The sequence below is a fragment of the Pseudoalteromonas sp. P1-7a genome (assembly GCF_001401855.1).
In the GTDB taxonomy this organism is placed as follows: domain Bacteria; phylum Pseudomonadota; class Gammaproteobacteria; order Enterobacterales; family Alteromonadaceae; genus Pseudoalteromonas.
Map to the genome: position 1 here is coordinate 1 of NZ_LKDU01000032.1, position 45,378 is coordinate 45,378.

General features: G+C 40.7%; 39 protein-coding genes, 3 tRNA genes and 1 pseudogene. 16 read left to right on the forward strand and 27 right to left on the reverse strand.

From position 1 onward, the window contains the following. Positions 1 to 5 precede the first annotated feature (5 nt). Together AN389_RS16400 and AN389_RS16405 are read left to right on the forward strand one after the other, a co-directional pair. Positions 6 to 81, forward strand: a tRNA-Val gene (locus AN389_RS16400). Between the two features lie 774 nt (positions 82 to 855). After that, positions 856 to 2,502, forward strand: a complete 1,647-nt coding sequence (locus AN389_RS16405; RefSeq protein WP_055018775.1) for a tetratricopeptide repeat-containing response regulator — start codon at positions 856 to 858, stop codon at positions 2,500 to 2,502. 4 nt (positions 2,503 to 2,506) lie between these two features. Here the strand turns inward: AN389_RS16405 and msrB are convergent, their stop codons facing one another. From msrB to AN389_RS16440, 7 genes are all read right to left on the reverse strand, one after another. Next, positions 2,507 to 2,947 (reverse strand): peptide-methionine (R)-S-oxide reductase MsrB, encoded by a 441-nt coding sequence (gene msrB, locus AN389_RS16410; protein WP_004588868.1) that lies wholly within the window; start codon positions 2,945 to 2,947, stop codon positions 2,507 to 2,509. A gap of 294 nt (positions 2,948 to 3,241) precedes the next feature. Next, positions 3,242 to 3,682 carry a hypothetical protein gene (locus AN389_RS16415; RefSeq protein WP_055018776.1) on the reverse strand — a complete coding sequence of 147 codons (441 nt, stop codon included), beginning with the start codon at positions 3,680 to 3,682 and terminating at the stop codon, positions 3,242 to 3,244. A gap of 11 nt (positions 3,683 to 3,693) precedes the next feature. Beyond that, on the reverse strand, positions 3,694 to 4,200 hold the full coding sequence (locus AN389_RS16420; RefSeq protein ID WP_055020272.1) for a DUF2919 domain-containing protein: 507 nt from the start codon (positions 4,198 to 4,200) through the stop codon (positions 3,694 to 3,696). A gap of 9 nt (positions 4,201 to 4,209) precedes the next feature. Then, on the reverse strand, positions 4,210 to 6,228 hold the full coding sequence (gene ligA / locus AN389_RS16425; RefSeq protein WP_055020273.1) for an NAD-dependent DNA ligase LigA: 2,019 nt from the start codon (positions 6,226 to 6,228) through the stop codon (positions 4,210 to 4,212). A 72-nt stretch (positions 6,229 to 6,300) separates the two neighbouring features. Then, on the reverse strand, positions 6,301 to 7,056 hold the full coding sequence (gene zipA, locus AN389_RS16430; protein ID WP_055016492.1) for a cell division protein ZipA: 756 nt from the start codon (positions 7,054 to 7,056) through the stop codon (positions 6,301 to 6,303). Between the two features lie 72 nt (positions 7,057 to 7,128). Continuing rightward, complete coding sequence (locus AN389_RS16435) at positions 7,129 to 10,524, reverse strand: AAA family ATPase (RefSeq protein ID WP_055020274.1); 3,396 nt, start codon at positions 10,522 to 10,524, stop codon at positions 7,129 to 7,131. A 67-nt stretch (positions 10,525 to 10,591) separates the two neighbouring features. Then, the gene (locus tag AN389_RS16440) at positions 10,592 to 11,323 is read right to left on the reverse strand and encodes an RNA methyltransferase (protein ID WP_055018779.1); all 732 of its coding nucleotides are present in this window, start codon (positions 11,321 to 11,323) and stop codon (positions 10,592 to 10,594) included. 162 nt (positions 11,324 to 11,485) lie between these two features. Between AN389_RS16440 and AN389_RS16445 the strand changes: the two genes are divergently transcribed. The 3 genes from AN389_RS16445 to AN389_RS16455 are packed head-to-tail and all read left to right on the forward strand — an operon-like array spanning position 11,486 to position 13,994. Next, a complete protein-coding gene (locus tag AN389_RS16445; RefSeq protein ID WP_055020285.1) occupies positions 11,486 to 12,595 on the forward strand; it encodes a YjgN family protein in 1,110 nt (369 codons plus the stop codon). 9 nt (positions 12,596 to 12,604) lie between these two features. After that, positions 12,605 to 13,627 (forward strand): M48 family metallopeptidase, encoded by a 1,023-nt coding sequence (locus AN389_RS16450; protein ID WP_055020275.1) that lies wholly within the window; start codon positions 12,605 to 12,607, stop codon positions 13,625 to 13,627. Then, a complete protein-coding gene (locus tag AN389_RS16455; protein WP_146258093.1) occupies positions 13,614 to 13,994 on the forward strand; it encodes a DoxX-like family protein in 381 nt (126 codons plus the stop codon). Before AN389_RS16450 ends, AN389_RS16455 begins: the two co-directional genes overlap by 14 nt. Before the next feature lie 65 nt (positions 13,995 to 14,059). Here AN389_RS16455 and speB read toward each other — a convergent pair whose 3' ends face one another. Continuing rightward, positions 14,060 to 14,983, reverse strand: coding sequence for an agmatinase (gene speB / locus AN389_RS16460; RefSeq protein WP_055020276.1), 924 nt, complete (start codon positions 14,981 to 14,983; stop codon positions 14,060 to 14,062). A gap of 3 nt (positions 14,984 to 14,986) precedes the next feature. Further along, positions 14,987 to 16,900, reverse strand: a complete 1,914-nt coding sequence (speA, locus tag AN389_RS16465; protein ID WP_055020277.1) for a biosynthetic arginine decarboxylase — start codon at positions 16,898 to 16,900, stop codon at positions 14,987 to 14,989. 251 nt (positions 16,901 to 17,151) lie between these two features. Between speA and AN389_RS16470 the strand changes: the two genes are divergently transcribed. After that, positions 17,152 to 18,015: an alpha/beta hydrolase gene (locus AN389_RS16470; RefSeq protein WP_055020278.1), complete on the forward strand. Its 864-nt coding sequence runs from the start codon at positions 17,152 to 17,154 to the stop codon at positions 18,013 to 18,015. A 2-nt stretch (positions 18,016 to 18,017) separates the two neighbouring features. After that, positions 18,018 to 18,623 (forward strand): TetR/AcrR family transcriptional regulator, encoded by a 606-nt coding sequence (locus tag AN389_RS16475; RefSeq protein ID WP_055020279.1) that lies wholly within the window; start codon positions 18,018 to 18,020, stop codon positions 18,621 to 18,623. 47 nt (positions 18,624 to 18,670) lie between these two features. On the opposite strand, the gene AN389_RS16480 is transcribed toward AN389_RS16475, so the two are convergent. The 4 genes from AN389_RS16480 to AN389_RS16495 form a co-directional block, all read right to left on the reverse strand. Beyond that, positions 18,671 to 19,003, reverse strand: coding sequence for a YnfA family protein (locus AN389_RS16480; RefSeq protein ID WP_055016484.1), 333 nt, complete (start codon positions 19,001 to 19,003; stop codon positions 18,671 to 18,673). A 125-nt stretch (positions 19,004 to 19,128) separates the two neighbouring features. Then, positions 19,129 to 19,998, reverse strand: coding sequence for an MYG1 family protein (locus AN389_RS16485; RefSeq protein ID WP_055018784.1), 870 nt, complete (start codon positions 19,996 to 19,998; stop codon positions 19,129 to 19,131). Positions 19,999 to 20,161: 163 nt separating this feature from the next. Beyond that, on the reverse strand, positions 20,162 to 20,632 hold the full coding sequence (locus AN389_RS16490) for a GNAT family N-acetyltransferase (protein WP_055016482.1): 471 nt from the start codon (positions 20,630 to 20,632) through the stop codon (positions 20,162 to 20,164). A gap of 157 nt (positions 20,633 to 20,789) precedes the next feature. Next, positions 20,790 to 23,054, reverse strand: coding sequence for an EAL domain-containing protein (locus tag AN389_RS16495; RefSeq protein WP_055016481.1), 2,265 nt, complete (start codon positions 23,052 to 23,054; stop codon positions 20,790 to 20,792). Positions 23,055 to 23,437: 383 nt separating this feature from the next. Between AN389_RS16495 and cysZ the strand changes: the two genes are divergently transcribed. Beyond that, entirely contained in the window at positions 23,438 to 24,151 is a 714-nt protein-coding gene (gene cysZ / locus AN389_RS16500) for a sulfate transporter CysZ (RefSeq protein ID WP_200909050.1), read from the forward strand. A gap of 49 nt (positions 24,152 to 24,200) precedes the next feature. Here cysZ and AN389_RS16505 read toward each other — a convergent pair whose 3' ends face one another. The 14 genes and pseudogenes from AN389_RS16505 to hemA all read right to left on the reverse strand — a co-directional run bounded on the left by AN389_RS16505 (position 24,201) and on the right by hemA (position 39,344). Beyond that, positions 24,201 to 24,740 (reverse strand): hypothetical protein, encoded by a 540-nt coding sequence (locus AN389_RS16505; protein ID WP_235575990.1) that lies wholly within the window; start codon positions 24,738 to 24,740, stop codon positions 24,201 to 24,203. Next, positions 24,741 to 28,055 (reverse strand): PKD domain-containing protein, encoded by a 3,315-nt coding sequence (locus AN389_RS16510; protein ID WP_055020280.1) that lies wholly within the window; start codon positions 28,053 to 28,055, stop codon positions 24,741 to 24,743. A 17-nt stretch (positions 28,056 to 28,072) separates the two neighbouring features. Beyond that, positions 28,073 to 29,158: a 23S rRNA (cytidine(2498)-2'-O)-methyltransferase RlmM gene (gene rlmM / locus AN389_RS16515; protein WP_055018785.1), complete on the reverse strand. Its 1,086-nt coding sequence runs from the start codon at positions 29,156 to 29,158 to the stop codon at positions 28,073 to 28,075. Positions 29,159 to 29,175: 17 nt separating this feature from the next. Beyond that, positions 29,176 to 29,544, reverse strand: coding sequence for a DUF423 domain-containing protein (locus AN389_RS16520; protein WP_055018786.1), 369 nt, complete (start codon positions 29,542 to 29,544; stop codon positions 29,176 to 29,178). After that, positions 29,541 to 30,176: an alpha/beta family hydrolase gene (locus AN389_RS16525; RefSeq protein WP_055018787.1), complete on the reverse strand. Its 636-nt coding sequence runs from the start codon at positions 30,174 to 30,176 to the stop codon at positions 29,541 to 29,543. The genes AN389_RS16520 and AN389_RS16525 overlap by 4 nt, the downstream gene beginning before the upstream one ends. A 2-nt stretch (positions 30,177 to 30,178) precedes the next feature. Next, positions 30,179 to 31,075 carry a transcriptional regulator GcvA gene (locus tag AN389_RS16530; RefSeq protein ID WP_055016476.1) on the reverse strand — a complete coding sequence of 299 codons (897 nt, stop codon included), beginning with the start codon at positions 31,073 to 31,075 and terminating at the stop codon, positions 30,179 to 30,181. A 128-nt stretch (positions 31,076 to 31,203) separates the two neighbouring features. Next, positions 31,204 to 32,058, reverse strand: a complete 855-nt coding sequence (gene kdsA, locus AN389_RS20340) for a 3-deoxy-8-phosphooctulonate synthase (RefSeq protein ID WP_055018788.1) — start codon at positions 32,056 to 32,058, stop codon at positions 31,204 to 31,206. Positions 32,059 to 32,067: 9 nt separating this feature from the next. After that, positions 32,068 to 33,321, reverse strand: a complete 1,254-nt coding sequence (locus tag AN389_RS20345) for a DUF819 domain-containing protein (protein ID WP_055020281.1) — start codon at positions 33,319 to 33,321, stop codon at positions 32,068 to 32,070. A 14-nt stretch (positions 33,322 to 33,335) separates the two neighbouring features. Continuing rightward, positions 33,336 to 34,163: a tetratricopeptide repeat protein gene (locus AN389_RS16545; RefSeq protein WP_055020282.1), complete on the reverse strand. Its 828-nt coding sequence runs from the start codon at positions 34,161 to 34,163 to the stop codon at positions 33,336 to 33,338. Between the two features lie 252 nt (positions 34,164 to 34,415). Beyond that, the gene (locus AN389_RS16550) at positions 34,416 to 34,790 is read right to left on the reverse strand and encodes a SirB2 family protein (protein WP_055016472.1); all 375 of its coding nucleotides are present in this window, start codon (positions 34,788 to 34,790) and stop codon (positions 34,416 to 34,418) included. A gap of 364 nt (positions 34,791 to 35,154) precedes the next feature. Next, positions 35,155 to 36,096: pseudogene (locus AN389_RS16555) on the reverse strand (DUF3369 domain-containing protein); the annotation flags it as partial. A 56-nt stretch (positions 36,097 to 36,152) separates the two neighbouring features. Then, positions 36,153 to 36,992 carry a peptide chain release factor N(5)-glutamine methyltransferase gene (prmC, locus tag AN389_RS16560; protein WP_055020283.1) on the reverse strand — a complete coding sequence of 280 codons (840 nt, stop codon included), beginning with the start codon at positions 36,990 to 36,992 and terminating at the stop codon, positions 36,153 to 36,155. Between the two features lie 2 nt (positions 36,993 to 36,994). Further along, positions 36,995 to 38,080: a peptide chain release factor 1 gene (gene prfA / locus AN389_RS16565; RefSeq protein WP_055016470.1), complete on the reverse strand. Its 1,086-nt coding sequence runs from the start codon at positions 38,078 to 38,080 to the stop codon at positions 36,995 to 36,997. A 7-nt stretch (positions 38,081 to 38,087) separates the two neighbouring features. After that, positions 38,088 to 39,344 (reverse strand): glutamyl-tRNA reductase, encoded by a 1,257-nt coding sequence (hemA, locus tag AN389_RS16570; protein WP_171042088.1) that lies wholly within the window; start codon positions 39,342 to 39,344, stop codon positions 38,088 to 38,090. A gap of 83 nt (positions 39,345 to 39,427) precedes the next feature. Here hemA and lolB point away from each other — a divergent pair, with 83 nt between their 5' ends. The 8 genes from lolB to AN389_RS16610 all read left to right on the forward strand — a co-directional run bounded on the left by lolB (position 39,428) and on the right by AN389_RS16610 (position 45,376). Further along, positions 39,428 to 40,015, forward strand: coding sequence for a lipoprotein insertase outer membrane protein LolB (lolB, locus tag AN389_RS16575; protein ID WP_082422816.1), 588 nt, complete (start codon positions 39,428 to 39,430; stop codon positions 40,013 to 40,015). A 2-nt stretch (positions 40,016 to 40,017) separates the two neighbouring features. Further along, the gene (ispE, locus tag AN389_RS16580; protein WP_055020284.1) at positions 40,018 to 40,875 is read left to right on the forward strand and encodes a 4-(cytidine 5'-diphospho)-2-C-methyl-D-erythritol kinase; all 858 of its coding nucleotides are present in this window, start codon (positions 40,018 to 40,020) and stop codon (positions 40,873 to 40,875) included. Positions 40,876 to 40,965: 90 nt separating this feature from the next. Then, a complete protein-coding gene (locus AN389_RS16585; protein WP_004588832.1) occupies positions 40,966 to 41,913 on the forward strand; it encodes a ribose-phosphate pyrophosphokinase in 948 nt (315 codons plus the stop codon). Positions 41,914 to 42,064: 151 nt separating this feature from the next. After that, entirely contained in the window at positions 42,065 to 42,679 is a 615-nt protein-coding gene (locus tag AN389_RS16590; protein ID WP_055016466.1) for a 50S ribosomal protein L25/general stress protein Ctc, read from the forward strand. An 18-nt stretch (positions 42,680 to 42,697) separates the two neighbouring features. Then, entirely contained in the window at positions 42,698 to 43,282 is a 585-nt protein-coding gene (gene pth / locus AN389_RS16595) for an aminoacyl-tRNA hydrolase (RefSeq protein ID WP_082422814.1), read from the forward strand. Positions 43,283 to 43,315: 33 nt separating this feature from the next. Further along, the gene (gene ychF / locus AN389_RS16600; protein ID WP_055018915.1) at positions 43,316 to 44,407 is read left to right on the forward strand and encodes a redox-regulated ATPase YchF; all 1,092 of its coding nucleotides are present in this window, start codon (positions 43,316 to 43,318) and stop codon (positions 44,405 to 44,407) included. A gap of 744 nt (positions 44,408 to 45,151) precedes the next feature. Beyond that, positions 45,152 to 45,228: transfer RNA gene (locus AN389_RS16605), tRNA-Met, on the forward strand. Between the two features lie 66 nt (positions 45,229 to 45,294). Next, positions 45,295 to 45,376: transfer RNA gene (locus tag AN389_RS16610), tRNA-Leu, on the forward strand. The last annotated feature ends 2 nt before the right edge of the window (positions 45,377 to 45,378 follow it).

Consider the following 45,378-nt stretch of genomic DNA (forward strand, 5'->3'; position numbering starts at 1 on the left):
TATGTGGGTGATTAGCTCAGTTGGGAGAGCATCGCCCTTACAAGGCGAGGGTCACTGGTTCAAGTCCAGTATCACCCACCACATATAAACACTTCAAAATACCTAAGTTAAAAACTTCCATAAATATCACTCTTGATTTGTCTTTTGCAAAACGATTAATCTATACGCTATAAAATTATATAAAGGTAATTAACTCAGTTATAAGAAAAAGAGAGCATCGCCGCCCTTTACAAATAATGGCGAGGGTCACTGGTTCAAGCCAAGTAATCACCCACCACATATAAACACTTCAAAATACCTAAGCTAAAAACTTCCAAAAATATCACTCTTAGTTTGTTTTTTGCAAAACGATTAATCTGTACCCTATAAAATTATATAAAGGTAATTAACTCAGTTATAAGAAAAAGAGAGCATCGCCACCCTTTACAAATAAAGGCGAGGGTTACCGGTATCAAGCCAAGTAATCACCCACCACATATAAACACTTCTAAAGCATCTAAACTCTTCTGAATAATTATTATAAAAATCCTATTTGGGTAATTAATCCAGTTGTAAAAAAAGAGAGCATCGCCGTCCTTTACAAATAAAGGCGAGTGCCACTGGTTCAAGTCCAATATCACCCACCACGTATAAACACTCCAAAAAAACCTAGATTATTTTAACTATTATTTAGAGCTGCTTTTTACCTATTAATTAAGCAATGGTTTTAAATCGCTAAGGCCAAGATAATATGAAGCCATCTAAACGTATGAAAATAACTTAATCTTCTAATAACCTCGGCTAATAGTTAAATTCCCTTGTAAGCAGCTAAACTGTTGATTATAGTCTGTGATAAATCAAACAACATTCAAGCCAATGCCAACTAAGATCTACGCCAAAGCCAAAATACTGATAGTGGAAGAGCAGCCTCTCGCTCAAAGCTATATGAAACAGTCGCTAGAAAGGCTTGGCTTTCGGCAGTTGTACTTTGCCGATCATGCAATTGCAGCAAAAGAGCAATGTTTGGCGGAGCAATTTGATTTAATTGTATGTTCGTTTAATTTAAGCAAACACCAAGACGGCTACCAACTCTACGAAGAACTCAGAGTTAAACAACTGATAAAAAACTCCACCGCGTTTATTTTTATTTCTGCAGAAACCAGCGGTGCGCTAGTACATAGCGTTTTAGAGCTTCAACCCGACGATTTCTTAGTAAAGCCATTTACAGTACAAGAGTTAAAAACGCGGATTGAGCGTATTTTAAAACGTAAAAATGAGCTACAGAGTATTTATACTTTAATAGATGATGGCAACGACTCTAAAGCTATCAAAGTAATCGATGCCGCTTTAAATAAAAAAAACAATATATATAGTCCTATTCTACTGCGCTTAAAAGGTGATGCGTTGCTTAGGTTAAACCGCAGTGAAGAAGCTAAAGACTTTTTTACCTCGGTGCTAGATATACAAAAATTTGCCTGGGCCAAAGTGGGTTTAGTAGAAGCGTTGATTGCTAACAATGAGCATATACTGGCTCAACGTATGTTAAAAACCATGCTTGAACGTCATGAGACACGTTTAGTTGCTTTAGATTTACTTGGCCGGTTAGAAATAAAATTAAACCAATTTGAGCTAGCACAAGATTTTTTAAGCCAAGCAGTGGATATTGCACCCCGTAATATTCAAAGACAAAAATCGTTAAGCAATGTTTCGTTAGTAAACCATGATTACGAAAAAAGCTATTTAACCCAAAAAGACATAGCCAGCTACGCGCGTCATTCTATTCACGACAGCCCCGATATTTATCTCAATGCTGCCCGTGCCGGTATAGACTTTGCGCTAACAACCGATCAAACAGATCAAATACAACGTATTTCGCGCCAAACTAATAAATATATCAATGATTTAAAAAAGCAGTTTCCTAATAACGCAAATCAATCTCAAATTGATGTACTCAATGCCCGTTTGCACTATTTAAAAGACGAGCACCAAAAAGCAAAGCGTCTTATTGAGCAGCTCGATGATGACGATACGTTAATACGCTCTGTAGATGGGGCGCTTGATAAAGCAAAAGCGTTTCACGAACTGGGTTTTCACCAAAAAGCACAAGCCTTATTCAGCCAAATAATTAGCCACTGTGAACGCCACCCCAATATGAGCGATATGACTTACTTGCGTTACATTCAACAGCAGCAAAGTGAGCGTCGCGATATTAAAATGGGTCCGAAAGAGCTTAACAACCATGCAGTAACGCAGTTTAATAAAGGGCAATTAAATACAGCGTTAGAGGCGTTTACGCAAGCATTTAGAGTAATGCCGCGCAACCCAAGCATTGCTCTTAATTTATTACAGTGTTTATTTGATTCAACAAAACAAAAAGGCGGCACTTTTAACTTAGTTCTTGCCAAAAAGTGTTACGCCCTTTTGAGTAATGCTACCTTGCAACCAGATCAGTCACAGCGATTAGATAAAATTTTGCATATGGCAAAAGAAATGAAACTCGATATACAAAACTTAAGTAAATAAAACCCTAGAGCTTTTTCATTGCAGCGGCATTTACACAGTAGCGCAAACCCGACGGTGCTGGGCCATCAGGAAAAATATGACCTAAGTGTGCATCACACACATTACACACCACTTCAACGCGCTGCATACCATGGCTTAAATCGTTCACATAACCAATTGCATCGACAGTTGCAGGCTGCGTAAATGATGGCCAACCTGTGCCGCTATCAAACTTTTCATCGGCATCAAAAAGTAAATTATCGCAGCAAACACATGCATATTTACCTGGTTCCAATAATGTACAACTTTGAGAGCTATGTGGGCGTTCTGTGCCCTTTTTACGTGTCACATAATATTGCTCATCACTTAGCATTGCCTGCCATTGCGCGTCTGTTTTTACAACCTTTTCGCGTGGCGTAGGGTTGCCATTATTGGCAAAATTTATAACATCATTCCAAGTAAGCATAATAGCCTCCTTCGGTATTAATAAGTGATTAGGGCCTGTTGTTCTTTTAAGGTTAAATTTGCAGCAATCTGTTTGGTATTTAGGCAAGGCAGAGCCTATGCAGTGTAGTTATTCCCCATAATTGGGCGATAACGTAGCATTAATGCCAAACAGGCGCTGCCCAATGGGTTCTTCCTAGGGGCTATTTACTCTTTGTTGCTCAGCTTTTACTTAGCCCACTAGGTTACAAACCTCGCGCCGCGATTAAATAGCCCCTAGCTTGAACAAACTTTAATCCACAAAGTTCAACAGACCCTAACTAAAGCGAATAGTTTGCTTTTCGTGATCTGAAAGTATGCGCTTCATATAGGCGTCTATGTCATTTTTTTGTGCGGGTAAACTTACACTAAATTGTCGCTCGTTATTGCTATGAATAATAAGCTCATCGTTCTTACTTTCTATATGTTCAATGTTGCCAATAACAAGCCATTGCGGGCCAAATTTTTTATCAAAAAAACCTGCCAAACTAAATAACATTAAGTGCTGTGCATCGCGCTGAATAAAATTATCAAGCGTATTGCGCTTTTTAAAGGCGGGTGTCAGCCTGTAACAACACGAACAAAATACAAATAACCATAACCCTATTACGGCAGAAAACCAAATATGATCAGTTAACGATGTAAACAGCACCAAAGCACCTAAAATAATGCCAATACCAAGCACTACAAGGGCAATTTTTTTATTAATGTTATCCATTTGGCTCCCTTTTATTTAGCGTTTTTATCATCTGCTTTTTCGGTAGGCTCTGGCCAATCGTTAAAAAACACCTTTAAATAACGACTCTTTGCCAAGTACCACATTACCCAAAACACAATTACCATTTGCACAGCTAAAAACAGTGAAAACCGGTAATGACTATGTGCTGCTTGTATTGTTAACCAGCTTAAGTCGGTTATTGCGCACACAAGTAACGGCCAGCGCATGTAACGCCATGCCATCGCTAAACGCGCGCTTTGTTGGTGCGAGTCCCGCGGGCGTCTTAAGCAAAATAAAAAAGTGGGCACAATCGCAATAGCACCAATTAAAATTGCGATAAAAAAATCGTTTTTAGATTTAAAAAATAACGACATTAAATCAAGTTCAGGGCGACGACTCAGCGCCGCTATAACCCAAATAAAATACGCCCGTAGTAACACCAATAAACTTAGGTGAAATGCAATTGGCGTACGGTAACTACCGTATTTATCCCAATACTCGGGTCCATATTGGCTCATTTTATTACCCTAAGCATTGTACTTATCAAACAGTGCAATTAAGTCGTCTTCGCTAAGTATGCCTATAGCTAAATCTTGTGCTTTAGTTAATTTAGAGCCGGCTTTTTCGCCCGCCACTAATGCATCTGTTTTAGCCGACACACTACCAGCTACTTTTGCACCTAACTGCTGTAAGCGTGCTTTAGCATCGTTTCGATTTAAAGTATTAAGCGTGCCTGTTAATACATAGGTTAACCCAGCTAAAGGTTGTTCATCCTCTGAAGGCGGCGTTAGCGCTGGCCAATTAATGCCGTGTTCGATTAAAGCATTAACCACATCTAAATTGTGTTGCTCATCAAAAAAGCCACGAACATGCGTTGCTACAATAACGCCTACATCGCTCACTTGCGTAAGGCTTTCAACACTGGCGTGGGTTACCTTTTCAAGTGTTAAAAAATGATTTGCTAAGTTTTGCGCTGTGGCCTCACCAACCTCACGAATACCCAGCGAATACAAAAACTTTGCAAGCGTCGTTGTTTTTGCAACCTCAAGCGCATCCACTAAGTTTTTAGCCGACTTAGGGCCCATACGCTCAAGTGACTCAAAGTGACCTTGTTTTAATATAAATAAATCTGCGGGGGTTTTTACCAGCTCTCTATCAACCAGCTGATCAACTATTTTGTCGCCTAAGCCATCTATATCAAGCGCTTTGCGTGATGCAAAATGCTTTATCGCTTGTTTACGCTGAGCTTGGCACACTAAGCCACCGGTACAACGAGCCACGGCCTCGCCTTCTACTTTTTCAACGTGTGAGTCACAAATAGGGCAACTGGCAGGAAATACAATGTCGCGTGCATCATCTGGACGGCGCTCTAGCACTACTTGTGTAATTTGCGGAATAACATCGCCAGCGCGGCGTATAATTACTGTATCGCCTACCTTTACACCTAAGCGGGCTATTTCATCGCCGTTGTGAAGCGTTGCATTTGATACCGTAACACCGCCTACAAATACAGGCTCTAAACGCGCTACGGGTGTTATAGCACCTGTGCGTCCAACCTGAAACTCAACATCAAGTAACTGGGTTATTTCTTCTTGCGCAGGAAACTTATAAGCAATGGCCCAGCGCGGTGCACGTGCAACAAACCCTAAACGCTCTTGTAAGGCTTTTTGATTTATTTTTATTACTACACCATCAATTTCATATTTCAGCTCGCTTCTGCGCGTTAAGATATCGCTGTAGTAATCTAAAGCCGCTTGTGTGCCTTCTACTAACTTTGTTTCTGGACACAGCGGTAAACCCCAATCAGTTAATTTTGCCAATTGTTGGTAGTGATCCTCAGGGATTGTACCCTCAGCCACCAGCCCGGTGCTGTATGCATAAAACATTAGCGGGCGTTTAGCAGTAATTTTTGAATCAAGCTGGCGTAGGCTACCTGCGGCTGCATTTCGCGGGTTAACAAATACTTTTTCGCCACGTTTTTCGGCTTCGCTGTTTAGTTTTTCAAACCCAGCGCTATCCATAAATACTTCGCCACGTACTTCAAGCTCTGCAGGGTAATCGCCACGCAGCTTAAGAGGCACATTTCGGATTGTTTTTACATTTTGTGTAATATTCTCGCCGGTAAATCCATCGCCACGCGTTGCTGCCTGAACAAGCACACCATCACGGTAAATAATCGACACAGCCAAGCCATCTAATTTAGGCTCACAACAAAAAGTGAGCTCATCTTGGCTCATTAAACGCTCTTTAATACGGCGGTTAAAAGCGCTAAATTCTTCTTCACTAAAGGCGTTATCAAGCGATAGCATGGGCACTTGGTGAGCTACTTGTTCAAATTTACTCAGCGCTGCGCCTCCTACCTTTTGAGTAGGCGAATCAGGCGTTAAAAATTCTGGATTTTCTCTTTCAAGGGCACTTAACTCGCGCAATAGTCTATCGTATTCTGCATCAGGAATACTGGGTGTATCAAGGACATAATAATTGTAGTTGTGTTGCTCTAACGTACTACGAAGATGATTAATTTGCTCACTAATGCTGCTAGACATTTAAACCTCAAAAAACATAAAAAAAGCCACTTTTAGGTAAGTGGCTTAATAAAAATAATGTACGCGTATAAATTACGCAGAAAATGCACGAACCTGCTCAACATATTGACGAACGCGCTCAACAGTCATTTCTTCACGCTCGGCATCTAAAATTTGTGCACCAAATTCATCGGCAATTTTCTTAGCTGCGCTATGTAACATATTAAACGCTGCAAGCCCATCGCTTTCACAAGGTAAAGTCATAAATAAGCTAACCCCTGCGGTGCTAAATTGTTCCATATTATCAATGTCAAACGTACCTGGGTTATACATATTTACTAATCTAAATAACACTGGACCTTGCCCTGCTGGGTCTATGTGGCGATTAAAAAAGCCTTCTTCTGAATATTTAAATCCTAAGGTATTTACTGCAGGCAATAACTTACTGCCTTGCATGCTTAGCCCCTCAGGCATTTGAATATGCACAATAACAAAGTCAGACACATCTGCTGGCGCTTCTTTTTCGCTCTCTGGCTCTGGTTCTAGCTCTGGCTCTTGGACTACTTGCAGGTCATCTTCAATGGGTGTTTGCGCCACACTAGTATCTATTTGCGGCTCGTTTGCATCAAAGTTTAGCTCGCCAAATTGCGGCTCATCTCGCTGGGCAACAACCGGCTCTTTAGGTTCAACAGGTGTATGCGAAGGTGTATCTTGCATTGGCTCAACCCGCTCTGAAGGCGCTACCTCTGGGCTGTCTTTTTTTCTAACTGACCATAAACCATGTACTAATAAGCCACCTATGACAAGTACACTGATCACAATTAAAACCAATCTTAGTTCTTCGGCCATCCCCTCACCTTTTATTATTTGTTATGCCTAAACCCGTGTATTAATTAACACTAATACGCTTAAATTAAACTGTTATGTATGTGCAAGTTGCACTGCTTGTTCTATATCTACTGCTACCATGCGTGATACGCCTGGCTCTGCCATAGTAACGCCAGTTAAACGCCCTGCCATTTCCATCGCAATTTTGTTATGACTAATATAAATAAACTGCACCGATTGTGACATTTCTTCAACCAAACGGCAAAAGCGTACCACGTTAGCATCATCAAGCGGCGCATCTACTTCATCCAGCATACAGAATGGAGCTGGATTGAGCCTGAATATAGAAAACACTAATGATAATGCGCTCAGCGCTTTTTCTCCACCACTTAACAGATGAATTGTCGAATTTTTCTTGCCTGGCGGCTGTGCCATTATACTAACACCACTTTCGAGTAAATCGTCACTGGTTAATTCTAAATACGCGCTACCACCGCCAAATACTTTTGGAAATAGCTCGGCAAAGTCTTTGTTTACTTGATCGAAGGTAGCTTTAAAGCGTGTTTTGGTTTCGCTGTCTATTTTACGTATCGCCCCTTCAAGTGTATTTAACGCTTTGGTTAAATCCTCAAGTTGATTATTAAGGTAATCACTGCGCTCTTTAGCTTGTTCAAACTCATCTATTGCGGCTAAATTAACCGGACCTAGCTTATCTAGTTGATGCACAAGCCCACTGATCTGATTTTGCGCTGCATTTAAACTCAGTGAATCAGGCAGTGTATCTAAAACACTTTTTAAACTTTGCTTTAATTCTTCAAGCGGCTCAAGTGCTGCCTGCGCTTTTATAATTAGGCTTTGCTCTTCAATGCTTAGCGTTTGATGGTGTTCTTGCAAAGCCACCAACTCACCTTGAGAGTGCTTAAGACTCGCTTGCTTGCTTATAAGTGTTTGCTTTGCCTCATTAAGCTTTTTTTGTAACACATCTAAGCTCGCTTCACCTTGCTGATGTTTTATTAAAAGCTGTGCTATTTGCTCAGTGAGCTCTTGCTCAGGTATTAGTAACGCTTCCATTTGCGCTTGTAGCTCTTGCGCTTCTTCTTGCGCACTAATGAGCGCTTGCTCAGCATGATTAAGCTTTGTTTGACTAAGCTGCCACTCACTGTGTGCTTTTTGCTCTTTTAACGTGGCTTGATGCGCTTGTGTTTTATATTGCTCAAGTGTCGCTGCAGCTTGGCTGTATGCTGTATTACTGCGTGTGCAAGCGGCGTCGGCCCTTGCCAGTTCGTCAGCTAAAACACTTTGCTTTTGATGTAATACTCCAAGCGCAGTGTTGTGCTCATCGCGTGTTTTTAATAATTGTGATTGCTCAGTGGTTAATGCACGCTTTTGTTGCTGGTACTTTTCTAGTTGCTGTAAAAACTGCGCTACTTGCTCTTTTAACATGTCGCTGCGCGTAGTGGCCACGGCAATGTTTTGTGCTAATTGATGAATTGCGTTTTTAAGAACCGCTAATTCATCATTCAGCTTTTGCTGCTGTGTTTTTAGCGCATTAAGCTGCTCAACGTCTCTTGCAAGTGTATTTTCGGCCTCTACTAAGCTCGCTGTTTTTTGCTTTAACTGTGTGTGTTTTAAAAGTTGTGAGTTTTCGGCATTTTTGTCTGGGCTGCGGTGCCAGTTTCGAGCATGTAAAGCACCGCTCTTATCCATAACCGCAATATAGAATGTATCGTTTAATGCAGCTAAGTCAGCGTTTTCGCTGTACGCAATACGGGTCAATAAATCGGGATAAACACCCTCAGTAATCAACGCCGCAACGCTATTAACTGGTATTTCACTTTTGTGAGGCCACACACTATTGTTGCTTTGCACATCCGCTACGTTTAGGTGCTCAAGCGTTTGTAGTGCCTGTTCAACTATATGTTCAAACCCTGGTTTTACTTCTAATTGATCAAATAAAGTGTGCTGCTTATTATCATCTTCAATCCCTAAACTGCTTTTAAGTCCAGCAATGCGCGCTTTTAGCTCATTAACGTGCTGCACGCTTTGCTGATGCTGTTGCTCAGCGTCATTCACTAAATCGGTTTGCTCTTTAAGCGCTGCGTTGCACTGTGTTTGCGCCGTTTGCTTACTAGCAAGCTCATGAGTTAGGGTTTGTTTGTATTTTTGTTGCTCGGCTAGTTGCTGCTCTAATTGGCTACTTTTAATATCATCAATTTGGCTATTTAGCTGGCTAAGCTGTGCGTTTACATGGGCTAATGATTGCTCTGTTTGCTTAACACTACTTTGCTGCGCCTGTACTTTATTATTAAGCGCGTGCTGTTGTTGATTTAGGCTTTGCCACGCGGCTGTGTGCTTATTTTTTTCATCCGCTAAATCTGCAAGTGTAAGGGTAAGCTCTTCAACTTGCTCGCTGCACTCTAAGCCGTATTCAATTATCTCTTGGTGGCTCACAGCTAACTGCTCACATACGTTTTGCTGCTGTGTTTTTAGCGCTTCACTTTGCAGCTTTCGCTGCTCAAGCTTAACCATACTTTGCTTAAGTGTTTGCATTTGCTGTTTAATATTAATGTGTTGCTGTTCAGCGCGAGTCAACTCTGTGTGGGTAACGTGTTGTTGGTGCTGCGCATCGTTAAGCGCATCTTGCTCTGCATTTACTTGAGCCTCTAGGCTTGCAAGCACATCGTCATGGCCTGAGTGGGCCGTTTTAAAAAAGGCGATTTGCTCATTAAGCTTTTTAATTTGCTCACTTTTTTCAAGCTGTTGTTGATGCAGTTTTTGCCATTTTAATACAGCCACTTGGCCTTTTAAGGTACGCTCTTGCGCTTTTAAATCGCGGTATTTTTTCGCATCAACTGACTGTAAAGCGAGTTTATCAAGCTGAGTTTGCAGTTCTTTACGCACATCGAGCAAACGCTCTAGGTTTTCGCGGGTACTTTTAATGCGGGTTTGGGTGTCGCGGCGGCGCTCTTTGTATTTAGACACACCGGCGGCTTCTTCTAAAAATACGCGCAGCTCTTGAGGTTTGCTCTCGATTAAACGCGAGATCATCCCTTGCTCTATAATTGCGTAACTACGCGGACCAAGCCCAGTGCCTAAAAATATATCGGTAATATCGCGCTTACGGCATTTGCTCCCATTTAAAAAGTATAACGATTGACCATCGCGTGTTACTAAACGCTTAATTGCTATTTGGTTTCTGTCGGCAAATGTATTAGGCAAATCACCTTGGGTGTTATCAAAAATAAGCTCTACTGACGCTTGCGAGATAGGTTTACGATTAGTTGATCCATTAAAAATAACATCGGTCATGGCATCGCCACGTAAGTTTTTAGCTGAGCTTTCACCAAGCACCCATCGCACAGCGTCAATCACGTTTGATTTGCCACAGCCGTTAGGCCCAACAACACACGTCATTTGATCTGGAAATGGAATTTTAGTGGGCTCTACAAACGATTTAAAGCCCGCTAATTTAATAGTGCTTAAGCGCATCTTATTGTTATTACCGATTATTATTGTTATTACTTACAAACAATTTAACTCATAAACAGTTAAAAAGTTAAGCTTGGCGTTTAAAGTTATCTAAAATAATACCTGTGGCCATTGCCACATTAAGTGACTCTGCCTCACCAAAAGCCGGTATGGTTATTTTATCGCTTACTAATTTTGCACACTGCTCGCGTATGCCATGTGACTCACTGCCCATAAGCAATACACCCTTTGCGCTAAAGTCTGTTGTATGTACGCTTTGCCCATCTAAAAATGCCCCATAAATAGGCATATTTAATGATTGTAAGTATTCAGGTAGCTCTACTTGGCTTACCGATACTCTGACAAATGAACCCATAGTCGCGCTAATTGTTTTAGGGTTGTAAGCATCGGCACTATCGGTACTTGTTACTATATGTTTAATGCCATACCAATCGGCAACTCTAATAATAGTGCCTAAATTACCAGGGTCAGAAACTCCATCAAGCGCCAATATTAAACCGTTGTTATCAGGTAAATCAGCCTTTGGCATATCAACCACGGCAATGGCCGCGTTGTTACTTACTAAGGTACTGGCTTTAGTCAGCGACTCTTCCTCTGCTGGCGTAAAATTTACATGTGGGAAGTGGTTTTGATGAGTATTTATAAACGCTTGTGTTGCAAATATATCAACCGCCTTTAATGGGCTGTTTAACAACTCAAGTACGTTTTTTTCACCTTGTACAAGGTATTGATTATATTGTTTTCTGTACTTTTTCTGGCCAAGTTGGCGAATAAGCTTGAGTTGGTTTTTTGAAATCATAACAGCCCCATAAAATTATCCCCCTAGTATACCAGAGATGATTTAAAGTGCAGCACCACATATATTAAAAGCAGTGCCATTGCAGGCTGTAAGGCTTTTAAAGATTGAGCTTTGCGCCAAATTTAGGTAAATTAACAAAAAAACAACATGGATAATATTTTAATGGAATCAATACACCCTACTTCCCCAGAAACCACCCCTGCAGTAAGTGAGCCTGCTGCCCCTATTTTTAGCGGTCAAGTACAGTTTAGCGGCAAAGGCGGTGAATTTTTTGGTATTTGGATTGTTAATATTTTACTGAGCGTGCTTACTTTAGGTATTTATTCGGCTTGGGCAAAAGTGCGCACAATGCGTTACTTTTATGGCCACACCCGCATTGACGGCCACAGCTTTGACTACTTAGCCACCCCGATGCAAATTTTAAAAGGCCGTATTTTAGCGGTTATTGTATTTTTAATTTACTCCTTTGGTAGCAGCTTTTTTCCTTTTGTAGGTTTACTTTTTGCGGTTGCTTTTATCTTTTTAATGCCGTGGATAATTAACCAAGGCCTGCGTTTTAATATGCGTATGACCCGCCATCGTAATGTACGCTTTGCATTTAAAGGCGATTACGGCGAAGCCTTCATTAATTTTATACTGTTACCTATCGCCAGCATTTTTACCCTTTATTTATTAATGCCGTATGTTTTAAAACGTATCGACACGTACATACACAGCAATATTAGCTACGGTGATACGCCATTAACCGTAAACCTAAAAGGTGAAACCTACTACTTAACAGCGCTTATTTGTTTTGTGGTGAGCTCTATCACTATGGTGGTTTTTATGGCTGTTTTGGGCTTGTTTGGCCTTGATTTAATGAATGCAGAAAACCAACAAGCTGCACAAGATCCAGCCAAAATGGGCATTATGTTTGGTGGGTTAATGATTGCTTATGTATTTATGATTGCCATAGTCACCGCTGTGTGGGCTGCGGCTATTCGTAATCATATTTTTGATAACAGCCAATTTGAAGACGTAGCATCTTTTAAATCAGAGCTGAGGCCTATTCCTTTTGCCATATTACTGTTAACTAATATGCTAGCCATTGCGTTTACTCTTGGGCTTGCCTACCCGTGGACCAAAGTACGCACATCAAGAATGCTTGCCGAGGTTACAACCGTTAGTATTTACCCAAGCGCCCTAAACTTGGTTGATAGTACACAGCAAGAGCAGTCATCATTTGCCGAAGAAGCGGCCAATGTATTTGATATTGACCTATCGCTAACCTAAGAGCTAATTATGCACGTACAGGGACATTACTTCCCCAAGGCATCAAGCAATTATCAACAAGGAGTCGCTAATATTGGCGACTCCTTAGTTGCAATTAGCCATGATGATCAGCTTATTTCAAGCTACGCTATAAGCGATATAACACTCACCCCAGGGCTTGCCGGTCTTGCTGACGAACTGTGTTTTAATGATGGTAGCCGCTTTATTCCTACTGATGTAAATTATCGCTGGCCTTTTAAAACGAATAAACTCGATAGACTCGAGCGCCTTGAAAAAAGTAAATGGGCCATTATCGCGGCTGTTATTTTTACACCGCTTTTTATGTGGCTAATGCTTTATAAAGTTGTGCCCACTATTGCCGTTTATAGTGTTGATACTCTGCCGCGTAGTGTTGTAGAGCAGATGGGTGAACAAAGCTTTACCATAATTGAAAAGCTAGCACTTGATGAAAGCGAACTGCCTAATGAGCAACAAATTAAAGTACAACAATACTTTAATACCATGCTTAATGAACTCTCACTTGAGCCATCTATTTATAGGTTGTCGTTTTATAAATCAGAGGCCTTTGGAGCGAATGCATTTGCAATGCCTCACGGGCGCATAGTGGTCACTGATGAATTAGCTAACTTATTAGCTGATAAACCCAACGCGTTAAAAGCGGTATTACTTCACGAAATTGGTCATGTAGTCCACCAGCATAGTGTACGCATGACCGCGCAGTCGGCAGCCAGTACCATTGTACTTGCTGTGATATTTGGCGACTTAGAAGGCATAGCAGAAGTGGCACTTGGCACCGGTGCTACCTTTGCACAGCAAGGGTTTTCGCGTGATATGGAGCGTGAGGCAGATAGCTATGCGCTTATTCAACTTGAGCATTTGGGTTATTCGAGCAATGATTTTGCCGATGCCATACAAGCACTGCAAAGTGCCCATACAAGTGAAAATGAGCACCTTGAAAAGGTGAATAATTTGCTCGAATACCTATCAAGCCACCCAAGTGCACAAGAGCGCATTAATAATGCCAGAAAATAACACGGTTTATATCCAACTTGCCCGCTATATTGTGGGGCTTAGTTGGATATACCACGGCTTTTTCCCAAAGCTGTATCATATTGCACCACTTGAAAAATTGATGACTGGCAGTGCAGGTTTTTCAGCACAAGTGTCTGACTTAATTACACGTTCGGCGGGTGTTGGCGAAATTATATTTGGTTTGTGTTTATTGGTATTTTATAAACATAAGCATATCGTTATTTTAAATATCGTAGCGTTGATTGGCCTTTTACTCGCTGTAGTAGCAATGCAGCCACAATTACTTATTGAAGCATTTAACCCAGTAACTACTAACCTGCCGCTTATTGGATTAAGTTTTATTTGGTTAAAAGAAATTACTAAATAATCGGTATCTTTAAAATAAAAAAGGTATGCCTGCCCATACCTTTTTTGTAGTGCTCTCTTATAGCGTTAATACTTATTTTTATGTGTCCACAAATGCAATAATTCACTGGCAATGGTTGCTGCAGCAATAGCAGTAAGCTCACTTTGGTCGTACGACGGTGATACTTCGACCACATCCATTCCGATTATATTTATACCTTTAAGTGCGCGTAGTATTTTAAGCACTTTATCAGATGTTAAACCACCGCACACGGGAGTACCTGTACCTGGTGCAAATGCCGGGTCTAAACAATCTATATCAAACGTTAGGTAAACGGGTAAGTCGCCTACTCGCTCACGTATTTGCGCTGCTATTTCATTGGCATGCAAATCGTTAGCTTGCATTGCATCAATCACTGCAAACTCATGCTTTGATTGGTCAAAGTCGGTGCGAATACCAATTTGTATGCTGTGCTCTACATCAATCAGCCCTTCCATCGGTGCATGATAAAACATAGTGCCGTGATCAAAACGCGAGCCATTGCTGTACGTATCAGTGTGCGCATCAAAATGAACCAGTGCCATTTTACCATGTATCTTTGCATGTGCGCGCAATAGCGGAAGCGTTACAAAGTGATCGCCACCAAGGCCTAACAGCGTTGCACCTTGGCGAAGTATTTGCTCTGCGGCCATTTCTAACTGTGCCGTAAAATACTCCGGATCGCCTACCGGATAAGTAAAGTCTCCGGCATCGGCAACGCTTAACCGCTCAAATAAAGGAAATGTCCACGGGTATTTAGTGTCTTCCCAGGCTAAATGCACTGACGCACGTCGTATTGCATCTGGCCCTAAGCGTGCACCGGGGCGACCCGACGTTGCCAAATCAAAGGGTAAACCTAATACAACAACATCTGCATCAATGGCATTGATGTTTTGCACCATAGGACGACGTAGAAACGTCATCCCGTTTGAATACAATGAGTGGTCAACATGACCAAACAAGCTAGGCATTGCTTATAACTCTTCTAAATACGTGTAGCCACTAAGGCCGTTTTGCAACTCGTCTAAAACGCTTTGCTGTTCATTTTTATCTATTTTTGCAGACACTAACTGCGCGTACGACTGTTGAAAGCTCTCAACATCTAAATGCACATAGCGCATCATATCGGCCACCGTATCGCCTTGATTTATTTCGCTAATACTGGCAACACCTTGCTCATCCATATTGATAATAGCACTGTGCGTATCGCCAAATAAATTGTGCATATCACCTAAAATTTCTTGATACGCTCCCACTAAGAAAAAGCCCATTAAGTAAGGTTTATCTACACTGTACTCAGGCACGGGTAATGTGCTTTCAATGCCTTGACCATCAACATAGTGCTCGAGTGCGCCATCTGAATCACAGGTTATATCAAGTAATACCGCACGTTTTTTTGGTGCTTCGGTTAAGCCACTTAATGGCAATACCGGAAACACTTGATCAATCCCCCACGCATCAGGCAATGATTGAAAAAGCGAAAAGTTTACAAAAAACTTATCGGCTAAACGCGCATTTAACTCGTCAATAATTGGGCGATGAAAACGGTTTTTGTTATCCATGTTTTTGTTAAGCTCATAACAAATACGTAAGTTAACTTGCTCTGCCCACGCACGCTGCGTTAAATCTAAAAGCCCCAGTGCAAATTGGTTATGCGCCTCTGCTAAGTCACCTTGGCTATCGTGATAAATTTCAATCAGTGCACGGTCATCCGTTAAACCGGTTAATTGCACATACGATGCCCACATGTTTTTTAATAACAGAGGTGCATCTGCCACTGGTGCTACTAACTCCTCTGGAGTGTAACTTTCAGTACCAATAACATTAGAAATAAGCACTGCATGATGCGCCGTTAGTGCACGCCCCGACTCAGAAATAATCGTCGGCATGGGCTGCGCGTACTGCTTACAGGTATCACCAATGGTGTACACAATGTTATTTGCATATTCAGCTAAGCTGTAATTCATAGAGTTATGCGATTGGCTGCGCGTACCATCGTAATCAATCGCTAAACCACCCCCAACATCAAGGCACTCAATGTGTGCACCTAATTTGCGTAGCTCACAGTAAAAGCGCGCGGCTTCGCTTACACCTAAGCGCACATCGCGAATGTTTGCCATTTGCGAGCCTAAGTGAAAATGCACTAGTTGCATTAAATCAAGTTGGTCTGCCTCTTTTAAACGATTGACTACATGCAAAACTTGCGACGCTGATAAACCAAATTTAGATTTTTCACCGCCACTTGCTTGCCACTTCCCTTTGCCTTGCGATGCTAAACGTACACGAATGCCAATGCGTGGTTTAACATTTAGCGCTTTTGCTTGGCTAAGTACCATGTCGAGCTCAGAAAGCTTTTCAAGCACTATGTATACTTTATGGCCTAATTTTTCGCCAATAAGGGCCAAGCGTACGTATTCTTTGTCTTTGTAACCATTACATACAATCACCGCACTGGTTTTTTCTGCCATTGCCAAAACGGTTAATAGCTCTGGTTTACTGCCGGCCTCAAGCCCTAATTGTTTTTTTTCTAATTCAGCCTGGCTTGCTACTATTTCTTCAACCACTTCGCGCTGTTGGTTTACTTTAATTGGGTAAACTAATAAGTAATCTTTTGGGTAACCATAGTTTTCAATCGCGGTATTAAACGCACTACATAAACTGTGCACACGATGATGTAAAATTTGTGGAAAGCGCACTAAAGCCGGTAAGCTCAAGCCCTTTTCTTGAAGTTGTTTTGCAATATCTGTTAGTGCAATAGTTTGCTCTGGGGCGTGAGCCTTTGGGGCAACATACACATCACCTTGATCATTAATACCAAAAAAACCTTGGCTCCAATGACGAACATTGTAACTCGTGCGAGCTTGTTCTAGTGATGTTGTCTCTTTCATTTATCTTTCTCTTTTGTTTAATGAATGCCGGTTCGGCGAGCTGCGCGCATTAAAAGAAAAATAGACTGTTAAGTCCAACAAGTATTTTTACTCGTAACGAGTGATTTTTAGTGTTGAGAAAAAACACCTACACCATAGCTTTTTACAGCTAACCGCCTTTAGAAAAGCAAGCTGACAACACAGCTAAAAAAATAAGTACAGCTGTACTTTTTTAATATAAAATAGAACAACTGTACTTATTTGGTATAAACATGAAACAAATTTATTTTAATCAAAACAAGCCACCTAAATTTTCTAAAATAACAAAGGCTGCCACTTTTGGTCTGACCAAAACATTTCCTAAACTCAGTGCCCGCCTTGCCATGAAGGTATTTTGTAATCCGCATAGCCGACGCCAATACGAATTTAGAACATGTATACAGCCAATTAATATTAAGCTTACTACCGAGCTTGGTGCAGTAAACCTGTACTATTTTAGCCAAGCCGAAAACACTAAAACGGTATTTTTATCTCATGGCTGGGCCGACAGCACTAATCGGTTTACTACTTTAATAGACGAACTACTTGAAAAAGGCTTTAATGTTTACTCAATTGATCACATAGGCCATGGCTATTCGCACGGCAATACCTCGCACTTATACGGGTATATGCAGGGTCTAACAGCGGCTTTTGAGTACTTTAATGGGCAAAACATTACCATTAATAGAGTCGTTACACACTCTATGGGCGGTGTTGCTTTGTTAAACTTAGCGCCTCATTATTTAGAAAATAAAAAAATTGTGTTTATCTCTGCCCCTGCACAAATATTTGAAGCCATGTTTGCAAAAGTTAGGCAAGTGGGGATTTCTGAGCTCATGCTAGAAAACATGCTTAATAAGGTCTCAGACAAATATGGTATTAACTGGCAAAACCTTCACCCTGACCATTCTAAAAATAAAATAAACGAAAACATGTTGTTTATTCATGATAAAAATGACTCAGTGGCAAGCTTTGAAGCAATAAAATTATTGACTGAGAACACACCCGCAACACTTATGGCCACACAGGAGCTTGGGCACGTACGCATTTTAAAAAGCCAATACGTGTACGACCAAATAACACGCTTTATGGATTAACAATGAAAAAAAGTGAGAGCACTAAGCGCAATATACTGCACAAAGGAATGGCCTATGCGGCTGCACATGGTTTATATAGCTTGTCGATAGGGAAAATAGCGGCAGTCACTAACATGTCGCGTACTGGGGTGATCTCACACTTTGCCAATAAAGAAGATATGCAAGTGGCTATTTTGGCCTACACCGAAGAAGAGTTTAGAAAACAGGTTGTTGATATATCTGTTGATGAAGATGCGTTAATTCATTTAAATAATTTTCAGCAACGCTGGCTTGAGTGGCTCAATTTTTTAGATACGGTATCGCCTGGTAAGCAGGCAAGCTGCCCGCTCATTAAAGCGTCGGTAGAATTTAAAGCGAGCCCCAATTGTTTGGTAAGGCAGTTTATGCAAGACCAACATTTAAAAATGATTAACTACCTCACTAAACTTGCAGTTAACTGCCAAGCACAAGGCTACTTTAGCCAAGACAAAGAGCCGAGTATTTTTGCGTATGAGTTTTATGGCTTATATACCGGGCATGTTGTACAAACAAGTTTAATAGACAATCCAGCTTTAGCGCTTACTTATAAAAAAGTAGTTGGCAATTTAATTGAGCGATATATGCGTTAACAGCAGTAGCCTGTAAGGCGTTTTTCACCTTTAATATGACTTACTTTTTAAGCGCTTTTAGGCGCAAAAATAATAATAGCCATACCCAGTAAGGCAACCGCCCCGCCCACTAAATCCCACATTGTAAGTTTTACGCCATCAACAGCCCATAACCACAGTAAAGCCACACATATGTACACGCCGCCATACGCGGCATACACCCGTCCAGCGGCTGCTGGGTGTAACGTTAGCAACCACGCGAATAGCGCTAAACTGACTGCTGCAGGTATTAAAAGGAATATGGATTTATCTTCTTTAAGCCAAAGGTAAGGTAAGTAACAACCAATAATTTCAGCAAGGGCGGTAATAATAAATAGCGCGATAGTTTTTACTTCAAACATAAAACCTCACGTAATTTAAATAACAAGAACATAATAACCCTAAGTAACTGCAAATTAGTTACTTAGCTAAAATATAATGTGAAATATGGGTAAAAGACTCTTTACCCATATTTAAGCAAAACAAGTTACTCGGCCAAGGCCGCGTCAGCCAGCTTCATTGTACTTTCGAACGATTTAGTACCGGCTATAAATAAACCGTTGTGGCAAAATACAGCATCGTCTAAGCCTGTTTCAGCTTGAAACTCTTCATCCGATAAACCAGCCCACGCTTTAGGCAGTGACTTTCTGTCTTCAAACGAGCCAAGCTCTACTGGTACAGTTTGAATAATCCATTGGCCGTTTTGCGAAGGGTAAACCATAAATAAAGCGTCGCTTGATAAATGGTGTACTGTTTTTTTCCATGGTGTGTATTTTTCTAAAATAATCACGCGGGGATCTTTTGCCTCTTCTATTGCTTTTGCAACAATATCTTTGGCGTTAATGCTTCCCTTTGCTGAGGCAATAAAACGGGTTAATAAACGCGCTGCAAACTCAACGGCTTCATCAAAGCATTCATCAAAGTTGCCTTCCTCTTCCCATGTTGGATTAAACATAGAAAGCGTTTGGCTAAGCGTTATGCCCTCAACCACACCTTTAACGTAACCACAATCTATTGCATCAATAGTAGAGACTAAACCAGTGTCTACTCTATCAGCCACCGCTTGGTTATTATCACACAGTGCTAAACCATACTTTTTCCAAATTAAGCCAAATGACGAGTATGGCGTGCCATTTTCGCGCTCGCCTGCGCCGCCGCGTTGGTGGTGATCAAAGCGTCCTGTGTCAGGGTTGTATTCGCCACCTACATCAACAACAATATCGGCACTTTCTATTATGGCTTTATCGCGAGTTCGTACTAAGTTAAAGGCAGGCAATACATGCTTAAGTACCGCAATGCTAAACACATCGTCGGCATGGAAATTACCGCTGTGGGTTACTACTGTTAAATCGCTCATTGGTTTTGGGCTACTTTTAAAAAAGATAAAATTCTCACTTATGAAGTGCTAAATGCAGATTAAAACTTACGTGGCGAATTTTATACGAACAGCGCAATGAAAAATAGTGAAGTATTTTTTGCGCCCCCATTAAAGGGCAGGCGCAAGGAATAAATTAGCAATTTTATTTTGGCTCAGGGCTTAGACCAAGCTCCATAAATACACTTTGTGGGTTATCTTTATACGAGCCAAAGCTTGCACAGCGCTCAAAACCTAAATCCTCGTATAAACTAATTGATTCGGTTTGCTTAGGGCCCGTTTCTAAACGAATGAGTGGAATTTTTGTTTCGCCGGCATAATGCAGCAAGTTTTGCATGATACGTCTTGAAAAGCCTCTACCTCGGTAACTTGGTTTAACGTACAAGCGCCTTATTTCGCCATAAAGCGTACCGTCATTTTGCTTAACAATAGCACCACAAGCAATAATGCCATCTTCATTTTTTAAACCAATTGCGTAAACGTTGTCTTTATTTAATTCTTCTATTTTAAGAGATTGGGCTGTAGCCACCGGATATAACGAGTTTATCAGTCTATCTATATCTGCAAACACATTAACTACATCAGGATCCTTAGGGGTTAATTCGACTAACTGCATCTCTTGTCGTCCATTTTTTATTTTGAATCGTTATAATAAGTTCATAATATATATTTACGACATGTGTTCCTAGTGTTGTTTAAACAAAATGTTTTAATAAGGTAAAAATAGATTTATTAAAACGTTAGCTAAATGAGCGCAAACAACGTTCAGGCTACTAAGCACTTAGGCTTTGCTTTTTTAATTGATGGGCATGCCACTTAAGGTAATTGCTGCTGTTCATTGGCTTTGCAACTAGGTAGCCTTGTATGCAATCTGCATTGAGCAAGTTTAGTAGCTCAAACTGCGCCTCTTGCTCTACACCCTCGGCGACCACAGTAATATCTAAACTTTTACCAAGGCTTATAATCGTATTAACAATATTAAAGCCTTTGCCTTTATCTAAAATTTTATCAATGAAGCTTTTATCAATTTTTATTTCCTGAACAGGGAAGGCATTTAAATGTGCTAAGCACGAATAGCCAGTGCCAAAGTCGTCAATTGAAAACACAAATCCACGTTCTTGTAGTTCAGCCATTTGTTTTATTGTGCTGTTTATATCACCCGACAACATGGTTTCTGTGATCTCAAGTTTTATGTGTTGTGGCTTTATGTTGAACTCTTTAATTGTAGAGCATAGCTCACGGGTAAGCTGCGACGAATTAAACTGTATATGGCTAATATTTATAGATACACTAAAGTGCTCTTCTATCATATTGCTTTGACTAAGTTGATTGATAAGGCTACAAATATTACGAAGCACTATATTTTGCAGTTTTTGGAGCAAACCGTATTGTTCTGCTATGGGTATAAACTGGTTGGGCGCGATAACCCCTTTTTCTGGATGAATCCATCTAATCAGCGCCTCTGCACCCACTAAATTCCCTTGCATATTTATTTGCGGCTGAAAATACGCACAAAACTCATTATTTGCAATGGCCCTTACAATATCGGTTTCTAATTCAGCTTGTTTTTCAAGTAATGTTTGCAACCTAGGATCATAAAAGCTGCAGCTGTTTCCCCCTTTTTCTTTGGAGCGGTACATAGCGGTATCTGCAAATTTTAATATGTTATCGGTGATTGTGTGCTCTTCGTTGATTAAACAAATGCCTATACTACAGCTCACTTGAAATGCCAGCTCCCCAATTGAAAACTTATCGTTAAACACGCTTTGCACTTTTTTTGCGACTATTTCAGATTCAACACAGGCTTGGTGATTATGCTCACCAATGTATTCGAGTAAAATAATAAATTCATCGCCCCCCACTCTCGCTAACGTATCTGATGCTCTTAATACGCCACTTAAGCGTTTTGCCAATTCTTTTAGTACTTGATCGCCTGCGCCGTGACCTAGTGAGTCATTTATTCGTTTAAAGTTATCAACATCTAAAAACAAAAGTGCGCCCGTTTTGTTGCTGCGTTTAATACGCTCTACACATTTTTTTAAGCTGTCGCTGAGCATGCGCCTATTAGGTAACCCAGTTAAAGGATCAAAAAAAGCAAGCCGCTGCACTTCTTGCTCGGCTTTTTTGCGTAGTGTCACATCTCTTGCCATCCACACTACGTGTTTAAGTTTTGGATTATCTGGCTGGTAGTTGTTAAGTGCGGCCGCTCTACCTTCAAAGGTAATGTGGCCCTTAGGCACTTTTAAATCGTACTCAAATACTTGCATTTCATTAGTTTGGATGGTTTTTTTGATAACCCCCATAATCATGTCGGCATCTTTTACAGGGAACAAATCTTTTACACTTTGACCAACCAAATCATTCGATGATTCGAGTAATAAATCATTCGAGGTGCCATAAATATCGGTATAGACTCCCTCTTCGTTCAAAATCAAAATAAGATCGGGCATCACCTGCGTAAACGCTTTAAATTTTTCATTACTTTTTTGCAGGTCTGCAACTAGCTGCCTAGCTTTTAGCGATTCTGCGTTTTTTTCAAGTGCTATGCTGGAAAAGTGTACAAAATAGTCAATAAGCTCTAAATCTTGTTGTGTAGGTGCTTTAGGGGTGCCGTGGTAAATAGCAAACGTGCCTAATATTTCATCAGTGGTTGACACAATCGGGGATGACCAACAAGAGTATAAACCATAGCTTTGCGCTAACTCTTTGAAACCTTCCCATAAAGGTGAGAGGTTAATATCAGGTGCAATAATTCGTTCGTTTTTATAAGCAGCGGTGCCGCAAGATCCAACGTTAGGGCCTATAAATAAACCATTTATTGCCTTTAAATATCCATCGTCGATATTTGGGGCAGCACGATGAAATAACTGATTACCCGTTAAAGAAAGTATAGAGCACCTTGCCGAGCTGTCTTCAATGATCTGCTCTATAGCTAAACAAATATCTTGTAAAACATCATCTAAAGCTATACCTAACGCAATTTTAGATAATATATTCTGCTGGTGAGATAACAATTGTTTTAGTTTTGCAGTATTCATACTTCACCATGCATCTAGGTACTATTAAGTTATTAAGCACTTTAAAAAAGCAGTGCATCAATAACTTCCTGCTCTTAGTTCGTATATTTAAAGTGAGTATAGTTAAAAAACTTACAACGCGAGTTTTATTATTACGATTAAAGAAATTGTTTTTAATAAAATAGCTAAATATCAGTGTTAGTATGCGTCAAGCTCACATTGTTTTGCAACAAAAAATAAACATTGTTAACAAAGCAGTCCAACTAAGACACTCATCAACTTTTTAAAAATTTTGCAGGTTTAACACTTTGTTACTTAAAAAGGCTGTTCAAAATTATCAGTCTAATTATACTGCATGCAGATATGAGTATTTTTTTGAGGTTACTGTGCAGATCATACAAGGTATGGAATATTTTTTTTCGGGCTTTAAATTAATTAGCCAAAAAGGCCTTAAGCGCTTTGTGCTTATCCCGCTTTTACTAAATATTTTATTGTTTGGTAGTTCACTCTTCTTTTTATTTGGTTGGCTAAGCGACAGCTTTAATTATATCAACAACATGTTACCTGAGTGGCTTAGTTGGCTTGAGTGGCTAATGTGGCCTATAGCAATACTTGTTGTACTATTTAGCTACAGTATGCTTTTTACCGTAATAACCAACTTTATTGCCGCACCATTTAATGGCTTACTCAGTGAAAAAGTTGAGCTTTATTTAACAGGTCAAAAAATAAATGACGACGGTTTTGCTGATTTAGTTAAAGACATACCCCGCATGGTAGGCAGAGAGTGGACAAAGCTTTGCTATTACTTACCCCGCGCTATTGGCTTTTTTATTTTGCTGTGGATTTTACCCGTTATTGGCCAAGTATTATGGGTTTTATTTACATGTTGGATGTATGCTGTGCAATACAAAGACTTCGCTTTCGATAACCATAAAGTAGGCTTTAAACAAATGAAAGACGATTTAAAGTCTAAGCAAGGCTTATCTTATGGCTTTGGCTTTGCTGTTATGCTACTCACTGCAATCCCATTTATTAACCTAATTGTTATGCCCGTTGCTGTGTGTGGCGCTACCCGTTTGTGGGTAGATAATTACCGCTCTAAATACCGAGTGGGCTAAATAACACTATAGCAATTAATAAAAGCACCTTATGGTGCTTTTATTTTACCTACTTCAATTTAAGTGCTGTGTAATTTAATTTAGCGCGCCTTGGTAGTGGTGCATTTTTTTCATCTTGTAAAATAAACGCAGTGATCACTATCGAGAATAACTGCTTTTCAAACGTTATGTTGATGACTTCGCCTATTTTAGTTTTATAAGTATGCTGCTGATTAAATAGTTTAAGCTCGCCGTTTGCTAATTGCTCAACATACAAATAGGGGGTGTGCAAAGGCAGTTTTAACCTTATAACATTTAAACTGCTTTGCTCTTGCACTGCAATCCACTCACCTTCTTTATAAAGCGTATTAAAACGCGTTATGCCCTCGGGCTGTAGTACAGAGTCTTTTTGTATTAAACACGTCCTGCACCCGTTTACACGCCTTTGCTGCCAATTTACTGGCTTGTTATTATAATAAAGTGCATCAGTTAGTAACCATTCACTATCATGGCTTTTACCAGTGTTATGTGTGGCGTTTTGGCTACACGCAGCGATAAAACAAATAATAGCACCTTGCAAGAGGACTGCTTTTATAAATCGGTAGCTCATTTAGTGCTCTTTAATTGCTTTAATTTGGTTGATTATAACCTCGCTTGGTGCTGCTTCTTTTATATAGCTAGGCAATGAAGTAGAAACAGCTTGAACACGTTGTTGTTGATACTGTTTATGGCTCATTGTATTGGCAACACCAAATCGATTGCCTGCACTTTGCGAGTAAAACTGCAAGTTGATCATGCCCCACTCGTCAGCGTCGGTAAGTACAGTAATTTGCGAGTCTTGGTTTGCATCAAAGTTAGTCAATGTATCACCAAATATTGCATTGCAATTATAATCAACTGCCTCGGAGCCTGGTCTATTTAACCCGGCGCTTTCTTCAATAGCACTTTCATTTATATCTGCAGCACTACCGTTTGAATAATCAATTATAAAGTCATCTGTCGAGCCCGTTTGATTATTAGTATTTGGTACAAGGTCACAATTAATATTATTGGTATAAAACCGATCGTAATAACGGTCGCCTTCATTATTGCCTATGCTTGCAAGCCCCGTTAATTGATATAAGTAATTCATTGAGCTTAAATGGTTTGGCTTAAAGTTCACTTCTTCATCGCCACCATGGTAAAGCCCTAAATTATGGCCTAACTCATGAAAAATAGTAGATGCTTGGTAATTGTTCGTCACATTTTGTGATGTTTGATCATCAACCGATAACCCCCAACCGCCCATGGTCAACATTAGGTCATTACCACTTATTTCAGCAATACCCGAGCCACTAATGCTGCCGTCTTCGTTACCACTGTTTGCCATTAATAAATAATGAAAAATCGGACGGCGCGTTGTATCGGCATATTCCATTTTATAAGCAAATAAATTAGCTGTGCCTTGATCATATTCAAAGGGCGTGTAGCTGTTAAATGGTACGGTTGTACCGCCCCCTAAATCAAAGTTAGCGGTAGAAATACCCGTGCTTTGATCAAACAAATCGCCCACATCAAAGTGAACCATGTAACCATTAGATGCAAATACACTCACTACTTTTTCAAGTGCTATGCGCTGTGGCGTAATACCTGGATCTGTACTGTCCATATAATCAATTTCTATAAATATATCTTTTTGATTTTCACGTGCTCCCCATTCATATAAGGGTAGCCCGCCAAAGGTTGAGCCTTCTTGCTCAGCACAATCTGGAATACCATCTAAATCAGTATCGGTATCACAGGTAACATCGTTTTGCCCTGCAGGCGTATTAAAAACTGAGTAAGACCAATCGCCTGCTTGGTTAGTATCTGTTGCATTAAGCACTCGTTTTAAACTTGACCCTTGTTCAGCCTGCATTGCTGGCGCATTGCCGCCTTGCCACTGCGCGGCACTAACTGGTTGCTGGTTAGAGTTACCAAATTTTACAAAGTCGATTGTTTGTGTTGCTGCGCTGTTTAATAGCTCTGCATAGCCATTTATATACCAATAAGGACGTAGTTCATCGCTTTGGTTACCCACCAGCACAATTTTAGGGTTATTAAGTGCCGCACTGGCTAAAAATTCATCACCAAAGCGGCTTTGCAGTAAAATATAACTGCCGTTTTCTACTACTTTATTGGGTAAAGTAAATACTTGCTCGGCGCTTACTGAACTATCAAGCATATTAATTGCGCGCGTTTTTAATGAGTAATTTTGTAAATTAACAGCCTCTCCAGTGCCATTATAAATCTCAACCCAGGGCGTATCATTAGTAAATTGAACCGATATGATTTCAGTTATTTTTAAATCTTGGGTAGACGTAGTAAACTCACTCACTTGACCAGCTATTGAAGCAGTGCCGAAGAAATTTACTAACTGATCAGTTAAGCGGACTTTGTATAGCGTGTTTTCTAAAAAATTAGCGCTTAGGTTAACGCTTTTAAAATACTCATTCGATTCATCTGGCCCATCAGAGATACTTTCTAAATTCAATGCCACACAGGTTGCAAAATCATCACTTGATACCTGAATACTGCCTTCACAACTACCCGCGCTACTATTAACAGTTAACGAACTACTGCGCATTACATCAGAGAACGTAATGCTAAGGGGGGTGTCAACCAATACCGGTTCATCTGATCCATTAGGTGTTATTTCTGTCACCGTTGCTGCGCTGGTATCAACAATTGTCGTATTAAGTAAAAAATTAGTGCTGTCTTCACCGTCACTGGCTATCAGGGTATAGCTTTTTGCAGAAATACTATTTACAGGCGGTGTATAGCTAAAGCGCAGCGCTTGGGCATCAATAACGCTCACTTGTGCCCCTTCTAAATCATCTGGAAAGATAATTTGTACCGTATCCCCATCGATGTCATTTACTGATAAATTAAATTCAGCACTTAAGTTGTACTCCACTTCAAGGCTTACATCATCAGCTACAGGTGGAGTATTTGGCGGCACCACAGCAACTGTTTTTTGGGCACTGTTAGTTGCATCGTCGTTATCTTTAACTGTGGCTAGAAAGGTAATATTAGTATTTTGAGCAACTACGGGGGCAATAAACGTTATACTAAACTCTGTTTGCGTAAATTCGACCACGGGGCCGTTTGTTTGCTGCCAGCTTATTTCGTTAATAGTGCCATCGTCGTCTTGCGCAGTGGCTGTTATTGTGACTGACTCATTTTGCATTGCCTCCTCAGGCCCTGCTAAGGTAATACTAGGCGCACTGTTTAATTGCGTAATAAGTACCGTTGCACTGCCTTGCACAGTGCCTCCTGCATTATCAGTTACAGTAACAGTAAAACCTAGCGTTTCGTTTTCACTCACATTCGGTGCAGTAAAGTTTAATACACCTTCGGTTTGGCTAAATTCAATAGAGGAACCAGCAGATTGCACCCACACTATGCTGGTAATCGTGCCGTCGATATCTTGTGCATTAGCCGTTAAACTCACTTGGGTATTAGCCAGTGCGCTGCTTGGGCCTGTAATGTTTACCGTAGGAGGCGTGTTTTGGACAGTAACCGTGCCTGAAAACACCTGCTCTGTTGTCGCCCCGTCGTTATCGGTTACTAGCACCGAAAAGCTAAAATTAGTGTCAGTATTTACATTTGGGGCAGTTACCGTGAGTGTGTTGCCATTGGCTGTAAAGGTAAATTCAGGCCCCGATAGCTGCTGCCACTGGTAACTAGAAACCTGCCCGTCGCTATCGCTTGCTTGAGCTGTAATGGTAAAGGTTTGGTTAGCAACAATAACACTGCTGCTAACATCAATACTAACGGTAGGGGCAGTATTAGCAGTTGAACCGCTGTCTGAGGAGTCACCATCACTGCCCCCGCCTCCGCAACCGGCTATTAAAAGTGATAAAAAAAGTAATCCTAGCCATTTGTAAACATTATTTAATACCACTTTTATGCCTCTATGATTTAGCTATACAAATTTTGGGGCACCTTAACAACGTTTAAATGAACGGTGATTTCCTCACGATCATGATACAAATGCTTTGCTTGCAACTCATAGGTTATACCGTACTTAGTAAGCTCTTCTTTGATCATCGTCAGGCATTCATAAACACTATCAAAGCGTTTTTTCATAGGCAGCTTTAAATTAAATATAAGCTCTTTGGCGTATGCGTTTACTGCCCAGTCAATCATTAGATTAGTCACTTTGGTTGGTTTTTCCACCATATCGCACACTAACCAATTAATATTTCTTTTTTCTGGGCGATATTTGAAACCATCGGCTCTAAAATGTTTAACTTGGCCTGTTTCCATCAAACTATCGTTCATTGGGCCATTATCTATTGCGCTCACAAACATGCCTCTGCGCACTAATTGATAGGTCCAACCGCCAGGGCAAGCACCTAAATCAACCCCTCGCATGCCTGGTTGTACTCGCTCTTCACGTTCTTTCTCAGGAATAAAAACATTAAAGGCTTCGTCAAGTTTTAACGTTGAGCGGCTCGGTCCATCACTTGGCATACGTAAACGTAAAATACCCATAAAAAATGGCGAATTATTATAGCTATACGAATACCCTACATACGCGGCATTATTGGCTAAAAATAGTACATGCATCACTGGGCGGTTTGCTTTTGGCTCACGCAATACCGTGTTTTGTTTTTCAAGTGCTTTTTTTAGTGGTGTTGATATTTTTTTACAAAAGGTCAGCAGCTCTTTGCCTTCGTTAGTATCGGGGGTTTCTACACGCAATTCACTGCACAATGGAAAATCCTTTGCGGCTTCTTTTAATGCCGTCACACGGTCCTCTACCGGCATATTTTCAATCAACGTACCTGCAAACCACTGGCGCGCAAATACCATATTTTTAAAGTCGACCTTTTTGATTATTTCGTCGCTGTGTTGCGCTTCAAAACATTCATAAATCACGTAGCCGGTATTTGGTTTGGCTTTAACATAGCCGGCAAAACCTTGCTCGGCAGCATGAAACGTTATTTCAGCAGCCGCATCGTTTTCAAAACCACTACGACAATAAATCACAACACTAGACATATTAACCCTTAAACTCTTTAAAACTTAAATCGTGCAACTTGCACTAAAATAACAACCCAACCAATTATAAAACATAACCCACCTAATGGGGTTATTGGCCCTAACCACTTCATGCCGCTGAGGGCTAATAAATACAAACTGCCACTAAAAAGCAGCGTACCGGCAATAAAAAAACCACCCGCCATAGTTAAATTAATACCCCACTTAATTAAAATCGCTACGGCTATAAGCGCTAGGCCATGCATCATTTGATACTCAGCTGCGGTTTTAAATACCCCAAGTGAATACTCAGTTAAACGACTTTTTAAGCCATGCGCGGCAAACGCCCCTAACATAACCGACAGCATGCAAAAAAAGCTGCCTGTAAGTAAACATAACTTAATCATAATTGCTCCACTCTATTGGCTATAAATTTACCTGCTTCACGCGCCGCTGTTTCGCGGTTTTCAAGCTCGCTCACTCCACTTTTTTTACGCGGTTTGAGTGAATGATCACCATCGCTAAGCCATACAAAGCTTGGCTGTTTTGGCATAGAAAGCGTTTTAAGCTCTTCGCGAGTGCCAAAGGTATCTCGTTCGCCTTGTAATACTAAAAACGGGCAAGGTATGTCTGCAAAGTGTTCGGTGCGTAACTTTTCGGGCTTACCGGGTGGATGAAACGGATAGCCAAACGCTAATACACCTGCAATCGGTTGAGTAGAGGTACAGGCAAGCATAGATGCCATACGCCCACCCATCGACTTGCCGCCAATAAATAACGGTAAATTAGGCTGCGCATGTGTTAGTACTTGCTCGTAATAAGCTAACAGTTTAGGGGCTCGCTCTGGCGGCCTACGTTTTTGTGTTTGTTTAGCAATTTGCATGTATTCAAAATCAAACAAACCTACATCAATACCCTGCGCACTAATGAGTTTAGCCATCTGCTGCATAAAATCAGAATCTGAACCAGCCCCTGCACCATGTGCAAATATAAACTGTGCAATAGCCGGCTGCGTTGCGCTTTTAAACCATTCAATCATTATTAATACTCTTGTTCTTGTTCAACCAAGCTGAGCATCCAATCTTTAAACGAGACTATTTTACCCAGCTCTGTTTGCGACTCTCTGATCACTAAGTAATACGCATTTTTGCTTTCTAAACTGTGACTAAACGGGATCACTAAACGACCAGCATCTATATCGGGTTTGGCAAGCACACTATTGCCTATTGCTACCCCTTGGCCGTGCACCGCGGCCTGTAGCACCATTGATGAGTGGCTAAATATAGGGCCTTGATTCACTTGAACGTTGCGTACACCCGCCGTTTTCATCCAAGTTTTCCAGTTACGCCGTGTGGTATCGTGCAACAGCGTGTGTTGAGCTAAATCACTTGGCTCATTAAGCGGCTTATGACCGCTTAATAACAGCGGGCTGCATAAAGGCACTAAATACTCTGTGTGTAGTTTGTAAGTTTGAACCCCGCTCCAATGCCCTCTGCCATAATAAATAGCAATATCTACATCATCACTTAATGAATTTTCATCTTGGTCTTGCGCTTTTATACGCACATCTATTTCAGGGTGTAGCTCATTAAACAAACTTAACCGAGGTACTAACCACTGAATCGCAAAACTAGGAGTTAAGCTTACGGTAAGTGACCCCTTTGCACCGCGAGCAAGTAGCTTTTCGGTAGCATCTATTAACTGCGTAAAAATCTCTTTTATATCTAAAAAGTACCCTTGGCCTTCTTCAGTTAACAACAACGAGCGGTTTTTACGTAAAAACAATTTTAGGCCTAAATGTTCCTCAAGTGTTTTAATTTGGTGGCTCACTGCTGCTTGCGTTACATACAGTTCTTCTGCTGCTTTAGTAAAGCTTAAGTGGCGTGCCGCAGCTTCAAAAGCTTTAAGTGCGTTTAATGGAGGGACTCTTCTTGACATAGTAACCAAGCTTAGAATTAGTTTTTCTTATGCGTAAGATTATATACAGCATCGTTGTGCGTGTATATTAAAGGAATAAAAAAAGCGACCTAAGCCGCTTTTTAACTATTACCTAAATAGGTGTTAAATTATAAATCGCTTGCGCTTGTATCAAGTGGTGCAAAGCTTTTAATTAAATCATCTACCGCTTTCATTTGCGATAAGTACCCTTCAAGTTTGCTAAGTGCCAATGCACATGGACCATCACACTTTGCTTCATTAGGGTTAGGATGCGCTTCAATAAATAAGCCCGCTATACCCAATGCCATGCCACTGCGAGCAAGCTCGGCAGCTTGTGCACGGCGTCCATCAGCAGAGTCTGCTCGCCCGCCTGGGCGTTGTAGCGCATGGGTTGCATCAAAAATAACCGGTGCCATAGCTTTCATATCATCCATACCTAGCATATCAACCACTAAGTTGTTGTAACCAAAGCTTGAGCCGCGCTCACACAGTGCAACATTGTTGTTACCCGCTTCATTAAATTTAGTAATGATATGACGCATTTCATGGGGTGCTAAAAACTGTGGTTTTTTCACATTAATAATGGCACCCGTTTTAGCCATAGCGACTACTAAATCTGTTTGGCGTGCTAAAAATGCAGGTAACTGAATTACATCAACCACTTCAGCAACAGGCGCAGCTTGGTGTGGTTCGTGCACGTCGGTTATAAGCGGAATATTAAAGGTATTTTTAATCTCTTCAAATATTTTTAAGCCTTCTTCCATACCTGGGCCGCGGTATGAATTTATTGATGAGCGATTCGCTTTATCAAACGAGGCTTTAAATACATAAGGAATATTTAATTTAGACGTTACTTCTACATAGTGCTCTGCAATGCGCATTGCTAAATCGCGCGACTCTAAAACATTCATACCACCAAATAATACAAATGGTTTGTCGTTTGCCAGCTCAATGTTATTAATATTAATTACTTGGTTGTTCATTTAAATTCCTTAAGGTGCAACTGCTTGCATCATTAATCCACAAATGTAGGCCATATATGTACCTACACCATACCCTAGTACAGCTAATAAAACGCCCACTGGCGCAAGCGAAGGGTGAAACGCAGAAGCCACCACAGGCGCCGAAGCAGCGCCGCCAACGTTAGCTTGCGAGCCCACCGCCATATAAAATAACGGGGCTTTTATTACTTTGGCTACAATCAGCATTAAACTTGCGTGTGTTAGCATCCAAATAGCCCCAATTAAAAATAATCCTGGGTTACTAAATATAGCGGTTACGTTCATATGTAAGCCAATTGATGCCACTAAAATATATAAAAAGCTCGAAGCAACTTTTGATGCGCCAAACGCTTCTATTTGTCTTACTTTAGTAAATGATAAACTAATACCAATCGTGGTTGAAATAACAATTAGCCAAAAGAATTTACTGTTTAAGCTGTAGTCTTTAGCCCACGCATAATTGTTTGCAAAAAACGGCCCTAAAAAGTCGGCACAAAAATGAGCGAGCCCTGTTATACCAAATGCTATGGCAATAATGGTCATGTAGTCATTAAGTGTCGGCATGCGAGCATGCTGTGCATGGTATTGCTCAACACGGCTTTTTAAATCTTCTATAGCGGTTGTATCAGCCCCTGTTGCGGCATCAATTTTTTTATGGTTTGCGGCCATTAGTAATAAAACAGCCATCCAAATATTTGCCACAATCACATCAACGGTCACCATAACCGAGAAAATATCGCCGCCCACTTCAAACATTTCTTTCATTGAAGCTTGGTTAGCGCCGCCACCAATCCAGCTGCCGGCAACCGTTGTCATACCACGCCAAACAGCATCTGGGCCGTGGCCGCCTACTAAATCAGGGCTAAATACACTCACCACTAAAATTGATAAAGGTCCACCTATCACAATACCCAGCGTTCCCACTAAAAACATAATGAGCGCTTTGGGGCCTAAATTGATAATCGCTTTTAAATCAATACTAATGGTAAGTAAAATTAAACATGCAGGAAGTAAATATCGCGAGGCAACATAATAAATATTGGAGCTATGCCCATCAACAATGCCAAAGGTATTGAGTAAAGAAGGTAAAAAGTAACACAGCAATAATGCCGGTACATACTTATAAAATGCTTTTAGTTTGGGGTTTTCGCTGCTAGAGGTTTTAAAAATAAACCCTAAAATTACAGCAAGCAACCCCAGAACAACAGCATCATTAGTAATTAATGCAGTGTGAGTATCAGCCATATTTGTTCCTATTCTTAATGGTGTGTTTTATTATTATCTTCAAGTTCTTCTAGTTGATGCTGAATAATTTCGATTGCCGGATCGTCCGGGCACTCATCAATAAAAAACTGTAAATCATCGCGTGCCATTTTAGGACAATCTAACTGGTTGAGTAAGTAACCTCTGTCGCGTCTCTCGTACGGGTCATCGCCTAATAGCTCCATTAGCAACTCAACACAAACTAAAGCATGGCCAAATTTATTCTCGCTAATAAACGACCATTTTTGCTGCGCTAAAAACAGTTTATAAACTTCATCGTTATAGATAAGTTCAAGTGGCTCTTGCTCTTGGCCATTTTCTTCATCTGCATTTTCAGGAATGATGTACCAACTTTGTTGCCCACTGCTCGGCTCAATAATGTAGCCTTCTTCATCACTTATAGCGACATGCACGCTAATATCGCCCTGATTAATACACACACTGGCGTCTAAATGCGCTTGCTCAAGCAAGTGTGTTAATAAAATTCCTAATGTGGTTACAGAGCCGCTGCGCATGGTGAGTGTGTAACTCAAACTATTTATTTTATGCTCTGGCACCTTTAAGCCTGAGGCACTAAATAGCCACTTGCTATAAAAAGTATCGAGTAAAGCTTCTAATCTATCGTGAGGGTCTTTTTGCTTAACGCACAATGCATTTATCTGCTGTTCAAAGTCAGTTAAAACAGAAAAAGTAGGTGCTAAGTCTATTTGAGGGTCCCATTTCGATTCTGCATTAATACACCGATAAAGTGGCGGTGGAGTAAATTCATCATATGTATCATCTAAATAAGATTCGTCGTGTTCGTCATACCCGAGGGTGGTCATCAATACTACAACATTTATTAAAAAACGAAGGCATAGTTTACCTAATTTTAAGGATAGTTACCAATCCAGCAAAGCTTTGGCTTATAAATTAAGAATAGTGATGTGCTTTACAAAAAAGTGGCAGCCACGGTAGCTTGTGAAAGTGTGAAGGATTTGGCAAATACAGAGCGGCGTTTGCAGAATAAAGCGTTTGTCTAGGGTGCTGTGCGTGTCTAAAAAATTATACACGCACCGACTCTTAACCAGAAATTCTTATAAAAGTAGTGGCGATTTAGCCGTTGCTAAATACCCTATTGCTAAAATGACCACCGTATTAACCGCCACATACATAATTTTAGGCAGTGTTTTCGTTTGTTTAACGCTAATAATACCTATCGCAATGTAAATCACCACAAGCACTATTTTTTCTAATAACCATAGTTGCTCAAATGGGTTTATTTTGGCCATAAATACGAGTGTAAATGCAGAAATAAGTAACAAAGTGTCAATGCTGTGACTACCAATAAAAACCAATTTATTTTTGGCAAGCTTGCCACTGCCCATACGCGAAAAAGAGCGGATGTAAAATAAAATAACGCTTAGCATAGCAATTGCCATGTGTGAGTGTTTTACTGCTAAATAATCCATAAGCCTCAGTACTTTTTGTTTTAATAAAATTATTATACCAATCCGCATAAGTAAGTGATCTATTTTGAGGATGGAAAAACGTGTTGATAGCAAGACAAAAAATTCGCTATTTAGTTGTTCTCGGCAATTGCTCCTGCATTGCTCTACCTTCTGCATCCATGCAGTCGTAAATAAGAATTTTTTAACGCAGATAGCGACACGTTTAACCCCGCAAAATGATTAGATATTATTGCGGATTGGTATTAGAATCCGTTTAACGTTCAACATGCTCTACGGACTATCTCGGCTATTATGCCCTATAAACCAAAAAGCACATAGCTGCAAACGCTATGTGCTTTTTAATGTACAGTAATAGCTAGCCTTGCTGGCGTTGCACGTTCTCAAATGCAAGTTGTACATTTTGAGAAAAAATCTCAATTAAATTACGTTGCGTATCGGTTATATTTTTAGGGATCCCCGATATAAATAGCATCGAATTATGATTGTACTCGCTGCTACAATAAGCAAATAAATAGTTGTCTTTATAGATTATGCTCTTATCTTCAAGTGCTTTATGGCAGGCTTCTAATTGCTCACTAGGAAGTACATCATCTAAGACTTTACCTTCGCTTTTTTCAAACTCTCCCGTAGCAGAGCGAACAATCAACTTATCATTACTACTGTCTTCAATATTTTGAGCAACCAATGTTGTTGCATAAACGGCTTGATCCGCAATGCCTAGTAAAGAAGTAAGTTGCTGCATTACTCCTTCCATAAACTGCTCAATTGAACGCGTTGCAAAAATATCCCGCGAGGCAATAATGATTTTTTCAAGCCCTTCGCGAGATTGTTCTATAGAAATAATATCGCGATACGAGCGCAGGCTTGACATAATAACAGTAAACAGCTTTTGCGCTGTCAACTCTGTTTTTGATTTGTAATCATTAATATCATAATTAATAATAACTTGACGTTCAGGTGCTTGCCCTGGCTGACCTGTTCTTAAAATAATACGAATATGATTATTGTTAGCTTCTTCGCGGATAAATTTAGCAACTTGCAACCCGGCATCATCGGTTTCCATTACTACATCTAGCAGTACAATAGCGGCATCTGGGTGCGCATTTATTAATTCTTTTGCTTCAGCGCCTGAATATGCGCTTAAAAACTCTAAACGTTTATTCTGAAATTCAAAATCACTCAACGCAAGCTTTGTAACAGCATGAACTTCAGGTTCGTCATCAACGATTAATACTTTCCAAGTGCCAAGCTCTACTTCACTTTCTAACTCTTCTGGCTCATCTGAAAATAAAAAATCACCCATCATATTAAAAGTTCCTTAATGCATTTATAGAACACACATCATGGCTGTTTGTTGTCAAATTAAGGCCATTGTGCGAGCGTTACACGATCGTTATTTCCCAAGTCTTTTACTGTTTTAATATTTATATACGCCATTTGCTCAAACAAATGTCGAACAGCTTCACCCTGTTCAAAACCATGTTCTATTAAAAGATAGCCACTCGCGAGCAAATAGTCACGTGATTGTATGATTATTTGTTTTATATCAGCCATTCCAGCCTCATCGGCCACTAACGCAGAAAGCGGTTCAAAGCGCACATCCCCTTCTTTTAAATGCTTATCGTCGTGCTCAATGTAAGGGGGGTTGGTAACAATTAAATTAAACTGCTCATTTTTCAGCGCGCTAAACCAGTTACTTTGCTTAACTTGCACATTATTAATCGCTAAACGCTGCTGATTACGCGTCGCTAAGGCCACTGCATCTGCTACTTTGTCTACTGCGATAATATGCCACTTTGGCATTTCACTGCCCAGTGCAAGTGCAATAGCGCCAGTCCCAGTGCCTAAATCAAGCACTTTAGCTTGCTCAGGCATGGCAAGCTCTAAAGCGTGTTCAACTAAGGTTTCAGTATCCGGTCTAGGAATAAGCGTCGTGGCATTTACCTCTAGGGGTAAGCTCCAAAATTCGCGCTCACCAATAATATGCGCTACGGGCTCACCGTTTAAACGCCGCTGACAAAATTCATCATATTGGCGCTGCTCATCGCTACTAAGCGGCTTGTCTGGCCACGTAAATAAATAACTGCGAGGCTTTTGAAGAACGTGTAATAACAGTACTTGTGCATCTAATTTGGCACTGTCACTTGTTGGTGCAAGTATGTTTGCACCAACCGCGATTGCCTGCTCAAGAGTGTGACTCACAATTACTCATCGCCCATGGCGGCAAGTAAATCGGCCTGATGCTCTTGCATTAATGGGTCAATAATTGCGCCTAAATCACCAGTTACCACTTCGTTTAAGCGATAAAGCGTTAAATTAATACGGTGATCGGTAATACGCCCTTGCGGGTAGTTGTAAGTACGAATACGCTCTGAGCGATCGCCACTTCCCACTAAATTACGACGTTCAGAAGCTTCTTCGGCTTGGCGTTTTTCATCTTCGGCCTGCTGTAAGCGCGCAGAAAGCACCGACATCGCTTTAGCACGGTTTTTGTGTTGCGAACGCTCATCCTGACACTCAACCACCACACCTGTTGGAATATGAGTAATACGAATTGCAGAATCGGTTTTATTTACGTGCTGTCCACCGGCACCCGAGGCTCTAAATGTATCTACTTTTATATCAGCAGTGTTTATTTCAATGGCTTCTGCTTCTGGAATTTCAGCCATTACTGCTACCGTACACGCAGAGGTATGTACACGCCCTTGCGATTCAGTCTCTGGTACACGTTGTACACGGTGAGCGCCCGATTCAAACTTAAGCTTACCGTACACGCCTTCGCCGCTAATATTTGCGATAACTTCTTTGTAGCCGCCGTGTTCACCTTCATTGGTGCTCACCACTTCCACTTTCCATTTTTGTGTTTCAGCGTAACGGCTGTACATTCTAAATAAATCGCCTGCAAAAATAGCCGCTTCGTCACCACCAGTACCGGCACGTACTTCTAAAAATACATTGTTGTTATCTTTAGGATCTTTAGGAAGCATAAGCACTTGTAGCTCATCTTCTAACGATAAAATTTGCGCTTTAGCTTCTTTGTATTCTTCTTGCGCCATTTCACGCATATCGGGATCTGAATCTTTTAGCATTTCTTCAGCAGTGGCGACGTCGTCTTGTGCTTGTTGGTATGCTAAAAATGTTTTTACAATTTCTTCAAGCTCAGAGTATTCTTTTGAAAGAGCACGAAAGCGGTTTTGATCACTAATGACCGACGGATCGCTCAGTAGCGCTTGTACTTCTTCGTAGCGTTCTACTAAGGTTTCTAATTTACGATATACAGACTCTTTCATTTAACTGTTATTCCTGATCAATACCTAACATTTTTTTCAACTGAGTTAGTTGAGCCACTTCACCTTTTTTAGCCGCATCTTGAATTGCACGGGTAGGCGCGTGCATTAAGCGGTTGGTTAATTTATTGGCCAACTCTAATATAATTTTTTCTGCATCTTTACCTGTATTTAGCTGACTAACCGCCCGCTCAACAAGTTCAGACTTAATGGTTTGTACGTCGTTTCGGTAGTGGCGAATTAAGTCAACCGAATCGAGAGAGCGAACCCACATTTCAAATTCTTTTACGCGCTCGCTTATTATTAATTGTGCTTGCTGTGCTGCCTGTTCACGCGCGGCCATATTCTCACTTACAATGGCTTGTAAGTCATCAACGGAATATAAATAGGCCGCATCAAGCTCGCCTACTTGGCTTTCTATATCGCGCGGTACAGCTATATCAATAAACAGCATAGGCTTATGGCGGCGCTGTTTTAATGCTTGCTCTACTACCCCTTTACCTATAATTGGTAACGTACTGGCTGTTGAGCTAATAACAATATCGGCTTTGTGCAAACGTTCAGGTAACTGCGCCAGCGCAATCACATCGGCCGACACTTCTTGTGCCAAACCGCGTGCACGCTCAATGGTTCTATTGGCAACCGTAATTTGTTGCGGCTCATTTTGGTATAAATGTTTAGCGACAAGCTCTATTGTTTCGCCGGCACCAATTAATAACACATTGGTTTTATCAAGCTTGCCGTAAATATGTTTTGCTAAATTAACCGCAGCAAACGCCACCGACACAGCACTGGCACCAATATCGGTGTCAGTACGAACCTGCTTAGCGACCGAAAAGGTTTTTTGAAACAACCTATCAAACTTAACGCCTACAGCATCATGTGTTTTAGCGCTATGGTAAGCTTGCTTAATTTGCCCTAAAATTTGCGGCTCACCCAATACCAATGAATCTAAGCCGCACGCAACACGCATTAAATGATTAATAGCAGCATCACCTTGGTGGCAATATATATTTTTGCTCAGTTCATGTTCATCCAGGCCATGGAAACTGGCAAGCCACGCTAGCAATGCTTGGGAATTTGACTGCTCAAGGCTACAATAGATTTCGGTACGGTTACAGGTAGATACAATAACGGCTTCGTTAAAGTCGGCATGACCGCTTAATTGCTGGAGCGCCTCAGACATTTGCTCAGGCGAAAAAGCCACTTTTTCACGTAATTCTACGGATGCGGTTTTGTGATTAATACCAAGTGCTATGATGGTCATATTTGCCAAATATTGCTGCGCCCTACTTTAAAGGCGGCAATTTTACCAAAAATCAGCGGAATATGGAAAGTAAGGAACAACATTTGATTAGACATTATTTAATTTTATTCACTCTTTTTCTGTTTTTAGCGGGCTGCGCCCACAAAATTGATACAAAAACAACGCTTTACGATGATTGGAAACCTCGCTTAGCGGCGCAAAAAACCTGGCAAGCTCAAGGTAAGTTAGCGTTTATAAGTCCTGATGAGCGACAATCTGCAAACTTAAATTGGCAACAAGACGAAAAACAAAACAACTTAGTGCTCACTACGTTTATTGGTACACGTATATTGTCGTTAAAACAAACTCGCACAGGTGCGCTACTTGATTACGACGATAAAACATACACGGATACTAACGCTGCGTTATTATTAAAACGCTTAACCGGTTTTGATTTACCTGTTGATAACGCTGATAACTGGTTAAAAGGCACGTTAACCTCACAAACATTAAAAGTAGACGAACTTGGCCGTGCACAACAAGTTATCTGGTACGATAACACGAATAAAAAATGGCAAATAACGTATTCAAACTATAAACAGCAAGGTGGCTTTTGGGTCCCCGGCAACGTCACGCTAAAACACCAGCAAATTAAAATCAAAATTCAACTCTACAATTGGCAGTTTAATTAAGCATGAATACTCAAACGGCTTTTTCGGTCATTGCGCCGGCAAAACTCAACTTATTTTTACACATCAACGCGCGTCGTGATGATGGCTATCACGAACTAGAAACTTTATTCACCTTTTTAAATTTTGGAGACACACTCGAATTTTCTGCTAATAAAAGCGCTACTATTTTAGTAACGGGTGATACTAAAGACATAGCAGATTGCGATAATCTCATCTATAAAGCTGCTTTATTACTTAAAAAACATTGTCGTATTTCATCAGGTGTGAAAATAAATCTAATTAAACGCCTGCCTATGGGCGGCGGTGTTGGTGGCGGTTCGTCAGATGCTGCCACCACGTTACTTGCGCTTAATAAAATGTGGGATACTCAGCTAAGCATCGATGAATTAGCCAACCTAGGCTTGCAATTAGGTGCCGACGTACCGGTATTTATTCGTGGTAAAAGCGCCATAGCGCACGGTATTGGCGAACAGTTGGTGGACGTAGAATTAGCGCAAAAATGGTATTGTGTAGTACACCCTAATCAACATGTAAGTACCGCTAAAATATTCACCCATCCAGATTTAAAACGCGACACACCAAAAATTTCAGGTGATTGGCGAACCCACAAATTAACCAATGATTGTGAGCCTTTAGTTAAAAAGCTCTGCCCCGAGGTTGAAAAAACCCTGCAGTGGTTGCTAAAATACGCCCCGTCGAAGATGACCGGAACAGGTTCATGTTGTTTTGTCGAATTTGCTAGCCAAGTTCAAGCACAAGATGTACTTGATAACCTCCCCCATACTTGGCAGGGTTTTGTTGCTTCAAGCACAAATGTCTCACCTGCTCATACGGAGCTTGCCGCCATATTCGATCAATGAAGTAACGTACAAGTAATCATAAGTTAACGCGTAGTAGGTTTTACCTATTTACCCGTTAGTCCAAAAATTCAGTGCCTGAGGAACCCTACCGTGCCTGACATGAAGCTCTTCGCTGGTAACGCAACACCTGAGTTAGCTCAAAAAGTTGCAAAACGTTTGTATATTGAATTAGGCGATGCTGTTGTTGGCCGTTTTAGCGACGGTGAGATCAGTGTTCAAATAAATGAAAATGTTCGTGGCTCGGATGTTTTTATCTTGCAATCAACCTGTGCCCCTACTAACGATAACCTAATGGAACTTATTGTTATGGTTGATGCTCTACGTCGTGCATCAGCAGGTCGTATTACGGCCGTTATTCCTTATTTTGGTTATGCACGTCAAGACCGTCGAGTACGTTCTGCGCGCGTTCCAATTACCGCTAAAGTTGTTGCCGATTTCTTATCAAGTGTAGGTGTTGACCGCGTTCTTACGGTTGATTTACACGCCGAGCAAATCCAAGGCTTCTTTGATGTACCAGTAGATAACGTATTTGGTAGCCCTGTACTACTTGAAGATATGGAAGAGCGTGAGTTTGAAGACGTTGTTGTAGTATCACCAGATATTGGTGGTGTAGTGCGTGCCCGCGCTATTGCAAAACTACTTCACGATACAGACCTTGCTATTATTGATAAACGTCGCCCGCAAGCAAACGTTTCTCAAGTAATGCATATTATTGGTGATGTTGAAGGGCGCGACTGTATTATTGTAGATGATATGATTGATACCGGTGGTACCTTATGTAAAGCCGCAGAAGCACTTAAAGAACATGGTGCTAAACGCGTATTTGCCTATGCAACACACCCTATTTTATCGGGCAAAGCCGCAGAGAACATCCGTAACTCAGTAATCGATGAAGTAATTGTAACTGACTCAATCCCGTTATCTGATGAATTAAAAGCGCTTGATAAAGTAAAAGTACTGACACTTGCTGACATGTTGGCCGAAACAATTCGTCGCATCAGCAATGAAGAATCTATTTCAGCGATGTTTGAACACTAAAATCACGCATCTGCTTGAACATGTAAGCGCCTTTTGGCGCTTTTTTTGTATGTGTTGTTTATTTTATCGGGGGGTGGTGTTATGATAGCGCGCCTTTTGGGTAGGGACCTTGGTCGCAAAGGCCCTAACACTTTTAATTATTGGAGACATTATGTCTAACGAAACTTATACTTACAACGCTGAACTTCGCGTAGAAACTGGTACTGGTGCGAGCCGCCGCCTACGTCGCGAAGACAAAGTACCTGCTATCCTTTACGGTGCAGATAAAGAAGCGGTATCGCTTACTCTTGCTCATAAAGACATGATCAAAGCACAAGAAAGCGAAGGTTTTTACACGCACATTCTTACGCTAAATGTTGGCGGCGAGTCTGTTGAAGCTATCTTAAAAGATATTCAACGTCACCCATTCAAGCCAAAAATCACTCACCTTGATTTCCAACGTGTAGATGCAACTCACAAACTAGTAACTAAAGTTCCTCTTCACTTCATCGGTGAAGAAGTAGTAACTAAAGCTGGCGCAACTGTTGTTCACCAGTTAACTGAAGTTGAGATTTCTTGTCTTCCTAAAGCGTTACCAGAATTCGTTGAAGTTAACGTTTCTAACTTAGTAGTTGGTGATTCAGTTCACATCTCTGACCTTGAGCTTCCTGCAGGCGTTCAGTCTGTTGAGCTAGGTAAAGGCGAAGGCCACGACCTGTCAGTAGTAACTATCAAAGCTAACAAAGCAGCTCCAGCTGAAGAAGAAGCTTCAGACGCTGCTGAATAATATTTAAGGTCTTGCACCTTGAATTCTATTCAAATGCTTGTGGGCCTGGCTAATCCAGGCCCCGAATACGCAAACACACGCCACAATGCAGGTGCTTGGTTTATTGAAGAACTCGCAGCACGCTACAACTGCACGCTCAAACACGATCCTAAATATCACGGCCTAACTGGCAAAGTGATCATCCAGGGCCAAGAATTCAAATTATTGATCCCCACCACCTACATGAACTTAAGTGGTAAAGCGGTCGGTAGTTTAGCCAATTTTTTCAAAATCCCCGTGGAAAACATACTCGTTGCCCATGACGAAATGGATTTAGACCCAGGCGTTGCCAAACTTAAAAAAGGCGGCGGCCATGGCGGTCATAATGGCTTAAAAGACATTATTGCAAAAATGGCAAACCAAAAAGATTTTATGCGCTTACGCATAGGTATCGGTCATCCAGGGCATCGTGAAATGGTCACAGGTTGGGTGCTTGGAAAAGCCCCCAAAGAAGACCAAGAAAAAATGGATGCAGCGGTTGATGAAGCAGTTCGTTGTATGGAAATACTTGCAAAAGATGGTGTGTTAAAAGCACAAAACAGACTACATTCTTTTAAACCATAATCGTTTAAACGAATCTTAACAAGGTATCTTACTATGGGTTTTAAATGTGGCATCGTTGGCTTGCCTAATGTTGGTAAATCAACGCTTTTTAATGCACTAACTAAAGCGGGTATTGAAGCCGCTAACTTTCCTTTTTGTACCATCGAACCTAACACAGGTGTAGTACCGGTACCCGATCCTCGCTTAGACGAGCTAGCAAAAATTGTAAATCCTCAACGTATTCTACCTACTAGTATGGAATTTGTTGATATTGCTGGTTTAGTAAAAGGCGCATCAAAAGGTGAAGGTTTAGGAAACCAATTTTTAGCAAACATCCGTGAAACGGATGCAATTGGCCATGTAGTTCGCTGTTTTGAAGACGAAAACGTAATCCACGTTGCAGGCACTATTGACCCTGCTGACGATATTGACGTTATCAATACCGAATTAGTACTTGCCGATATGGACAGTGCTGATAAAGCCATTTTCCGTAATGCTAAAAAAGCAAAAGGCGGCGATAAAGACGCTAAAGAGCAAAATGCAGTACTTGAAAAAGTTAAAGCACATTTAGACGAAGGCTTAACACTTCGTTCTTTAGAGCTTACTAAAGAAGAAAAAGCAGCAATTAGCTCAATTAACTTCTTAACTATTAAACCTACCATGTACATAGCTAACGTAGCTGAAGATGGCTTTGAAAATAATCCACACCTTGATCGTGTGCGCGCTATTGCAGAGTCTGAAGACGCGGTTGTTATTCCGGTGTGTGCAGCAATTGAGTCTGAGCTTTCTGAACTAGATGAAGAAGACAAGCTTGAATTTATGGCTGACCTAGGCTTAGACGAACCAGGCCTAAACCGAGTAATTCGTGGTGGATACGAGCTACTACATTTGCAAACCTACTTCACTGCAGGTGTAAAAGAAGTACGCGCTTGGACTATTCCAGTCGGTGCAACAGCACCGCAAGCGGCTGGTAAAATTCACACCGACTTTGAACGTGGCTTTATTCGTGCACAAACCATTGCTTATGACGACTACATTGCCTTTAACGGCGAAGGTGGCGCTAAAGAAGCAGGTAAAATGCGTCAAGAAGGTAAAGAGTACATTGTTAAAGATGGCGATGTAATGAACTTCTTGTTTAACGTATAATTACACTTAAACAACCTGTTTATAAAAACCCGCTTAATGCGGGTTTTTTTATGCCTGTAACAAGTAAGGTTTTATCCAAAAATTAAACGGCCTTAATCACTTTTGGCTTTTGATACCACTTTGCTTAGTTAAGAGATCTATTTTGAGGATGGATAAACGTGTTAATAGCTAGGCAAAAAATTCTATTTAGTTGCTCTAAAAGAGAATTTGTTAACACAGATAGCAACACATTTAGTCCGCAAAATGATTAAGTATTGTTACGATTTACTATTTTACTAACGAGCTATGTTAAATACTCTATTTGACGTGAGAAATACGTATCTATAATAAGCAAATTGCCCTACCAACTGTCGCCACGGTGATTCATATGTAACTTTTAGCGCAATTAGCGCAGCTTATGCCTGCTTAAAATGATTACATAGCCTAGTTGTTAAGTATCATAGCTTCATTCAATAGCTAAAATACGCAATAAACTTAGGCTTTAATACGTCTTGATCGCAAAACGACTACTGAAATACTCAGCAATTTTTGTATTAACGGTTTTAAGTTGTTATTACTTAGTGTACTTTGGCAGTTGATTTGCAGTTAAAAAAACAGCAATTTTATTAAAATTTAGTCTCTTAGCTTAATTTTCCTGCAAACAAACCCTGTTAAGTGTTTTTTTGCAAAAAAGGTGTTGACGGATTTGGGTCATATCAGCATAATACGCCCCGCACTCAGCGATGAAGTGATAACAAAAGAGATGGCTAAGTAGCTCAGCTGGTTAGAGCACATCACTCATAATGATGGGGTCACAGGTTCAAATCCCGTCTTAGCCACCATTTTCTTTTGTTGCTCAATAAAGAGCTTAAAATAACTACCTTCCTTTGATTATTCAAAGTGAAAATGCGGGAGTGGCGGAATTGGTAGACGCGCTGGATTTAGGTTCCAGTATCTTAGGATGTGAGAGTTCAAGTCTCTCCTTCCGCACC

What these genes read in the sequence shown, in the direction of transcription:
- AN389_RS16405 (WP_055018775.1), top strand. Translation starts at nt 856, where the DNA reads ATGCCAACTAAGATCTACGCCAAAGCCAAAATACTGATAGTGGAAGAG.
- msrB (WP_004588868.1), bottom strand. Translation starts at nt 2,947, where the DNA reads ATGCTTACTTGGAATGATGTTATAAATTTTGCCAATAATGGCAACCCT.
- AN389_RS16415 (WP_055018776.1), bottom strand. Translation starts at nt 3,682, where the DNA reads ATGGATAACATTAATAAAAAAATTGCCCTTGTAGTGCTTGGTATTGGC.
- AN389_RS16420 (WP_055020272.1), bottom strand. Translation starts at nt 4,200, where the DNA reads ATGAGCCAATATGGACCCGAGTATTGGGATAAATACGGTAGTTACCGT.
- ligA (WP_055020273.1), bottom strand. Translation starts at nt 6,228, where the DNA reads ATGTCTAGCAGCATTAGTGAGCAAATTAATCATCTTCGTAGTACGTTA.
- zipA (WP_055016492.1), bottom strand. Translation starts at nt 7,056, where the DNA reads ATGGCCGAAGAACTAAGATTGGTTTTAATTGTGATCAGTGTACTTGTC.
- AN389_RS16435 (WP_055020274.1), bottom strand. Translation starts at nt 10,524, where the DNA reads ATGCGCTTAAGCACTATTAAATTAGCGGGCTTTAAATCGTTTGTAGAG.
- AN389_RS16440 (WP_055018779.1), bottom strand. Translation starts at nt 11,323, where the DNA reads ATGATTTCAAAAAACCAACTCAAGCTTATTCGCCAACTTGGCCAGAAA.
- AN389_RS16445 (WP_055020285.1), top strand. Translation starts at nt 11,486, where the DNA reads ATGGAATCAATACACCCTACTTCCCCAGAAACCACCCCTGCAGTAAGT.
- AN389_RS16450 (WP_055020275.1), top strand. Translation starts at nt 12,605, where the DNA reads ATGCACGTACAGGGACATTACTTCCCCAAGGCATCAAGCAATTATCAA.
- AN389_RS16455 (WP_146258093.1), top strand. Translation starts at nt 13,614, where the DNA reads ATGCCAGAAAATAACACGGTTTATATCCAACTTGCCCGCTATATTGTG.
- speB (WP_055020276.1), bottom strand. Translation starts at nt 14,983, where the DNA reads ATGCCTAGCTTGTTTGGTCATGTTGACCACTCATTGTATTCAAACGGG.
- speA (WP_055020277.1), bottom strand. Translation starts at nt 16,900, where the DNA reads ATGAAAGAGACAACATCACTAGAACAAGCTCGCACGAGTTACAATGTT.
- AN389_RS16470 (WP_055020278.1), top strand. Translation starts at nt 17,152, where the DNA reads ATGAAACAAATTTATTTTAATCAAAACAAGCCACCTAAATTTTCTAAA.
- AN389_RS16475 (WP_055020279.1), top strand. Translation starts at nt 18,018, where the DNA reads ATGAAAAAAAGTGAGAGCACTAAGCGCAATATACTGCACAAAGGAATG.
- AN389_RS16480 (WP_055016484.1), bottom strand. Translation starts at nt 19,003, where the DNA reads ATGTTTGAAGTAAAAACTATCGCGCTATTTATTATTACCGCCCTTGCT.
- AN389_RS16485 (WP_055018784.1), bottom strand. Translation starts at nt 19,998, where the DNA reads ATGAGCGATTTAACAGTAGTAACCCACAGCGGTAATTTCCATGCCGAC.
- AN389_RS16490 (WP_055016482.1), bottom strand. Translation starts at nt 20,632, where the DNA reads ATGCAGTTAGTCGAATTAACCCCTAAGGATCCTGATGTAGTTAATGTG.
- AN389_RS16495 (WP_055016481.1), bottom strand. Translation starts at nt 23,054, where the DNA reads ATGAATACTGCAAAACTAAAACAATTGTTATCTCACCAGCAGAATATA.
- cysZ (WP_200909050.1), top strand. Translation starts at nt 23,438, where the DNA reads ATGGAATATTTTTTTTCGGGCTTTAAATTAATTAGCCAAAAAGGCCTT.
- AN389_RS16505 (WP_235575990.1), bottom strand. Translation starts at nt 24,740, where the DNA reads ATGAGCTACCGATTTATAAAAGCAGTCCTCTTGCAAGGTGCTATTATT.
- rlmM (WP_055018785.1), bottom strand. Translation starts at nt 29,158, where the DNA reads ATGTCTAGTGTTGTGATTTATTGTCGTAGTGGTTTTGAAAACGATGCG.
- AN389_RS16520 (WP_055018786.1), bottom strand. Translation starts at nt 29,544, where the DNA reads ATGATTAAGTTATGTTTACTTACAGGCAGCTTTTTTTGCATGCTGTCG.
- AN389_RS16525 (WP_055018787.1), bottom strand. Translation starts at nt 30,176, where the DNA reads ATGATTGAATGGTTTAAAAGCGCAACGCAGCCGGCTATTGCACAGTTT.
- AN389_RS16530 (WP_055016476.1), bottom strand. Translation starts at nt 31,075, where the DNA reads ATGTCAAGAAGAGTCCCTCCATTAAACGCACTTAAAGCTTTTGAAGCT.
- kdsA (WP_055018788.1), bottom strand. Translation starts at nt 32,058, where the DNA reads ATGAACAACCAAGTAATTAATATTAATAACATTGAGCTGGCAAACGAC.
- AN389_RS20345 (WP_055020281.1), bottom strand. Translation starts at nt 33,321, where the DNA reads ATGGCTGATACTCACACTGCATTAATTACTAATGATGCTGTTGTTCTG.
- AN389_RS16545 (WP_055020282.1), bottom strand. Translation starts at nt 34,163, where the DNA reads ATGACCACCCTCGGGTATGACGAACACGACGAATCTTATTTAGATGAT.
- AN389_RS16550 (WP_055016472.1), bottom strand. Translation starts at nt 34,790, where the DNA reads ATGGATTATTTAGCAGTAAAACACTCACACATGGCAATTGCTATGCTA.
- prfA (WP_055016470.1), bottom strand. Translation starts at nt 38,080, where the DNA reads ATGAAAGAGTCTGTATATCGTAAATTAGAAACCTTAGTAGAACGCTAC.
- hemA (WP_171042088.1), bottom strand. Translation starts at nt 39,344, where the DNA reads ATGACCATCATAGCACTTGGTATTAATCACAAAACCGCATCCGTAGAA.
- ispE (WP_055020284.1), top strand. Translation starts at nt 40,018, where the DNA reads ATGAATACTCAAACGGCTTTTTCGGTCATTGCGCCGGCAAAACTCAAC.
- AN389_RS16590 (WP_055016466.1), top strand. Translation starts at nt 42,065, where the DNA reads ATGTCTAACGAAACTTATACTTACAACGCTGAACTTCGCGTAGAAACT.
- ychF (WP_055018915.1), top strand. Translation starts at nt 43,316, where the DNA reads ATGGGTTTTAAATGTGGCATCGTTGGCTTGCCTAATGTTGGTAAATCA.